We start from the raw sequence: 57,671 nt of genomic DNA, 5'->3' as shown, positions 1-57,671 counted from the left end.
ATACCGATTGAGATAATGCGGGCTCATCTTGACGGTGAAGTACGATAGAAGCCCCTGTTGCCGCCTTTAGCTCCTCCATCGATCCCATATGATCGAAATGTCCGTGAGTGATAAATATATACTTGATCTTCGCTCCGCTCTTTTCAACGACTGGCCATATTTTATCAAAAGAGGAACCGGGGTCAATAATGACCCCTTCTCCATCACTTACTACCAGGTAGCAATTCGAGCCCATTGGACCATGGGGTATTGCCTCCACTGTAGGTCCCTGAAGTTGACGATGTGGGCGCTTCGCGGATAGCTTTCTTCGTTGCTGCGTAAGATGCATCCAGTATTCCTGCACATCCGTTACTTCTTTAGACTGGCCACTGCACGCGTCCAACGCGCTGTCTACTTCATCCATGTTTACAGCATTACTTAATGATTTAAGGATCAGAAAGGCTGACTCCTTGGATAAGGACTGGTTTCGTACACACTCCAAAATGAATACTTTTAACGATTCTTGTTCCTTCATTCTGGACTCCCCCCTTCTGAAGCAACCACCGCCATTCCATCCTCAATCGTAGCTTCGCCTTGAGCTAATGCATCCAGCATACCCATCAACAGCTCATCATTTACAGCCTCAGGTTGCTGTTGTGAATCGATATATTTCGCCTGTTCTACGATCGATGAATACGTAAAAATGTCCGAAACTTCCATCATACCCGGATAGGCGGTATTTATTTCCTTAAACAATTGAATGGAGAGAATCGAATCTCCACCTAAATCATTAAACTGGTCAAATACATTTACTTCTTCCAGATCCAATGCCGCTGACCATAACTGGGCAAGCCGAGTCTCGGTCTCAGTATAGGAATCTTTACCTTTAATTTGAACATCTTTTGGAGATGCCTTCTTCATTTGCGCCGTGTTTTTGTTCACAAAGGCACGTGAATGCTTATCGAGCTGTGCCATGATATCCTTTGATACTTTGAAAGGTAGCGTCGAATCCGAGCGAATAATGGCTGGGAAATTCACTTCACCTGGCAGTAAACGAGTTACCTTGAAACTCAGAACTCCCTCCATAATCTCAATGGCATGAGCAGTCGTAATCGGCAGGAACAGGCCTTCTTCATGTGCCGTACCATATTCCACTGCCATCCCTGTTTCTTTCCAAGTTGGCCAATTAATTGAAATCGTACGTAACCCTTTGCGATTTCGATAAGCCGTAAAGGCATCAAGGTAGCTGTTAGCCGCCGTGTAATCACCTTGACCTGGTCCACCCAAGAGAGAAGCGATGGATGAGAAGGAGATAAAGAAGTCTGGTTGATCTTCCGTGGTCAACTGATCAAGTATCCATGTTCCTTCCAACTTCGGACGCAGAACATTCGTAAAGGTCTGTACCTCCTTCATAATAATAAAGCCATCGCCTGCAACTCCTGCGGCATGAATGATTCCATTAATACGTCCGTATTGTTCATGAATGCCATCGATGGCATGCTTCATTTGCACAGGATCAGCAACGTCAACAGCCAGACATATCACTTCTGAGCCCATTTGCTCAACAGCCAGAATATTCTGTAGCTTGACTGCTAGCTTAGAATTCCCTTCGGCCACTAAGGCTTCCCACTGTTCTCTAGGCGGAAGCTCAGTTCGATTGATGAGGGCGATCCGTACTGGCTTCTTGCCTGCCAAATACTTTGCCATTTCTAGCCCAAGACCCCCAGTACCTCCGGTGATCAGGTAAATTCCGTCTTCCTTCAGCTCCACGGGAGCTTCTTCAAATTCTTCGAAGCTAAGTCGACTAAACTCCTGCACATACCGTATTCCTTCACGATAGATCACCGCACTAACTTCCGTTGCTGTATTGATTTCACTCCGTAATAGATCTAATGAAGTCGCATCATCAACATCAATGCTCCGAGCTGCGATGGTTCCATATTCATCACGAAGCACTTTTCCAAGTCCCATAAGCGCTGCGTTATGTGGTTCAATTCTTGCCTCTTTACCCGTTACTTCATCCATATACTCTGTGAGGAGTACAAGATCGAGCGCTCGACCTATTTTTCCAGCGAGGAGTGCTCTTGTGAGGTGGAATAAACTGTATACGCCGCTATTCAAATGCTCAGATAGCTCGCTGGCTGATGCTACTGGCTCTCCATCAGTTAACGTAAACGCATGAAGGATTTGGGTAAAAGGAATGCTGCGTACCGCAGTAATCAATTGCTCATAGTCAGCACCTTGATCCGAAATAACATAATGATGACTCGAAATTTCGCGGAAGGATTCGCCGCTATCCACTTCAATCACTTCTACATTAGATGCCCTGAATCTCTCCACCAGTGCATCTGTCCGACCCTTCCTATCCTTGAGTACCAGTATACTTGAATGCGTAGAAGTCTCCTTCTCTACTGGTAGTGGGTCGGATACCCAGCGAGTCTGATGAAGATGATTATTCCCTTGATTCTCCATTCGGAACTTCATTTGTTCCATAGCTCCCATTCGCTTAATCGAATAGTCTTGAATCTCCGCAATAATCCGTCCGTCTGTGCCCGTGAGCGTAATATCATAGGATATCGTTGCTTTACCCTTGGTATCTCCGCCTTTCTTGCGGAAATAGCTATATAACGTCTCCGGCATCCGTCCGTAGATATCGAACTGCTTGAAGGCAAATGGAAGATATACATCATCGAGAAATTTAATCATCGGATTTACAGCATTATCAAGAATGGATGGATGGAAATGAAATTGCTCCATTTCTCCTACATACTCGTCTCTCAGCCTCAGCTTCAAGAGCACTTCACTCTCGTCTTCATTCGTCTGTGCTTCAACGAGATTATCCCAATGATAGCCGAGGTAGAAACTTTTGGCCTCTGGATTAAACGCTCCAATTGGCTTATCGATGGTCATTCTTGCACGAACTTCGTTAATATCTAACACGCGGTCAGTAGATGCTTCAATAGGATAAGCCTTACCTTCCGAATGGATGACCCATTGGTCTTCATCCATGCCGGACTTACTAGCAATAATAAACTTCACAAATCCCTGTTCCTTTTTCACGATCGCCTGTACTTTTTTAACTTCATCCCCTGTAATCACCAGTGGTGTCATAAAATAAATATCTCTAAGTTCGAGGCGTGACGTTCCTAGTACAGAAGAACATGCCTCTCTTCCCCACTCTACATACGTTACACCAGGTATGATTGAAGTACCCATGAACTGATGCTCCTTGAGCATCCAATGCGTTTCGATACTTAGATCACTCTCAAAAATGCTCTGATCAAGCGAATCCACCAGCTTCCGGTCCAGAAGCGGATGTAGGCGGGTTTTCTTACTTTGTGATACCTCATGCTGTTGGAATACTTTTGGCGATGCCCATGTCCGTATTCTTTCCAGTGGGTAACTTGGGATTTGAACTCTGGATCGATGTTGATTTCTATGCGCTTCTTCCCAATGAGGATCAGCCCCTTTAACATAGTTACGGCATAAGTCTGCCGCGAGTATTGGATCCTCATCAAAAGAGGATACGGATTGTTCAAGTCGTGAACGTGTTGCTGTTGAGAGGCGCTTCAGCTCTGCTGCTGTGATCGTTCCTGCTTCCAATGTACTTTGGTTCACAGAGACGATTTGATGAAGAGCGTAATAGATACCCTCCTCTTCTCTTGAATACAGTCCTTCGTCAACCAAACGCTTTAATTGTTGCTGAAGCTCTGCAACCGAGCGAGCCTTCAGTGCAACCCGATGTGTATAATGTCCTCTACCTGTATTTGAAGTAAAGCAGGCGTTGCCTAGATCTACCTCAGGATTACGTGCGAAGAAATCTTGATATCGCTTAACGTAATCATTGAGGACCTGCTCGTTCTTAGCTGAAATGGTGAGAATCCCGATGGTTTCAGCTATTGGGGAAGGATTCTCCTGACGACCAACCTCAGGTGCTTCTTCCAGAATGACATGCGCATTGGTACCGCTGAAGCCAAATGAGCTAATCCCCGCTCGGCGAGGATTCTCTCCCTTATTCCAATCTGATAACACATCGTTTACATAAAGCGGCGATTCTGGGAAATTGATATACGGATTCGGCTCATGAAAATTAATCGTTGCTGGAATCTGCTTGTGCTTCATGCTCATCACTACTTTTACCAATGCTGCAAGTCCAGAAGCTGCTACGCTATGTCCAATGTTTGTCTTCACTGAACCAATTCCACAGAACTGCTTCCGATCAGTAAATTGGCGGAACGCATTCGTGAGTCCTTTAATTTCAATCGGATCCCCTAGCGACGTTCCCGTACCATGGGCTTCAACATATTGAATCGTATCTGCCGCAACTTCAGCATCCTTCCAAGCTTGCATGATCACTTCCTCTTGGGCCTTCGCATTGGGAGCTGTAATTCCGTTAGATGCTCCGTCGTTATTAATTGCACTCCCTTTAATAACAGCATGGATCGGGTCACGATCAGCCAGCGCCTTCGATAACGGCTTGAGCATGACTGAAATAATGCCTTCGCTCCAGACCGTACCGTTGGCATCTTTGTCGAACGTACATACAAGACTGCTATCCGATTCAACCATACCTAAATCCATGGGTCCGCTATCTTCTTTCATCGCCATGTACTGCACCTGTACCCCACCAATCACTGCCATCTCACATTCTTTGTTTCGTAATGATTGACAGGCGTGATGCAAAGCAACCAACCCCGCAGAACATGCAGTATCATACACAACACTTGGGCCTTTCAAATTAAATAGATACGATAATCGGCTGGACAGCAGGCCCGGCCATGATCCGGTAAGATGCATAGGGTCCGGTTCGGTCATCAATCGATACATGGGTAAGGTCGCATGATCTTTTCCTACAAATACGCCAGTTTGTGTTCCATAAATACGATCTCCACCATATCCAGCATCTTCGATGGCCTCATAAGCCGTTTCAAGGAACATTCGATGCGCAGGATCAATATATTTAGCTTCACGAGCAGAAATTTTAAAGAATGGAGCATCAAATTTGTCGATTTCTTTCAAGAATCCACCGACACCCCCAACCATATCCTCTACATCCGTTCCTTCAGGAAGAGACTTTCCAATCATGAAATCCATGACACTATCGTTTCTCAAGGCTTCGATCCACTCATAAGCCCGGTTGTCAGGAAAATCACCAATTACCGTTTTCTCCTGTTGCAAATTGTCCCAGAATTCCTCGATGCTCCCAGCACCAGGAAACTTTCCTGCCATGCCAATGATGGCTATATCTTCATGCTCTTTGCGTGCCGAGAAGGTAGTAATCTCCTTGAGCATCGCTTTGGCATCCTGCTGAGACAACTGCTTATTTGCTGTTTTCTCCAATATAAATTGCTTGACCATTTGCATATGCTAACCCTCCGATACCAATTTACTTGCTTCCTCCGGCGTAATTTCCCCGCTGATGACCCTCGCAAGAAGAGCATCTACTTCATCATCCACATTTATTTCTTGCTCTGCATTTGCCTGTGAGACAACGTTATTCCGTGAGATTTCCTTGTGCTGTAAAGAATCTAAGTACTCGGCCATTTCAACCACACTCGGATAACTGAAAATATCTGAAATATCCACTGTCTGAGGAAAATGCTGATCCAATTTGCGGTAAAGCTGGGCTGCGAGGATCGAATCCCCCCCCATATCATAAAAACTTTCGTAAACGTCCAGTTCCTCGAGGCCGAGCACAGAGGCCCAAATTTGAGCTACCTGCTGTTCCAGTGGAGATACGTCAGTCTCTGATTTACCCGTTAAGGTTAATACAGCCTGTGTATCCTGATTCGTATACTGGAGCGGATCGGATATAGCCCGCTTACGCCTGATCCCACTCTCCACCTTGCTGGTAAATCGGAAAGGAAGCTGGTCAATCAGATTAGCCGTCGTTTCCATGTCGAGTTCCCCGGCAATAGCCTGAGGTACTCCACTGTGTAACAATAGATCGAAATACTGAATGGCCTTGTGAGTACCAAGAGATTTCCACACGGCGGGCGCATCATGCACACCGTAATTCACTGCCATCCCCGTTTCTTTCCAAGCAGGCCAATTGATGGACAATGCTGGCTTACCCTCCAAACGACGATGATGTGCGAATGCATCCAGATAGCTATTGGCTGCTGTATAATCCCCCTGTCCAAGTCCTCCAGTGAGTGCTGTAACGGATGATAGCAAGACGAAAAAGTCGAGATGATCCGAATTTACATACTTATCTAGAATCCAGGCTCCTTGAATCTTAGGTGCTAGAACATTTGTAAATACCGCAGCCTCTTTACGCAATATCATGCCGTCCCCAGCAACACCTGCAGCATGAATGACACCGTGGATGGGTCCGTAGTTTCTGCTTACTTCCTCCAGCACGGAGACCATTTCAGCTTCATCGGACACATCTGCACGGTAACAATGAAGCTGACTGCCATTGTTCTCAATCGCTTGAAGCCGTGTAATTCGAGCTGACATCTTATGATCTGTACCTGCATCCATGATTCGTTGCCATTCTTGTCGCTCTGGGACAAGTGAACGGTTGATCAGAATCAGGTTAACAGGTGCCAGCGAGGACAAATAGCTTGCCAGTTCTAATCCAATACCACCTGTACCACCTGTAATCAAATACGTACCGCCAGCCTTCACAACAACCTCATGATCTGCGCGTGTGTTCTGTTTCAGCGGAGCGATCTCCAGCGCATAGCGAACTCCATCACGGTAAGCTACATGAAAATCACGCTCATCCGGAAGACCATATAATTCTTGCTCCATACTTACTTCAGGAAGCACTTCATCCATATCCATACATCTAACTTGCAGATTAGGGAATTCCTGATTTAGAACTTTTCCTAAGCCAGCCATTGCAGCATGATATGGACGAATGACTCTTTCTTTGCCATCGACAACAACAGCTCCTGATGTCACGACAAGCCATTCTAGAGGAAGCTTCCATTTGGCTGCGGCAAATGATCTAGCGAGATGAAATAAACCATATACGCTACGTTCCATCTGGAGCGCAAGCTCAGTTCGCTCATCCGCATGATCTGGGCCAGATAAGGCTCCCAAATAAATGAAGTGGCTGACTCCAGCTTCTCTGACGTCTTCCCACATCTGATTGAGATGCTCCTCACTCAAGGATAGAGAATAAGAATCATCACTTATCTGTTTGTATTGCTCCCCTTCAACAAGTTCAATGACATGTCTGCCTCTGGATCGAAGTAATTCAGATAGTGAAGATCCAATGCCCTGATCATCCATCCATATAAGTACCGTTCCGGTTACTTGTAGCTCATTCGCCAAAGATATCGGAGCAGGTACCCAGCGCGGCTGATAGCATTCTGCTGAAGAAACAGCTAGACCTCTTTGATCATCAACTCTTTTAATCGTGTAATCATGAATGCGTACAAACACCTTGCCAGCTTCGTCCGCCATGGTAATATCAAATGTCTCAGTTTCCCCGCCATGCTGCTCCGACTTTTTAATGACATAGCTGTAAAATACAGCTGGCGTTGGACCTGATACGCTAAAGGATTTATACATATATGGAAGGTATGTACCACCGCCAAAAGCGACATTAGCCGCATTGGCTGCACAATCCATAAGCGCAGGATGAAGCGTATAAGCATCGAGATCTGTCAAATACGGATCCGGTAGCATGAGCTTAAGAAGTGCCTCATTCTCACCGATAAATATCCGCTCGACATTATTCCAACGAGGGCCGGTATCAATCGCTCCTGTTTGAAGATCGTCGTAATCAATCACTCTTTCCGTCTTGCAACGAAGCTTTATTGCCTCAAGCGACAGAACTCCCTGCTCTGAATCCGTCTTCTGTGGAGAGAGTGCCTTGATACTACCTTCCGTATGGGTAACCCAGTCTGCATTCTGATCGGTACGACTAACAATGGAAAAGGAAATTCCTCCTGCTTCATTCTTAGCCACGATCTGTGCATGCACCGTTTCGCCTGGCTTCACCATGAGAGGACTAAGAAAGGTCACTCCACTAAGCAAAAGTGAATGGCTCTTTAGTAGCCGATAACCAATTTCCCTTGCCATTTCTAAATAGGTCGTACCGGGAACGACGTAATTTCCTAGAACCTTGTGCTCATTCAACACCCAGTGATCATTCACATCAAAATCTGTGGCGAAGATGGTAAGCTGAGGTGTTTCAGCGACTAGCTGGTGAAGAACGGGATGCCAGTTCTTGTGATCCACAGCAAGCTTTAGGTTCTCCCTCTGTATCTTCTTAACGGGTACGGAGATCTCATCCTGTTGGCTTTGCACCTTGCTATTCCAGCTACGTACTTTGCGAAAAGGGTATGTTGGTAGTTGAACACGTCTATATTTGTGACTATTAAATAACAGCTCCCACTTCACCGTTGCCCCTTGAATGTATAGCTGAGCAATAGCTTGTAAAGGTTCTCTCTCATTCGGATCAATAAGAGCTTGCTGAATTTTAGAATCTGATTCTGCATCCAGTTCAGCTTTGTCTCGATCTGTCACTTCGCCAACTTGACGTGAACGTTTCACATCCGATACCTTCTTATGAACACCGTAATAGATGCCCTGCTGCTCAACTGTAATCAACGTCCCATCCATCAAACTTCTAATTCTGCTTAACAGCCCTTCTATCCCGTCTGTTATGATCGCTAAACGATGAGTATAGTGACCCCGTCCCGTTGTAGCCGTATAGCAATAATTTTCGAAATTCATCAAGTCCGGTTGACTATTGCCTATCGAATGGATTACCGATTCGTATCGCTTAAGCAGTTCCCAAATTCCCTCTTCACTTTGCGCGGAGACGGTGAATAGTTGCGGATAACCGAGTTTCCCGTTCTTGTTATGGCTCGAATATCGATCAGTCATATCCGGCGCCTCCTCTAGAACAAGATGACAATTTGTACCACTAAGGCCAAATGCGCTAATCCCACAGCGCCGTGGCCCTTCTCCAGATATCCAAGGTTGTAGCGTGTCGTTCACATATACGGGAGAATCTACAAAGGATATCTTTCGATTAGGTGTCTCAAATTGTATGGATGGCGGAAGCTCCTTGTGCTTTAAGGCCATCAAGCATTTGATAAAGCCCGCAATTCCGGCACAGTTATCCAGATGTCCAATGTTGGGCTTCACTGAACCAACGGCACAAAACTGTTTTCTCGTCGTGAATTTAGAAAAGGCACGTGTAATTCCACTAATTTCAATCGGATCGCCCAGCTTGGTTCCAGTTCCATGAGCTTCAATATATGAGATGGTCTCTGGATCTATATCTGCATCTTGCCATGCCTGAATAATTAACTGCTCCTGAGCAGCGGCGTTAGGTGTCGTAAGACCAGCAGAAGTACCATCCTGATTAATAGCACTACCCTTAATGACAGCGTAGATCATATCATTGTCTTGTAGCGCCCTATAAAGTGGCTTCAACAGGACTGCTCCTGCCCCTTCTCCAGAACCTGTTCCGTCTGAACGATCATCAAATGTCTTAGCCCGACCATCAGCTGCTTGGATACCAATCTCCCAACGCTTCTCTCCCCTGTAGGGAGTTAGAAGAATGTTAATTCCTCCGGCGAGTGCCATATCACATTCCTGATTACGGATAGACTGGCATGCCATATGTATGGCGACTAGCGCTGAGGAACAAGCCGTATCGATCATGATTGCGGGACCCTTCAAATCAAGCAGATATGCAATTCGGCTTGCCATGACAGAATGAATGTTGCTGGTGACGGAATGACCATAGTCATCAACATTTTGCAGCAATAAATGCTGCCGATAGCCATCATAGAAATCATTGCTATCACCTAAAAACACACCCGTTCGGCTACCGTTTATTTGATCCCCGCCATACCCCGCATCTTCCACAGCCGACCACATCGTTTGCAACATCATTTTCTGCTTCGGCTCCATCAGAGCGGCTTCTCTTGGTGATAAATGAAAGAAGCCTGGATCAAATTTGTCGATTTCCGGCATAAATCCGCCAATACTGTACTCCAGACCCTCTTGAGAGAATCCGTTGTTACGTAAAAATTCCATATATTCTTCAACATCGGCATGACGTTCAATCGGGAATTCACGATTACAATCGGTTCCACTGCGTAACATCTCCCAGTACTGATTTACATCCTCAGCACCTGCAAACATACCGCTAATTCCGATGACTGCTATTTCATGCTTCGATACTCTATTGACACTCAATGCGTTGTTAGATGATATATTATGATTATTCAGGTTTGCACCAATATGCTTAAAGCTCATGGTCTACCTCCTTTCATCTCATCCTGAGACCCATCATCATCCGGGTGCTCATCATGTTCCTTGATTAAATGGAATGTTCCATTTCAAGCTCATCGGTCTGAGCAGACAACCACGGAACTATCCATTCCTGCGCACCCGTGTCATTCATAAGCTGCTTCCAGCGCCGATTTTGCTCTGCTGTTGGTGTATGCTTTGTAATCATGATTTGCTTCAGTAATCCGGCCGCTGTCACCAACTGTGATTGGTGCGGAGCTTCTCCCGATTGCTCGATCTGCTGCGCTAAATCCTGTAATTCCTTATAGGGACCCACTACTCCACTACGATACTCGGCTTCGTTAAAGTTATCGTTCTTCAAACATACGGCAATTCCCAAACAGCGAGGTACGAAAGCTCGCGGAGCAGCAGGAGTCAATGCTACTAGATCAGCTTGTAATTGCTTCGCATCTTCATCCAGATCTAGACTGTATGCCTTCAACTGAGGAGCATTCTTTACTGCTAATTTCTTTAATACCGCTTGTGGTCCTAGCTCGATCACATCCGTAACGCCCTGCAATTTCAAGTAATTCATCGTATCAATCCACTGAACGGCACCCGTCATTTGCTCTGTAAGCAAAGGGATGATCTGGCCCTTATTGTCGTAGGGACGCGCCGTCACATTAGATATAACCGGAATCTGGGGCTCTTCATAATCATATTTATCAAGTTCTAGTTCCAAGAGCGCAGCAGCCGGACGCATAATCGGACTATGGAAAGGAGCGCTGACATTCAGTGGTGTAAATCGCGCACCCTCTCTTTCCGCTAATTTGCCTAGTGCATCCACGGCAGATTTATCTCCGGATACAACAATTTGATCCGGTGCGTTGAAATTAGAAATCACTACGCTGTTTGTTTCATCGGATAACTCTGTGCACCAAGTTTCGATAATACTCGGTTCTATGCCGCCTACGGCTGCCATTGCCCCTGCTCCTTGTTCCATCGCCTGCTGCATGAATATTCCACGCTTATTTACAAGTTTGACTGCATCCGCAAAACGAATGCTTCCAGAAGCAGCAAGTGCGGTAAATTCGCCAAGGCTGTGCCCGGCTAAATAGGTAGGTACTAAACCATACTCTTGCTGAAACACACGATAAGCAGCAATACTAGTCGCCAAGATAGCTGGCTGAGCGATTTCCGTCATTTTCAGCTCGGCTGCTGGACCAGAGAAGCAAAGCTCTGAAAGCTTAATTCCAATAGCCTCATCCGCCTCTTCGAAGGTTTGTTTAGCAATGGCAAACTGATCAAACCATTTTTTACCCATCCCGCTCTTTTGTGAGCCCTGCCCCGGAAATAAAAACGCAATTTTACGCATATAATTCTTCCTTTCCTGAAAACAGATTTATAATTTGCTGATAACATGAGATAAATTTCTCGGCGATCTTCTCTACCCCGGACTGCTGTAACGTTCTGCTATTGAATTCGTAGACCAGACGAATACCTCCAGGTACCAGTTCCACACTCAAATGTAGATCTGTAAGCTCAGATGCTTCTAGCTTTCGATCTGCCCCTTCAACATAAGCAGCCCTAATGGGGCGATTAAGACCTTCACCTTCCACCCATTCGTGGGCACCACGCTTCGATGGCATGAAGCCAGACTGCTGCTTCATATAAAGTCGCTGCTCCCTAACTGTACTGAGTAGCTCTTCCATCGTTTCAATTTGTAAGAAGTCCACGTAAAGCGGGTGTATACCAATCCCTCCCTGACTCAGATATGAAATGGAGAGATCTCCGCAATCTGCAGCTTCTGCCAGCGAATAGATAAACGCCATTGCCGTAAGATCAAAGAGGTCTGCGTTTCGACTTTCCGCCGCATGGATAGCATCACGGTAAAACCGCTGCGGAACGCTCACCTCCAGCACGTCAGTATCAGCTACTTCACCCAATCGATGTAGGTACTCTTGACCTAATACAAAGGAAGGTAAATCATACTCTTCCTGCGTTACAGAGTTACGTGTGACCCATTCTGCTAAAGCAGCAATAGTTGGATACGTGAATAAGTCGGCTACCTGTGCAGTCGCAGGATATTGCTGCTCAAGTTTGGCGTATACCATGACGATTAAGGTGGAATTTCCGCCTATTTCAAAAAAGTTATCGTATATGCTGATCTCTTCCCGTTTTAGAATATCCGTCCATATTCGGCGGATTGCCTCCTCCACTTCCGTCTGGGGACGTTCATCTGCCGAAATATGTAGTAGTCCCTTTAGCGAGTCCGGTGAAGGCAGGCACCCCCTGTCCAGCTTGCCATTCAGTGTCATTGGCATCTCTTCCAGGTACATAAATTGTCCAGGAATCATATAATCGGGAAGTGTTGCGGAGAGCCCAGAGCGTAGCGCATAGCTACTCTGTTCCGCAGCTCCGCTGTAGTAAGCGGTAAGAACAGGGTCGCCTGATCCGTTTCGGCTAACTGCAACGGCACAGCTGTGTATCCCTTCCATCTTAGATAACACCTGTTCAATCTCTCCAAGTTCGATTCGGTAACCCCGAATTTTCACTTGGAAGTCCTTCCTCCCTAGAAAAATGATACGTCCATCCGGAAGCCTGCGAGCCAAATCTCCTGTCTTATACATCAAAGTACCCGGATGAAATGGATTAAGAACGAATTTTTCCATAGTCAATCTCTCTCGGCCCCAGTACCCTCTAGCCAAGCCGTCACCACCAATACATAATTCACCTTCAATGCCAGCCGGCTGTAGCGAGTGGAATTCATCGACGATATATAATTGTGTGTTCACAATTGGGTTGCCCAGTGACACCGCAGTTCCCTTATGAATGCGCTCAATGGCTGACCATACCGTTGTTTCGGTAGGACCATACATATTGTAGATCCGTGCCTTCGTCAGTGCAGCTAGCCTATCCGCTAACATCTGAGGGAAATCCTCTCCTCCGATCATGATATCCGTTAGCTGCTCGAAGCAAGATAGACCAAGTCCACTGGTAAGAAAAAGTTGTAACCGCGACGGCGTCATTTGAAGCATTTCTACCCCAGTGTCCTCTATAAGACCACTTAAGAGTAATGGATCCTTCTGTGCCTTTTCAGGCGCAATTACAACCGTCATACCACAGATTAGAGGGACTATGGATTCAAGCACGAAGATATCAAACGAAATGGTAGTTAGATTCAAAATTCGTTTTCCATGACTAAGCCCTAACTCTCGCTTCATACCCACTGCAAAATTGTGAACCGATTGATGCTCAATCATTACACCTTTCGGCTGACCCGTTGATCCTGATGTATAAATGATATAAGCCAAATCTTGAGAGCGATGAAGGCAAGGAGGAGTAATCGTGGAGTAGATGCTCCAATGAATTTGATCCAATCGAATCTGTTCACTTTCAGAGTCTTGTTCACCAAAAGTCTGTAGACAATCCGATTCGGTCAACAACAGACGTGATTGACTGTCCTCCAACATATAACGAATTCGTTCTGACGGGAAATCAGGATCCATTGGCACATATGAAGCACCTGCTTTTAACACAGCAAGAATACCTGCAATCATATTGAACCCCCGTCTAACCATCAATCCGATCCGATCGCCAGGAGACACTCCCTTCTCCAATAGCATCCATGCGATTTGATTCGAACGTTGGTCGATCTCGCTATAGCTCATCCGCTGACTGTCAAATATTAATGCTTCCGCGCCTGGTGTGCGTTGTACCTGTTCTTCAAATAGCTGATCCAACGTAAGATTTGTATCATAATCTAGCTCGGTATGATTTAGCGCCTGCATCAACTCAAGCTCTTCTCGCGTCAGCATTTGGATAGCATGTAGCTGGATGTCTGGCTGATAGAGGGTTTGTTCGAGAACCTGAATGAAATGAGCCGCAAGTCTTTCCACAGCTTCTGCCTGATATAGGCCACGTTGATAATGAATCTCGAACTGAATACCAGAGCCTGAGTTAGAAAAAACAAAATCACACGATGTTTGGGAGGATTCATTCCATTCATGCACTCCCTGAAAAGCAGCCATTGAACGAAACAAAGGCAAGCTATCTGATAACCGTTCAACATCTAATTGTGGAAGAAGTGTATTCAGGGACACATTCTTATACTTTTTCGCACCCAAGCATGAATGTTTGATAGAGCTTAGCAGTTCTTTAAAGCTCATATTGCCGTCAATACGAGCTCGAATGGCTGCAAGCGGACGTTCACTCGGTTCATTGCGGAATGGAGGCATGCCGAGTATGAAATCTTTTCTACCTGAATAACGGAATAATATATACACCAGTGCCGCCGCCAGCACGACATATGTAGCAAAATCTGAATTTGCACTTACTTGGAGCAGACGTGTATTTAAAGACTCTGGTAACGTAAAGAGCAGTTGTTTACGATGGGTTTTTCCTACTTCATCAAGGTTCTCAGAAACTTCCGAAGGTACTCCACCCATGGTGATGGGTCCACGCAGCTCCTCAAGCCAATACGCCCTTTCCTCGTTATACTTGCTTCCAATTTGTGACTCAGCAGTGTGTTCAGAAAGTACACCCGATTGGTCATTCATCGCTTTGCCTCCTTTATACCATCGCTGCAATCTGCAAATAAGGATGACTAGTCTCTTCTTTAATCCGATATGCGATGTCTTCTACCTCGATCTCAGACAGTCCCTTCGTCCGTAATATCGTATATAACATACCGAAGGCATCCTCGATCTGATCCATACTTGGGGGAATGCCATCCCGCTCCGTTTGCTCAGCCATTTCCTCAATACGTTGGTACGGCTCCACCACTCCGCTACGAAACAACTCAAAATTCTCATTCGTATTCGGTGTCGAAACAGCAGCAGCGAGCATGCGATTCAGAAGCATCAATCGATGCTTGGTATATTCAGGCTTACTGCCAAACATCGAGAATAACTCATTCCGATCAGCAACCTGATCAAAGCTATATGTCTTCATCGCCGGTGTTTCTAGCTTCACCAGTGCGGACAAGACATTTTTCGGACCCAGCTCAATCGCCATGGTAACACCCATCCGTTTGAGATACTTTAGCGTTGCCTGCCACTGAACAGGACGCAGAAGTTGACTCGCGAGCAGGCCAGCAACCGATTCTTTGCCTCGATAGGGTCTGGCACTTACATTTGAAATGACTGGCATTTTGAAATGCTCGTACCTGATTTCCGACAACGTCGATTTAAATTGTGCTACAACCGGCTCCATCCATTGTGAATGAAAAGGTGCGCTCATCATTAAAGGTGTAACGTTACCCCCATTTTCAAGAACCAGGTCTTCAATTGCATAAACACCCGCGCTTGATCCTGAAATGGCCGCTTGTAATTCGGCATTGTAGCAGCTCACTGAAGCTTCAGATCCTTGCTCCTCTAATGCATTACACCACGTCTCAAGCTGTGCAGCCGATACTTGGTCAATGATACTCATCGCGCCATCACACTCATCTGCATATTGCTGAGCTAAGGTTCCTCTCACTTGAGCTAGACGCACTGCATCGGAGAAGCGAATCGCTCCGGCGCATGTCAGTGCGGAATACTCACCTAAGCTATGACCTGCACAAAAATCTGGAGTTACGCCAATTTCTTGCATAAACACACGATACGCGGCGACGCTTGCCGTCAATAGAGCAGGCTGCATACGAGATGGCTGATTCAGTTCAGACATGCTGCCTGAGAAGCACAGACTCGCCAGATCATACCCTAGAATATCTCCCGCTTCCTCAAACGTCTGTCTTGCAATCGTGAATTGATCAAATAAGCTCTGACCCATTCCGATGTAATGAGATCCCTGACCGGGAAATAGAAATGCTATCTTTTCCATGTAGCATGAACCTCCTTTCATATTCGAATCATTACAATGATTGAACCTGAACATCTACATAATCTGGAGTGGACGGAATAGCTTCCATATGATGCTCGAACAGAACCATTTCACCTGTCCGTTCGACTTCTTGGAATCCAGCAAAATGATACGTAATGCTCATCATCCGATTTCGATCATTAGGTACTAACTTCGCTTGAAGAACAACGCCCGCTTCCTTCGCCATTCGAATCACATGGTTCAGCATGATGGAACCCACACCACGAGACATGACTCTGCACGACATCAGCAAGAGCTGCAGCGTCCATACCTTCTCACTACATTCAAGTAGAAGCAGGCCAATTTTGCCGTAGCTTCCGTATATGTCTTCCAGACCTGCGATCAACAGCTTATGATTGGGAGATTGACGCAGCGCATCTAATTCTTCATACGAATACGTATATCCCGTCGTGTTCAGCTGATGCGTTCGTACAGTCAGTTCCTCAGCACGCTGTAGATCGAAAGGTCCGACGGGTGCAATGGTAAACTTCATCTGAAGGGAGGCTAGAAATTCCTCTTGCGGCCCCTCATACTGCTCCTCCAGCTCTTTGCGTACTTGATCGCTGCGGTACATGAACCGTCTTTGCTTCGAATCATCCGCGACAAACTCAGGGTTAAAGTCAGCATCATCTAACAGCTCCGCAATATTCGCAGCATCATAACAGCGGATCGTAGGCAGCGCTTGCTTGACTTCATCTCTTTCGAACGGCTGATCATCAATAAAAGCGATCGTATCCATTCCGATATTCAGAGATTTCACTATGCTTTCAATGGAAATGGATTTCGCACTCCAATGGATTTGCGGATACAGAAAATATTCATCCAATCCAAATGTACGCAGACGCTCCATAGCATGTTGATAATCATTTTTGCTAGCTATCGATTGAAGAATGCCTCTGCGGTCGAGCTCCTTAACAATATCTGCCACACCTTCTTTGAGACTAACTTCTCCATCTTCAAGGAGAACCCCGTTCCAGAGCGTATGATCGAGATCCCAGACCAAGCATTTGATTTTGGCTATCTGCTCTGCTTGAATTACAGAATTAAGATTGACTGTCATGGCTCCTCTTCCCTTCTCTTCAAAAATCGCTGAGACTGTATGCATCAGATGCGATGACTAATTCATGCATTTGTGTGGTGCCTTCGATAATTTCCATGACCTTCGCATCGCGTAAGTAACGCTGTACCGAATAATCACGGCTACAGCCATTCGCGCCATGAATCTGGACTGCTTCATTGGCAGCTTTAGTAGCGGCGACCGATGCAAAATATTTAGCTACCCATGTCGCCAGAAGACCCTGCGAGTCGCCCTCATCTTTCAATCGACCTGCATCTTCGCATAGCAAACGCGCGGCTTTGGTGTTTACGGTCATTTCCGTAATCATCTTCTGGATGAGTTGTTGATTCTTCAGCAGCGTACCAAATGTCTCACGTTCGCTCGTATAGCGTAGACAAGCATCTAGGCATGCCTGCAAAATACCAACACATCCCCAAGCAATCGTATATCGACCATAATCCAAACAACTCATTGCGATATACGGAACACCCAATCCTTTGCTTCCAAGGATTGCGTCATGTGGGATTAGACAGTTCTCCATCCGAAGCTCCGCGATCATCGAGGCTGTTGTGCCAAAGATCCCTTTAAGGGGAACAATCGAGAGTCCCGGGGAGGTGCGTGGAACAAGAAATGCCGTTGGCTCACCATCTAACTTGGCGAAAATGAGGAACAAATCAGCGATTTGCCCAAAAGTGATCCATTTCTTGCCCCCTTCAAGCACATAGCCTTCTTCAGTGACGGTTGCTGTGGTCATGATCGCTTTCGCATCCGTACCCGCTCCTGCTTCACTTAATCCAAAAGCACCTATCGTTTGACCGGAAGCCAGCTGGGGAAGCCACTTCTGTCTCTGCTCCGCTGTACCGAAGCGCTCAACCGCTAAACTTGCCATTCCATGCACCGTTAGCAGGCTTCGGACCGATGAGCAGGCTCTTCCCATTTCTTCACTAAGTGCTCCCAGCGACTTCATATCAAGTTCAAGTCCGCCAAATTCCTTCGAAATGACGGCGCCTAAATATCCTTCCTCTCCCATTTGCTGAATGATCGATTGAGGGATGGCTTCTTCACTGTCCCAACGATCCGCCTCATGCACGATATACTGTTCAGCAAAGGACCTAAATGCCTCTCTGCCTGCCAACTGCTGTGTTGCGCTGCCTATGTTCATCTCCTAATCCCCCTTCTTATGCTGGTTGTTTGAGGCGCTCTACCAACTCAACGATCGAATTTATCGAACGGAAGTTGTTAAAGTCCAGATCGGCTGGCTGAATACGTAGTGAAAATTCTTTTTCTAAAAACATCACGAGCTGCATCGCAAACAATGAATTTACAAAGCCTAGTGCGAAAATATCATCATCATCAGCAATCTCGCTTTTTCTGAAAAACCGGGATAAAAATGCCTTCACTTTTACTTTTGTCTCTTCCATTTCATATTCCACCTTTATCTATAATTTAAATTAGGAAACCTGATATTCGTAAAATCCTTTGCCGCTTTTTCTTCCGAGGTAACCCGCATCCACCATTTTCTTCAGCAGCGGGCACGGACGATATTTACTATCGTTATAAGCTTCATACAAGGCCTCAATGGAATACAGGATCGTGTCGAGCCCGATAAGATCACCCGTCTCCAGCGGACCACTCTTGTGACCGAAGCAAGTCTTGAATAACGTATCCACATCTTCAGCTGTAGACACCTGATCCTGAATGAGAAAGATTGCTTCATTAATCGTGAGCATCAGTACCCGGTTGGATACAAAGCCTGGCATGTCATTGACGACGATACATTCCTTGTTCATGGCTTGCAGAAGATCCCTTGCGGTTTGTATGGTTTCTTCAGTGGTGTAGTGTCCCCTTATCGCTTCAACCATAGGCTTCAGTGGTACCGGGTTCATGAAATGCATCCCAAGAATACGATCTGCACGTTTCGTCAGTGCTCCGATTCGAGTAATCGAAATACAAGAGGTATTCACTGCAAATACACAGTGCTCTGGGCAAATGGCATCCAGCTTAGGATAAATCTCCTTCTTAATCTCCCATTTCTCAGTCGCATTCTCGACAACAAAATCAGCATCATGAAGCAAATCATAATCTGTAGAAAATTCGATAGACTCCAATACTTTTTCAGGAGCATCAGGGGCTAGCGTTTTATCAAAAAATGCCTGCATTCTTACGTTGTTATAAATTTCCTCCTTGGCTTTCGTTAATGCAGCCTCAGAGACATCGATCATCTTGACCTGAAAACCACCTTGAGCCAAACTTTGTGATACCCCGATGCCCATGACCCCTGCACCGATGACACCTACGACTTTAATCATTTCATCTACTCTCCTTTATTAGTTTCTGCATGTGGCTCATAGGCCGCTGCTTGGTCAAAATTCAAACTCCAGCTCGGTTTCAGTACCGAAAAAGTTTCCATGTCTCTCACTTTCTAATTCAAGCTGTTGGATCGACGAGGAGAGGACAGATGGTAAAGATCTTAACAGCTGTGCATAATCGTCAGCCCACTGCTCCATCGTGTGTTGTTTGAAGAGAGCACTGCTATATTCCAAATGAAAGAGCATCCCTTCTTCTTGAAAAATACCTTCAAGCGCTACATCCAGCTTAGATACACCGGCATGATGCGGGTATTCTGATACATCCACCCCGTCCATGTCCATTCGTTTGGATCCGGTATTTTGCAATATAAATGAGACATCGAATATCGGATGACGGCTAAGGTCCCGCTGGGTAGAGGTCTGTTCGACGATGATTTCAAAAGGCAGATCCTGATGATCAAAGGCTTTTATTGTATAATCTCGTACCTTTCCGATAAATTGTCCGACGTTTGAAGAAGGCTCCACCTTATTTCTCAGAGGTAACATGTTGATAAACACGCCGAAAACCGACTGTACATCTGCATGAGAGCGACCCATTACAGCTGAACCGATTACAATATCCTTTTGTCCTGAGTATTTATAGAGCAGAACATGGAAGGCTGCGAGCAGAACCATATATAATGAAGCTCCCAAATCTGAAGCCACCTGTTCAAGCTCCTTTACAACAGAAGCTGTGACCATAAACGATAGTTGCTCCCCTTCTGTGCTCTTTCTACCGTTTCGTGGATAATCCGTGAGCAATTGCAAAATAGGAACACCGTCTTCAAATTCCTTACTCCAAAATGTCTTTTCTCTTTGATACGCATTTTCGGCAAGCCTATCGTTCTGCCAGACTGCGTAATCCTTATATTGAATCGATAAGGAAGGTAGTAGCTTCCCAGCATATAGAAGCGATAGCTCTGCAAGAAACGTGTCCAGCGATACCCCATCGCAGATTATATGATGCATATCAAATAGAAGAAAATGCTTGTTTTGCGTTAGCTTGACGAGCTCAATCCGTAGTAACGGTGTACGGCTTAAATCAAAGGGACGAATAAATGCCGCAATCTTCTGTGGCAATTCCGCTTCTGCACCCTCCGAATATGGAATCGAGAATGTGGAATTTTGCTCAATCCGTTGCATGGGTCCAGTGTCCGTGAGCTCAAAGGTAGTGCGGAACGCCTCATGTCGCATGACAAGCGTATGAACGGCATTCGTAAATCGCTGTACATCGAGTTCACCTTCTAAATACAGAAAGCGTGGATGATTAAATACGATACTTGCCCCCTCCAACCGATCGACCACAAACATTCGATTTTGTGCTGAAGATAACGGATAACTCTCTTGAATGGGTGCAATAGAAATGCCAATTGTATTGCTAGATTCGGGGGTAATCATGCATTCCAAAAAAGAACCAAATTGTTCAACCGTTAGCCGTGTTAGTAAGTCGCCGGGATGCATTCGGATTTGAAGCTGTTTATTTAACGTATTTACGATGCGAATACCTAGTACTGAATCACCTCCCATTTCATAGTAATTGTGGTACACATTCATATCATAGATGCCAAGTGTTTCTGCCCATACCTGAGCTGTAATTCTCTCTGCATCGCTGTATATTCCATTATCTCTTCCTGATAGCTGCACAACACGGGCTATGCCATTAGATGCTCGTGAGTTCGTACCTATAGATGAACCTGCTGCTGTTGTCGAACATAACATTCCTGGTTGTGCTGTAATGTTAGCGCGGCTCTTTGCCCCTAACTCCAATTCGTAAATAATAGAATCGTGCATACGATATGGCATTTCAGGCAGCAGCCGGATCATTCTAGAATCGAAATCAAGCGAGCCGATAAGCACTTGACTGACGTCCTTGTTAACAATTAGATCAAACTGGCTCATCGCCTCTTCCGTCCGAAGTGCTCTCATCAAGGTATCAACAGCAAACCCGGCTTTGACAGCCATGCCACGTTCCTTCCAAGTGGACCAATTGATCGTAATGGATCTAGTGCCCTGCTTACGCTTCATCGCTGCATATGCATCCAAGTAAGTATTCGCCGCGATGTAATCCCCTTGACCTGGTGCTGGGAAAAAGGTTGCTAGTGATGAACAAAGAATAAAGAAGTCTAATGCTTCACCAGACAATAATTGATCAAGTTTCATCGTTCCGTTTATTTTCGGAGATAACACACGCTTAAACTCAGTTTCCTGCTGTTCATTCAGCATTTGATTTCCAGGCACGCCTGCGGCATGTATGACACCACGTATACCTGCATTCGATTTATCCTTGTATCTAATCGCGGTTAAGATTTTCTCCATCGCTACCACATCAGATACATCACCTGCATAACAATCCACCCTAGATCCAAGCGCCTCGATTGCTATGACCTCTTCAATTTTGCTGCGAATCTCATTAGCGCCGGTTCCTTCTTCTAGAATCTGCGGCCATTGTTCACGGGTTGGAAAAGCGGTCCGACTAATCAACGCAAGATTAACGTTCTGACGTGAAGCCAGATACTTAGCCATCTCCAGTCCGATATCACCTAGACCCCCAGTGATGATATAGATGCCACCTTTCCTAATCACTAAAGGATCGTCTTTGAGCCTACTTGGATCAATCGGCTGCAATTCTAGGGCATACCGTTGTCCTTGCCTAATAGCAATCTGATATTCCTTATCAAAATGTAATAGTTCTTCTAATACTGCTTCTACATCTGCATCATCATCCGTGTCCAAAGCTTTGCATAGCCAATCAGGGTTCTCCTTGGCAATAGCTTTGCCAAGGCCAGTCATTACTGCACGCTCCGCATGAACAGATACTTCCTTGTCGTCAACAACGAATGCTTGATTTGTAAGGAGTGATAGCTTCAGTGAGCGTTCGCTGTAATCTGATTGCAGTGCTTTAACAGTGCGGAATAGATATACCTCATCCGCTGAAGCTTCCTCCTGCTCTCGCTTCGTCTCTAACGGAGCATTTGCACCAACGTAGACGATATGTTCAAGAAGATAGCGTTCCTTCAGATCAGCGAATAATTGATCGAAATCCGCCTGGCAACCTGGCATATCCACATGCTGACCATGATGGATTACAGTAGCAGTGCTAACTAGCTGTACTTCAATCACAGGATAACCTTTATCCCTGAAAGCATCAGAGATTCGCTTACCCCATTGCAGATTATTAGCGCTTTTTAGTATGAGCACCGCTTGGGATTCCATTGAAATGGGTGAGCCGACGGACTCAAGCTTAGGAGCAGGTACCCAGCCCAATTGATAATGCATCGCATCCCTTGCGCTATAGCTCGGCTGGGAAATCACCTTCGGTATATCCAGCCAGCAACGATGACCCTCGAAGGGATATAACGGCAACGAGTAGTTCTGAACCTTTGGGGATGAATAGAGTAATGTCCAATTGATCCGAGCTCCGTTCACATAATCATTTCCCAATTTCTCAGCATGTTCAGTTGTCCAATCTCGCTGCTTAAGCCATTCATCGAGCTGAGTATTGGCTTCAGCCGACTTCTGTCTACGTTCACCTTCAGTCAGATCGCCAGACTGCTGGGTGTTCAATTGCTGTTGACCCGAGATTCGGTGGGCTCCATATTGGACCCCCTTCGGTAGTCGGTCCGATTGCCAAGATCCCTTCAGTTGATTAAGAATCTGTAGCTGCTGTTTAAGCTCCATTGCATCCTTAAACACAAAGGCCAACCGATGTTCGAAATGACCTCTTCCGTTGTTTGCCGTAAAGCAAAGGTCATGTGGATCTGTTACTTCCTCACGTGACAACCATTCCACATACTTCAATATCAATTCATTCAGTGCTGACTTCGTTTTTGCGGATAGAGTCAAGACAAAGGGCTGATTCTTCTCTGACACTGGGTTTGGCATTCTCTCTTCACGCTGTGTTGGCGCCTCTTCCAGAATCAAATGACAATTCGTACCGCTAAATCCGAAAGAGCTCACTCCGCAGCGCCGCTTCTCTTGACTCTCCCACTCTCGAAGCTTCGCATTGATATAAATGGGCGAATCGATAAAGTCGATTTTGCGATTGGGCTGCCCGAAATGAATCGTTGGCGGAAGCTCCTTGTATTTCAAAGCAAGAACAGCCTTGAGTAAATTAGCCATACCGGCGCATTCGTACAAATGTCCAATATTCGGTTTCACGGAACCAATTGCGCAGAAGTTCCTTTTATCCGTGAAGCGAGCAAAGGCATTCTTCAGCCCTTCCATCTCTAGAACATCGCCAAGTTCTGTGCCCGTGCCATGTGTTTCAATATAGGAGATCGATTCAGGATCAACTCCTGCCTTCTCCCATGCACGGGTAATGACATCAGTCTGAGCCTCTGGATTGGGAGCTGTAATACCCATCGATGTCCCATCTTGATTTAGTGCACTCCCTTTGATAACTGCATAAATCTGGTCTCCATCCTGAACAGCTTGCTTCAGTGACTTTAGGACAACGGCGACGCAGCCTTCGCCGATCCCCGCGCCATCGGCATGTTCATCAAATGTCCGTGTTCGATAATCCGAGGATTCCACCCCTGTCGTAAACACGTCCGTAACGATCGGAACGGTATGAATCTTTACCGCTCCAGCAACAGCCATGTCACAATCGCCTTGCCGGATGCCTTGACACGCCATATGTACGGTCACAAGCCCTGAAGAACAAGCCGTGTCGATTAGAACCGTTGGCCCCTTCAAATCTAACAAGTAGGACAACCTAGTCGGAATCATCGCGGCAAGATTAGCTGCTATGGAAATAGGAACAGAGGAAGGATCAACGTCGACAATCATTTGCTGATATTTATCCTTTATGGTGTCAGAGAACCCTGTGTATACACCCGTACGCGATCCCGCTAAGCGCTCCCCTCCATAACCGGCATCCTCCAGAGCATGATATCCCACCTGCATAAACAATCGTTGGTTTGGGTCCATAAGACTTGCCTCTTTGGGCGACAATCGGAAGAAGGGGTAATCGAACTTATCAATATCCTCGAGAAATGCACCCTCACCAAAAGCAATTTGTTCATCTGGCGTGCCTTTAAACCTTAGATAATCCCGTATATCTACTGCTCGCTCATCTGGAAACTTACGGATGGCATCGGTACCGCTTTGGATGAGATTCCAGAATTGCTCGGAGTCATCTGATCCCGGTAATCGGGACGCCACTCCAATAATGGCAATGGGTTCTTCTGGCTCCTGACCTTTGCTACGAAGAAGCTCCAGCACCTCTAACGCTGCCTGCTTATCCATCCTTCCGCTGGCTGTATGCTCCAAGATCGACTTCATTACCTTTTCCATGACTCACCACCTGTTCTTGGTTTATGGATGATCCTTTCCTTGCATCATGCGTCATCCATCATGCTACTTCATGAATTCCATCATTTGATCAATGCTCCATTTACCACTTTGCATTTCATCAAGCAGTTTAGAGATATCTGGTTTTTCATCTTCATTTGATTTATTCGATCTTGATAAACAGTTGTTAGATGAATTTTTATTCTTCGTTGTCAAATATTCAGCAAGCCGAGAGATTGAGGTATACGTAAATAGATCTGTCAGCTTTAGCTTCCCAGGATATAATTTTTGCAGCCTTGCGTACATCAGGTTCAGCATGATGGAATTCCCTCCAAGCTCAAAGAAATTGTCAAACACATTAATTTCCTTGAACCCAAGCACCTCCTGATATACCGTGGCGAGAGTCATTTCCACTTCCGAATAACTTGAGCCTTCGCGTCCTGACATTTGGATCGTCACTAACATGTTCTTCTCGCTAACATGGGTTTCAAGCATCCTGGACTGTTCGCTCACAGTTCTCTTAACGACAGCCTCAATTTCGGGCGCAAGCTTGAATGGGAAAAGCTCCATCATACTGAGGTATTGGCTTTCCAAATTCATTTGTCCAACCATAATCTGTGTAATGTCACGGTGAAGGATTTCATCCAATGCCTTCATAGCCACTTCAGTTGCTAGTAGCTTGTAAAGCCCATCGTGATTCGATCCTTTGTCTACAGCTAGACCAATGTCTTTCCATTTCACCCAATTGATCGTCTGAGTCCGTTGTCCTTTTGCACTTCGATAAGCTGCAAAAGCATCCAAATAGGAATTGGCGGCACAATAATCTCCTTGACCCGCTTCACCGATCAATGAGGCTCCTGATGAGTAGAGAAGGAAGAAATCAAGCGGATCTCCTTGCGTAAGATGATCTAGAATCCAGGTTCCGTTCACTTTGGGTACATATACTTCGTTAAAGACATCAAGCGACTTATTGATTAAGAAGCCATCTCCGGCAACCCCCGCGCTATGAACAATTCCATAAATCACGCCATACTGGCTTCGTATATCCTGTAGGACTAAATTCATAGCATGAATATCAGAGACATCCGCTGAGTAACTGGAGACAACTGCCCCTTTAGCCTCCAGCTCCATAATCCCTTGCAGCTTGGTGGATAGGCTGTGATCATCCCCTTCAAGTAGGCTATTCCAATGCTCACGAACTGGAAGAGGTGCCCGGCTTACGAGAGCGATATGTGCTGCACCACGCTCTGCTAGATACTTAGCAGCTTCAAGTCCTAGCGCACCCGTTCCCCCTGTAATGATATAAGCTCCTTCATCCCTAACCTTCACCGGAATTTCAGCATAATCAGACAACTCCGCCTTCGAGAAGCGCTCCATGTACTTGGTCCCTGATCGAAATGCAATATTGTAGTACTCTCTCTCCAAATATAGCTCTTCTAAAATATCATCAGGCCCTGTTGCTGCATCTATATCAATGGCCCGGCATCGCAGGTTGTCGTATTCCGTATGTACCACCTTACCAAGTCCAAACAACGCGCCTGCCTCAGGGTTCAGTCCCGGTTCATCACCACTGACGTGATGTACATGGTCTGCAATCAATAAAATGTCTACCCGCTGCTGACACCCTGCACGGATTAGTGAACGTACGAGGAAAAGCAAGCTGTAAGTCCCCTGAGCTTGACTTTGTTCGAATTGCTCCAATGAAAGATTGGAGCGTTCCCCTCTCAAGTTATAAGGACTGGCCATATGAATCACACGACCAATCTCACCTGCTCCTATCCAATGCAGCAGCTGATCAAAATCATCCTCACTACCGTTCACAATGCAGCTTTCTGCTCCTATCTGCTCAAAGTGATGACCAAACCTCGCTGCAACTACGAACTCCCCCTTATTGCGCAGTCGCTCTATAATGAGTTCAGCCATCGGATTTCCATTGGATAACACGAGCACCTTACCTGTCAGTTGCGAAGAGTCACGCTTTGTCTTCGGCATCGTCTCCCAGTTAATCTTGTAGTAGAGTTGATCGCTAAGCGGCTCACTGCCTAGCCCACCTGCTGCTTCATCTTTGTTGTCACCTGCCTTATCTCTTTCCATTGGAAATGCCATTTGCGACCTCGCGCGTTGGCGAATGTCCGGATCATTCAGCCAATGAACATCCCGTTCGAAAGGATACGTTGGAAGCGGAACCCGATGAATGCTGTATCTTTTATACAACTGATCAAAATCGATTGAAGCTCCATTTACATACAACTGGCATAATCTGCTCCATTCCGCATGTTCCGAATGACTTAGGGCAAGCCGCTCTACCAGCTTCTCTGCTAGTTTAGTAAGATTGGCTTCTGCTCCATACGGAACAAGCCCATCTTCATCCTTGCAGAACACATGAATGTCATCTCCCTGAATCCCATTCCTCCCTAAGGTGCTTAGAAGGCTTCTCAGCTCTGATAGCTCATTGACCAGAAGCGCAAGGCGGAAGCGGTTATGTCCCCTGCCGGTATTAGCGGTGTAACATAATTCCTCCAATGTAAGCGAGGGATCACCCTGTAAATAATCTTCATAATCGTGGATGAGCCGGCGTAGCCCGCTCTCACTGCCTGCCGACAGAGTTAGTAGATTAGGCTCCGTTCTAACCTCAGGCGCTCCACCCGTAGTTACACGAATGGGAGCTTCCTCCAATATCAGATGACAATTCGTACCACTAAAACCGAAGGAGCTTACACCGCATCGATGCGGTGAATGCCCAAGATTCCATTTTCGCGGAGTGGTGTTTACGTATACTGGAGAGTCTGTAAATCGAATCTTCTTATTTGGACCGTTGAAATGTAACGTTGGAGGAATGATGCCTTGCTTGAGCGCAAGTGCCGCCTTAACCATTCCTGCAATGCCTGCAGTCTGATAGGAGTGACCCGTATTCGATTTTAGCGACCCTATCGCGCAGAACTGCTTCTTGCCCGTAATCCGTCCAAAAGCTTTTTTCAATCCCTCAATCTCAATCGGATCTCCAATCATTGTGCCCGTTCCGTGAGCCTCAATGTACGATATCGTAAGTGGATCAATGTTTGCATCCTGCCATGCTTGGATATATAGATCTGCTTGTGCCTGCATGTTTGGGGCTGTAATCCCAATAGAACGACCATCCTGATTAACGGCAGACCCTTTAATTACTGCATAGATGTGATCTCTGTCCTGCAATGCTTGAACTACAGGCTTAAGCAAAACCGTTACGACACCTTCTCCCATTGCTGCGCCATCCGACTGAACATCAAATGTGCGTGTTTTTCCATCCGAAGACTCCATGCCGACTTTGTCCTCTGCTTGGTCCAGAGGGAGTAAGTTAAGCCGTATTCCTCCAGCAATTGCAAGCTCGCAATCCCCTTTTCTTAGTGCCTGACATGCCGTGTGCACAGCCACCAGTGAGGAGGAGCAAGCCGTATCGATAATCAAGGCAGGACCTTTCAAATCAAGAAAATAGGATATCCGACTTGCGATAATCCCTGACAAATTGCCAGCAATTGAAGCTGGTTTATGTTGTGGATCTACCCATTCGTCGATCATTTGACGATAATTGTAGCCCCCCAAATCGCCAACATATCCGATATACACTCCTGTCGCACTGCCGCTAAGCTTCGTTCCACCATATCCGGCATCCTCAAGTGCTTCCCACGCTGACTCCAGTAACAGCCTTTGATCAGGGCTGGTTAGACTGGCTTCAGTAGGCAGCATACGGAAGAATTTTGCATCAAATTGATCAATATGCTCCAAATATGCGCCTGGCATATATGATTGATCTTCCGCACGCTTACCTATCCATTGCAGAAACTCATCTGTGAAAGCCCGCCGCTGCTCTGGAAAGGAGTTGGTTGAATCCACTCCTGCTTCGATATGGTCCCAAAACTGTCTCCAGTTATCCGAGCCGGGTAGACGAACTGAAATCCCAATAATCGCTACCTCTTGGCCTCCCGCTTCATTTCCTTCTTCTGAAGATATTTCAGGAGAATGTTCATTGAACTTGAATTGATGTACATCAATATTCTTCGGCTTCATTGGCTTCCTCCCGTTCCACCGCTGCTCGTTACCTGTTCGTTTAGATGCGTTTCTTCTTCATCTGCCTGTTGAAGCAAGAACTGCATGAACCGGATCAAATTATTCCACCATTCCTCCATTGCCGTACGCTGCAACCGATGATGATTAAATTCGAGCACCATCTTGAAATACTGTTCCTTCTCTTCAGCAATCACCACTAGATCGAAAAGCTGTAACCAATCTTTACGGACTAACAACAGATTAGCATCACAGAAGAGTGGCAATCTTTCTTGCTCTTGCAACGTTACGGGCTGCTGACGAAGCTGATCTAGCGTATGAAATACACCATCTTTTTTAATAGAATAGTTGACCTGCCCGATATACTCCGCGAAGTCACTAACATTCTCAAACTTGAAGGTATACTCATGTACCCCATCATTCTGTAAATGTAGGCACAGTGGAAGGTCGGGCGGAGCTCCAATCAAGAAGAGCATGTAGGCGAAGGCTGTTGCACCCACACTCATCAGATTCACATCGAGCTGGCGTGCGAGCGCATGTAAACGGCTCAGTTCTTCAGCCTTGAAGATGTACTCTAGACGAACATTCGAAGATTTTGCCTGAAGGCTTGAATGATTAAGCACATAAGCCATTGGAAGAGCGATCGGCTGTAGCCTTGTCTCCTGACTGGTAGAAGCAATATAGCTTGCGATCTGAGCAATCGTAGGCATGGCAAACGGATCGGTAATTTCAATCATGCCTGGGAAAAGCTGTTCAACCTCATCCACCATTTGAATTAGCAGGCTTGAAGAACCGCCGATTTCAAAGAAATTATCATGGATTCCAATACGTTTAGTATTCAATAATTCACACCATAGCTTAAGTAAGACTTGCTCGATTTCATTACGAGGTCCGGCGATCTGAATGCTTGAAGCCTGCTTAGCCACATGGCTATTAACCTCAGCAATTAAGGTATCAAACTCGCCGCTAACTAGCATTTCAGCTAATTGATAACGTTGGACCTTCCCGCTAGTCGTCTTGGGAATGCTTCTTATAGGAAGAACTAGTGCAGGCTCTATCCCAATTTTTAAATTAATGACTTTCTTTAATTGAACAACGATTTCAGCAAACTGCTCGAGCTTCCGCTTATATTGCACAAAAACAACGATGTCCTCCCTTTGCTCCTCGCGATTATGCAAACCAACGACAGCAACCTTGCCAAGCTCAACGCCTTCTACCTCCTCACTAATCCGTTCAATATCATGAGGATAGTAGTTCTTCCCATTCACAAAAATAATGTCCTTCATTCTACCCGTAACATATAGTCTGCCTTCACTAATAAATCCAAGATCCCCTGTATCCAGCCAACCATCCTGAAGAACTGCCTTTTTCGTCGCAGCTTCATTTCTGTAATAACCGGAGGTTACACTTCTTCCTTTAATCTGGATCTGACCTATCACTCGCTCAGGCAGCTCCTCAGACTTCTCGTTACTTATCCGAATGGATACGTAATCGATTGGATATCCAACCTCAGCGAACACAACACCATGATGTGATTCGTCCGTTATTTCTTGAATTTGTTCACCTATGCCCACTCTTCTTCGGTCAATACAGATGCCATGAAGCGACTCTTCTGGATTCTTGATGCTGACACCCACACTACCTTCCGCAAGGCCATAGGCATTTAATATAGCGGTATTGGGTAGTCCATAGGCTTCCATTTCTTGTACGAACCTGTGGCATAATTCAATCGAGATTGGCTCTGCCCCGTTTAGGATGACCCGGATCTTGGATAGATCCCATCCTTCAGCTACTTTGGGCTTATATGCGGTCAACAGCAGCTTATAACCGAAATTAGGCGATCCAAGAACCGTAGCACCATGCTCTTGAACTTTAATCATCCATAGTGCCGGGCTTTTAATAAGTGCATTCGTAGACATAATCGAGTGGTTGATTTGTGATAAAAACGGGGTGAGATGGAACGCAATCATTCCCATATCATGAGTTAATGGCATCCAGCTATAGAAAATATCCTGCTGAGTTACAGCAAGCCTATTTGCGATCGCTTCCGTATTACATAACAGATTATCATGAGTCAACATGACCCCTTTAGGGGTGCCTGTTGAGCCTGAGGAGAATTGAATAAATGCCATATCTGCTCGACTTGGTGATGCTATTTTTCCATACGGAAGATGATAATCCAGTCCTTCAACCAAGTCCTCAACGAAGAGACTCCGAGTTTCTAACACTGAAATACTATACCCTGGCGTTTCATTCTCTTCTAGCTTAGTCATCCATCGTTTTTCAATGGCTAGATATGGATTAGCTAAGGTTTCATGTATTTTATGCAGTTTAAGACGATGCTCATCATTTCCTCCCGTGCTCACCGGAACAGGAATAATACCACCTGCGATACATGCCCAAAATATGTACAGGAAATGCTCCTCATCATCAATTTGCAGAATCAGCTCATCCCCCTGCGATAGTCCAGAGAATTGAAGACGATATAGCACCTTCAAGGCACGGTCGTAGAGTTCTTCATAAGATACAAAACTTTCCTCCTGTCTGCTCCGAACCAGCTTAATTCCTTTTCCACTTAATTTTCTATTGTTCAGTAGTGATTCAACTAAACTTTCCATGATTGAGGAGCCCTCCCTTCTAACATACCATCATATTTTTTAGCAAAATCTTATGGATCGCCGTAACGACCTCCTGCGCGTATTCATGTATGAAGAAATGATTACCCGCGAATTCGTACACCTGACAGCTCTGTGCTGACAGCTCTCGCCAGCCGTACATGTCAGAAATCGGAATATCGACATCGTTCCGGCCTGTAAATACCGATACGCCACATCCTAGTTTTATACTTCTATCCTGATGTACATATTCTTCAGTGATTCTGAAATCAGCTCGAACCATCGGCATGATAAGCTCCAGTAGCTGCGGATCTTCCATAAATTCACGATTCACTCCGCCATATCGTAGTAGCAGCTCTACCATCTCTGATTCAGGCAGCTTCCAATAACCATCGGGTTTCTTGACCAAGTGCGGTGCACGTCTTCCCGAGAAGAATAGATGAAAAGGTAAAGGATATCCTTCCTTTATCAGCTTGTAATATAGCTCATATGAAATCCAGCTCCCCATACTGTGGCCAAACAGCGCATAATCCACATCCGGTTCAATATGCCTTTTTATTTGAAGGAAGACATCATTCACAGCCTCTTCAAAAGTTGAATATAACGGCTCACCGAACCGTTTCCCTCTTCCAGCCAGCTCCACATTGATCATTTCAATGCCGGGATGTAAATACTTCGCCCACCTTATATAAGAAGAGGACGTTCCTCCAGCGTAAGGAATACAAATCAGCTTCACCGGTTTCACTTGCGCTCCCCCTTTCGTTCTTCGTCGTTATTAAAATCATAAAGTATCCCCTCTCTTTATACACCGAACAACTAACTGCGGTTAACCCGCTTTTCGGTTACGGTTTCCGACATCTTTGTTACGGTAATATTGCGATCCTTGCGGGGGTATCTTTTTTCGCTTTGCGGTACATGCACATAAAAAAGCCCCTTCAATTTACGAAGGAGCTTTTGTCATATCGATATGCTTACATATAAATTTCAATTAGGTTTGTATCCGTTAATCGCACACGATCGAACTCTTCTTGAGAAATACGTAATCCACCTGCACGGTATCGATTCGTTGTGGTTTCCGTTTTCACGTCCTGACTGTTTATACGAACACGTGCTTCACCATTATTTAAGTGATATACAAATCGGGATGGAACTCCCGCATAGGTATAGTCAAAATGTAGACCATCTAAATTTTGTGGTAACACGGGATCAATGACAAGGTCGCCTGCCTCTTGACGAATACCTAGTGCATTAGAGATCAGTTGGTTCAAATAGATCCCCGGCCCGCTTGAATAAATTTTCCAGCCACCTTTCACCTGTACCTTACCACTTCTAAGTTCATTAAATCTTTCTTCTGCATCATAACGCGTATTGAATTTGCCATCTGAGCTGCTAAAGTACGCATTACTTTGTCGGAGCTCGGCATTAAGAACAATCTCTTGAATTCCAATTGGATTGATCCGCGCAAGCCCACTCCACACCTCGTCTACTTTACCTAGCTTAGCCATGTCCTCCACGTAACGAATATGCGCATGCACATACTGTAGTCCAATTTCCCATCCGAAGTTCGCTGCTTGCTCGGCACGCTTAAAGTGATTACTAACTCCGCCGTCATATGGAGCAGGTCGATTCATGAGCCGAACCCCATCCGGACAGAACAATTGCTCACGAATGATTTCATAATAGGATGCTGCTTGTTCAGGTGTTAATAGTTCACTAATCATGCTTCGTGTCATCGGAAGCAAGCGATAATGGATACCCATATCCTTATCGCTTGGATGAACCATTAATTTAACCTGTTCTGGATTCTCCATTTACAAGAACCCGGGTATAACTTCAGTATCTAGTATCTAGTATCTAGCATATAGTCATTGAAATCCTTCTGAATGCCGTCCGCTAGATTTCGCAAATCCATTGCGGACTTGGAATCAACAGTCTCCATGACTTTTGAGAACTGATTGAAGGTCTGATAGGTTAGAGCCACCGTCCAGCTACTGACCATAAATTGTTTCAACTGAGAATTCGCCGGCTGAAGCGTATCATCCCAGTCGCCATCTCCATAGGAAGAGAGGTGTGTACCGTGTAGGAAATGATTCTTAATATATTCGATTTCTTTATATGCTGGACAGTCAAAAGTTTTACAGCTTTAAGAAGCCAGAGAATCTGCGTCAATATCATACGCAGCCTGCTTGGAATGAATAATTTGTGTTATAGGTAAACAGGGATGTTGGGCAAACCATCGAAAAATAGACTGGCGCAAATAAACCGCTACGGTAGCCTCCGATACAATGGCATGGGATGGCGTTCGCAAATAGCGGAAAGACCGAACGGGAATACGCCCCGAAAAGCGCAAGGCGATCAGTTGAAGAAGTCCCATCGCCATGCACTGGCACAGGACAAAGCTCTCTATCGCCCGGAGGGTCTGCCGAATGCGCTCCTGATCTCGTTCGTCCTTCACGTCCTCGAGCGGATGCGGTGCTTCCTTTTTCAGATAGCGGTTTAGCTTGGGCATGGATTTGCTCCAGAAGCGATAGCCAAAAGCGCCCATCACTTGTTTCGATTTCCGGAAGGTGCATTCTATCTTGAAGCGGTACCCGTACAAACGGATGATATCGGTGGCTGAAAGCGTCAGATCGATACTCACCAGAATGGCGAGCTGACGGCCACGTTTCACCAATACAAAGCGCAACTCCTGATACAATCGCTGGCCCCAAAGCAGATCCAGGCACAAGTATTGAACCCGTCCTCCTTGCCGTACAACGTAACCGTAGCGGTTTGAAAGTCGGCGGCACGCGTCGAAAACAAGTCCTTGAGCTTGACCGACGCCCCTTTTTTTGGCAGGGCGACCCCGCCCTGGTTTCCGGGTCGTAGGGCGTTCGTAGGCCATGACATTCGCTTTGGCTTTCGTCACGATGTCCATCCGGGCATCGGACGAGCGATGGAACGCCTTTAGCCGCTCCAGGGCCGGAACAGACAAAAAGTAACGATCCAGCAAAAGCAACGCGCTGCCGTGAAGCCTTGATCGATCATTTGAACCACATGAGAGGGTTGTTGTTCCTCATCCTTCCGACTCCATCTCAGGATCGTTTGAACTCCATCCTGTAGGTTCATGAACAGAGGCAAGCAAAACCACTTCTGCGGGGTGCCGGCCAGAATCCCGATAGCGCCAAACAGGTGGCCAAAGATGTATTCGCCTTTAGAGACGTTTTCGGATTCCTGATAGAGCTTCTTGACTCCGGGCATCCGTCGTCCTTCCTTGGCTTGTTTCATCCCGTCGCCAACCAACACGACACGCCCCTGCACAAGGAGCAGAGGAGCTGCTTGACGAATCGTCTGAAGCCAGGCCTGGCGCAACGATTCGAGCGACCAGGTGGAGGAACGGAAAAAGTGAAGGAGCGTTTCGTAGCAGCGGCCATTCAAGGCGAGGCCACGGATAACAGATGTGATGCCGAGATGGTCGGAACGAAGCATAAAGCCAATCACGATGACGACAAACCATTCAAATGTGGCTTGTCTGGAGAAACAGGAACGGAAGGGAAGTAAAATTTCATTCAAGTATTTGAGCATCAGTATGGTCAATCGCTCGGAAATGGGGTAAACTGCTTGCATTCAGCGATTCTATCCTTTCAGTTTGGAAACTTTAGGATACCATCCAATCGTCTGACTGGGTTATTTTTCAATAAAGAACTTTTCACTGTCCAGTACAGAAGACCTTAGTACATATGTCAAGGGACAAGAACTTGTACCGATTACCGATTAGATATACATCTAAATAAAAAGCACATGTAGTTAAAACTTGAATAGGCAGCATAATGAAGGACGGTTTTCACATTTCTTATGGACCAAATGACTCAAGAAGAGATAAACACAGGCGGATAAGACCCCGCTCAGTATTGAGCCGAATCCGTTGTACCAACTATTTGGAATATCGGATTCTAAAATAACAGGAAGTCATTCTTTTTTATGATTCTTATAAGTTCTGCTTCGTAGTTCATACAATTACCTCTCAATGAATAGTTTAAGGACTCTTTCCTATCGTTTGTGCATCCTCAAGTTCAAGCGAATAAGTTGCTTGAGGTTACTGTTTCGGTTTCGCCCGAATAAGATGAACCATATTAAGCCAGTAGCTTTCCACTTTGTCGATTTTGATCCCTGACTCTTCGATCATTCCAAGAATCTCCCTTGAATGGTGGCATCCATAAACACGATATAAAAGAGGGTTAAGCGCCTTTTGCATAACTGAAGCCATAAGGTTAGAACTGATCCCATGCTCCATCAATAGGATATTCCCATCAGGTTTACACCATCGGTTGATTTTATCCAATACCAGTAGTGGATTGTTATAACTGCACAATGATAGTGTTGAAACAATAGTATCGAACGATTGATCGGCAAAGCTCATTTCTTCAATATCAGAACAAACAAAATCTACATTAAGGCGATAGTGTTTTGCTGCTTGTGCTTTCTCAATCATTGCCTTACTAAAGTCAGTTGCCGTAATATGTATATCCGAAGGATAGAATGGAAAATTAGCACCTGTTCCTACTGCAAGTTCAAGCACCTCACCCTTAGCATGACTTAAAAGACTCTGACACCAACGTTTTTGTTTCGGATCTTCTCTTGTTTTGTCATATTGGGATGCTTGTCTATCAAAAATACGGATTAGCTTCTGTTTCTCCATCCATCTCCCACTTTCTGATCTGTGATATAGTTCAAAATAAAACGGTCTGTCCGCTAACCGGACAGACCGTTCAAGCTTCGAATAGCCAGTCTCGCTTCGGATTACTCCATCAGTTTGGCAACGATCTGATTCATTGGATTCGTGAATAGAGCATACAGAATAGCTGCATTTTCTTGCTTGCTTAGCGCTTCTCTTGATTTGAAATCAACAGCACCCTTAGCATCAACCTTAATCTCCGGTCCGTATAGACCCAGGGCCACTGCTATTTTCACTGCCGGAATCGCCCATTTGTCCGTATTGCCGGCTAGCTTCACATCAGCGAACAGCTCATCTGGATATTGCGCGCTAAGCAGTCTCCATATCATCACCGCAGCTTCCTGGCGAGAGATTACTCGATCAGGCCTGAACTCTCCACCTGCCGTTCCCTGAACCATCCCGAGTTCCACTGCCATTTGTACAAAAGCAGCATCTGGATGACCCTGCAGATCCGGGAATGCCAGCTTCTCTGTCTTACTCCCTTTCAGCCCGCTACTCTCAAGCATCAACCGAACATACTCGGCACGTGTAATTCCTGATTCAGGCTGGAAGCTCAATGTTGCATCATTAGGAAGATAGCCCAGCGACTGCAACATCATAACCGGTGTCGCATAAGGATGTTTAGCAGTAACATCGGCATATCCAACGCCAACTGCTCCCTTTTGCTCGTAGCTATAAGGGTTGAGATACGGTTCTTTAAGATAGGTTCCTTGTCCATCCGCACCTATTTCAAAGCCAGTGAATTTATTGGTCAGCTCATCAACGAACAGATTATCGTCCACCTGCTGTAGTTGGCGGCTTCCCAGGAAAGCATCGTTTATATTAAGCGCACCCTCATTTACGGTGACGGTAGAGACCAGGCTCTTAAGACGAAGATCCGCATAGTAACCAGTGAATGCGTTCAATGCTTCAGCACTCAGTGGCTGAAAAGCATCAAGTTTTGCAGGATCCGCATATTGTGGGAAGAATTCTTGAATAAATGCGGGGTAGAACAACTCCCGAAGCACACTTTGCTGATTATAACCAATGAAGACCCCGGTGTTCTGCTCCGGAATTAGGAACATATAAGTGCTGAAGGCAATTAAGTCGCCTGCCTTGGTAATAATTTTGGAGCTACTGCCCGCGCCAGGAAGTTGAATCGGCGCCTCGAAGCCATATGTCGTATTTGGTAGCAACGGGTGGATCGAGGAGCGATATTCTTCCATGGCCTTTACTGAACCTTTAGTCAGAATACGGTTGTTACCCGCAACTCCTCCGTCTAAGAAAGCAATCATGAACTTGCCGATATCATCGGCAGTGGACAACATGCCCCCATGAGGCATTACTGTTGGTGTTACCGTAAACAGGTCAAGTGCCTTACCTGAGGCATCATAGCCTGTAGCGAGATCTTCTTTCAGCTCACCTTCCAGCAGGAAGCCGCTTTTATCCATATTCAGCGGTGCAAATACATGCTTCTCCATATAATCCTCATAGGCTTCACCACTGACCTTCTCGACCACTAGACCAAGCAGTAACGAAGCAAAGTTGTCGTACATGTAAGTAGTACCCGGTTTGCGGACCACCGGTGGCATATTCTCTTTCACATAATCCTCAATCGATACCTTTTTATCGAAATCATCATGGATATCTTCAGACTGGGGATCCTGAATCCGGAACCCTGTTGTGTGGGTCAGTAACTGTTCCACCGTAACTGGAGTACCGAAGGGATTATCGAAATTCAGCGATCCTGTGTAAGTCTGGAAATCCGCTTTCAAGTCGATCTTGCCCTGCTCCACCAACTGCATAGCCGCAGCAGCGGTAAAGGTTTTGGATACTGATGCCATCCGGAAGACGGTCTCGTCGGGGTCCACAACTGTTTTATCATCCTTGTTTGCATAACCGAAGCCTTTTTCGATCACAGTCTTGCCATCCTTGACCACAATGACAGCTGCACCAGCAAGTTGTGCCTTCACTTCTTCCGAACTGAAGAATTGCTTGAGAAATGTTTCTGCATTCTCTGGGGTCAGCGGCTTCGCTTGCGTAGGTGTTGCCACGGGAGCAACTGCTGCTTGCACCGTAGAGGCCATCATACATAGAATCAGGGCGCTTGCAAGAACAGTTCTTGTCCAAAAGGTCGATCTCGTACGGAATATTGACAAAATCATTCACTTCACTCCATTTCAATAAGATATAAGGATAATTGGTATTACGATACTATGATGGATAAAGATTCAAAATCATTTATTTATGTGTCATTCCTACAACACTCGCGCCCACATTTGAAATACCCCCATATGTTATTCCTTGATTATCTTTATTTCTTTGGCTTCAGCTTGTGAGGGGTTTGATGTGTCGATTCCACCCTTAATTTTATAATGTATTTTTTGACCTTGTTTCATATTTCTTGTATTGGTGCTTAACCATATTGCTTCTCCGACATATTCATCCATAATATCCTTCCAAGTCTTGTTCATATATTTCTTCTCAACCACTAAAATACGTTTTTCTGCTACTTCTAAAATATATCCTTCACCTTCATTTGAAGACCTGTTGTTTGCAGACCATTCTTCGGAACCACAACCAGCGAGTAATATCATCATCATAGTTAAGATAATAATTCTCTTCATTATTAGGTCACTCCCCTTCGAGCTCCCACTGTGGGTTCCAAACTATCTCCCACAAATGTCCATCTGGATCTTGGAAATATCCCGAATATCCTCCCCAGAATGTGTCATGTGCTGGTACTGTTATCGTAGCGCCAGCTCTTTTTGCCTGATCCATAATCAATTCAACTTCATTTTTATTACCTACATTATGACCGATCGTAAATTCTGTAGGGCTTTGATCAGTTAATTTAAGATGGCGTATCGTGTGCAATGTCTTTTCGGTTCCAAATCGCAAGTCTTAAACCTGGTTGTAAGTCAAAAAAGGCAACAGCTCCATGCTCGAATTCCTTGCCAACTATACCTTCCGTGTTGAATCCTAATCCTTCTTGATAAAATTTCAGAGATTTGTCTAAATCATCTACTCCTAATGTTATAACTGTAATCCTTGGTCTCATAAGAATACCTCCATCTCATTTTGCATTGTTTTTCTCAAATATGTGTTGAATGTGTCAGATGACTCTGCTTCAGAAGAAACACCTCAGACCAAAGTGTAATTTGTCTTGGACGGAGGTGTTAAAACGTTGTTGTATGTAGTAGACTTCTTCTTCCGATTTATAAGCTTTTACTCAAAAACAAACTTCACCCGTTGATCTCCATTCCACCTCTCTTTTATCTGATCATAGTAAACATCGATATTATTATGAATTATATCTTTATAAGTGCTAGCTAATTGGGGATAGTTACTAGCAATAAATCGTCCTAGAGTAGGCCTAGTATTTTTTCCTAATCTGACCTTATCTAAAAATACGGGTATGTCCTGATCTAGTGCATGAATCATTAAATCTACGTCTGTTATACCGGGTAAAATCGGAGTAATAAAAGCCAAAACCTTAATTCCCATGCTATGCAACTGATTTGCTGTTTGTATATTGCTCATGATCGTATAATCATCAATCTTCTTCAACTGGTGCAAGTTAGATAATCCTAAAAGTAGAGTGAATTTGTTTCCCATAGATTTAACCACATCGATATCTCTAAATATTAGTTTTGACCCGGCTTTAGTTGTTACCATACACTTCACGTTTAACTTACTTAATTCGATTAGACATTTCCTAGTTAATTGATATTTTCGTTCAATTTCCATATAAGGACCACACTTACTTCCCAAATATACGATATCTTCTTTGTTCCAGTGAATTAATTCTTCAGATAAAATATCTGAAATATTGAGTTTAACTTTTAAGTCGTTATTCCAATTTTCATCTTCTAGCTGGAAACAATAGGGGCAACCGATCGTACATCCATCATAAGGGTCAATAATTGGTAACGTTCCACCATCAGGGGGATATTCATATGTCATTGCACGACTAACACGTATTTCTTTAAGCATGTGTACCATCTCCATTCGTACATTTATAAGGTGATGGTACATGAATCCCAGAAAAAAATATAGACTTATAATATCCTCTCTGTTACCATATTGAATTAGGTCTTGAAAAAAATATTCATACAAACTCTGCGATCTTAATGTTCTCAGCGTTCGTATGAATATTTTTTTGATTACTCTGTTAATCAGCTTTAATTTACATCTCAATTATTTCGTTTTTCCTATGTATTTCATAGTTGTACCATGATGTACTCTCGTCTATATTATGATTCATGATGATTTCATACAGTAGCTTATGCACTTCACCATATCTCATATTCTCTGGAAACGTTTCTACTAACTTCACTTCCTCAATTTCATATCCTTCTGGTAAATCTCCCAACACAACTATCTCAGAGTAATACAATTGCCCATATCTTATCATTCCGTCCAATACCATTGAGTAGTTTGTAATGGGTGTTATCCGAAATACTCGTGCCCCAGACTCTTCATATAATTCTCGTGCCGCTGTATACCGTAGAACTTCATTCTTGTCCCGATGCCCCCCCTGTACTTCCCACGTCGTCTTACATCCTTGCCTACTAATAATCCAATGATCTAAATATCTAGAAAATATTACAGCAAAGCTTATATGCTCATCAGCAATGCTATCTAATCCATGATTTCTTATTCCATTTTCCCTATAATCAACTCCTGAATTGCTTCTTTGAAAGATGTTCTGGAGATCAAAAACCGATTGGTCCACAGCACGAGTTTGCTGATGCCCTTACTCTTTTAAAATCACATCAATTATCCTGGACTATTGAAATACTATAAATCTCTTGAATAATGGACAAGGAAATATGATTTTAGTAATCGTGTATCTGAGTGTTTTTCATGCACTAATTCCATTATTTCTTTCCAATATATTTTAATTTCTTTATAATCTGCACTTATTAATTCTTGTTCATTAGTATTATTTTTAATAATTTCTAAAATTTCTTCTAGTTCTATACATGCCTGCTTCAACACTGTGTAATCTTTTTCTGTTTTAATAATATCGTTCAAATTAATTTGAATGCTCTTATAAAATTGTGAAATTTCACCTACCGAGTCATATTCATTTTTATCTCCTATAGTAAGATTCCAGTGGTTAGCCGCAATTGATGCTGTCTCTGCAGCAACCCTCATATCAGACACTATTTCATTAAGCCAATCCCTTACGTCTTCTTCATTTATAGTACCATTTCTTATTTTTTCATTTACTAAAAGTATCGAGTCATAAGATTGAAAAATTCCGTATAAATAGAATCTATTAACTAATTGAGAGTATGAAGTTGTTTCTGCTTGCTTCATCGTCGTATATTTAGTGAAAGTAATGATATTTGTTATTAGTAATGTTAATAAGACTAGAATACTTATCATTTTATATATTTTTGTCAATTACTACTCACCTTCTTATTGGTATCGTATGACTAGTGCAGAATTGAAGCCCTCACATGTATTATTACTAAGCTCCCTTATACCTTTGGTAAAAAATCATCTAGATAATTACTATTTAGATCATTCGATAATAACTCCATATATAATTCGTCATAATAGTGACCATTTACGAAGTAACACTTACTCCTTCTCCCAAACAATTGAAAGCCAGCTTTTTCATAACATTTTCTAGCAGAGTGGTTGAAATCAAATAATCTTAGCATGATATTATTCAAGTTCATGACCTTAAATCCATATTCAGTAAGCAATTGAATTGCTTCTGTTCCATATCCCTTATTTCTATTACTATGATCGCCCAGGAATACACCTAGTTCCGCTGTACGATGAATGTGATTGATTGAGAATAGGGAGCAATTCCCGAGTAACTCTTCAGTTTCCTTTGAAATAATAGCGTAGTTATTACCTTCCCGGGCCATGTCTTCAAGAAAAGTCTTTTCTCGAGATAAGCTATATGCTTCCGTTGCTGTGGAACCAATCCTTATTGACATGGATAAATCGTTAATCCATTTTGTATATACTTCTGCATCATCGGGGTCTATTGGCGATAAATAAAGGTTAGGTCCTTCAATTTTCCTATAATACTTCAAAAATAAATCCCTCTCTATCCTTTTAAATTGTTGAAACATATTACTGCAAACTCACTAAGTGTCGTGGATTCACGACAGAAACCCGCCTTTCACATACTATCAAAAGGTGGGTTTCTGTGTTGGTTAATATTCTTCTATAATAATTTCTCCTTCATCCGAAGGTACTTCAAATCCATTGATAAATGATGATAATATTTCTTCTGTTATTGTAAATGCAGCATTAGCGTCGAATCGCTGACTTCGAATGCGAAGTCGTTCACGCAAATCATTAGGATGAACTTTTAAATAGATCAGTTTCCACTGTCCTCCACCATCTTCGATGAGGGTTTTATATTCATTTCGTCTCTTCCGTTGCCAGAAACTAAAATCAATAACCACATTGCGCTTTTCATTCAAAAGATTTACAAGTTCACTACGCAGCTTCGACTCAGCTTCAACTTTAAGTTGCTCATACATTTCAATGGGATAATCGATTCCGTAACGCCCATGTGTCGCCCATATTTCTTCATCAATGGAGAGACGTACAAAGTCCATCTGCTGCTCTAATCGTTGAGCAAATGTTGTTTTTCCTGATCCAGCTACACCACACATCATGACTACTAATGGAATGTTCATATCTGTTTGGTAGATAAGATCATTTACATTTAGATTTTCAAGCACCCAAATCCCCCATTCTTCCTGAGTTATGTTAATAACTAAATAGTCTCTACAGGATACCGACCGACATTATTTTGTTAATCTTGTATGTAATTCATCTTTAACCTCTTGCCTATATTCCCCTTGCATCTCATCAATTCGTGCTGCTAAAGTTGGTATCATCCATCGTTCAAGGAATCCATCATTCATATCAGCAAGCTTAACATATTCACTTAAATATTCTCTGTTAAAAAACTCTCGATACTCTCTATGAATTAACCAATTTGGTACATTAGGTGGTAGCGAATGTGATTGAATCATCATTGATGTTCTTGTAACATCAGCCTCTGGGTTACCTACTAATAGATACATCCAATCAATTATAATTGGACCCTTAGGTGAAATAATAATGTTATCTGGATGAAAATCATAATGACATATCGTATTACCATCAGGTAATGATTTTAACACATCTATAATAATGTGCTTATCATCATTGGATATCTCTTGTGAATGATTAACTTTATTGGTTATTTCCGATTTATGATTTGGAATTAACTTGTTCTCTACATTATGAATCTCATATTGAAGATTTGCCATCAACTTAGCATTGTAAGATATACTCTCTTGTGTTGGTTCGATATGCCATAACATCGTAGGGCCATCAATTCTCTCTTGAACGATCCCCATCTTTCCTTCATATTCGATTAGTCCAGAATACAGAGGTGAACTCAACTCTAAGTTATTAATTAATTCTGCATTTTTCGCCTCATTCATTGCCCAATGTTGATCATAAAATATTTTTATAACCTCAGTATCTCCCCATCGATATACTCTTGCAGTGTTACCAATACCAATTAATTCTCCTATTTTCATGGTTCGGTTCGATCCTCTCTTTGAGTAATATGACGTTGCAAATGGACTATTTGTTGGTGTGTTTGTTTGTGAAGCTCCATGCAATTTCATTGATTCCTATGGTCTATATGGATAGAATTTTGTTCGCTTCATTTCGTATTCATTTAGTTCAATGATTAACGACTCTTTAAAATAGACTATACTTGCACCATCCCATACATATTCTGTAGCATCATAAATACACTTGAATGTCCATTCTACAAATGCGACATTACGTCTTTCATCAAATCCTATTTCTTTGATTGTCCAGTAATCAACCTTATTGTCACTTTGATTCCAGTGCGTAAACCAGTTTACCAATTCCTCTTTTCCTTCCATGACCGCACCAGTACATTCCCTAATAATGAATGCATCATGTACAACATTAGAAAACATTCCAATGTCTTTCTTAATCCATGATTCAAAATAATCATTAACAATTGATGTTGCTTGATTTCGATTCAATATACCCTCTCCCCTTCATTTCTCTCTTGGTCGACTAGGAAGCGCTATCAACGATACGTAAATGCTTCACTCTTTTGGAAGTTGTAAGTCTAATTTTTCAATTGTTTTTAAATAATTATTGTCACTAACGACCTTGTATATTGTGTGACCTGATTCCTTAAATATGACAATATAATTCTTATCTTCCATTACTTCCAATGCAATGAGGCTAGTACCATTCTTGTTATTTTCGAGATAAATTATTATAGCGTACTCAGTAATAGAAGATAGTTTGTTTACTTTTTTCAATTCAACAGCTAATACATCATCTAAAATTTTTTCTATCATTTCCTTATCTGTAATAGATATTATTGCCTTGTCTGTAAATCTCTCTATAGAGATTTTTACGATATCATCTTTGCTTACTTCCTCAAAAATTTCTTTTTGAATTGAAGTTAATTTTTGATTATTTAGTAAATATACAATTCCAATAATCACTATTACGAAAGCAAGAATAAATGTTATTGTTTTTTTTGAAATTTCCACCATATCCCTTCTAAGTTTATCTTATAACTGTTTAAGGACCAAAGGTCCGGGTGCCCTACCACTTAGCTGTTTGGGTCGGTTCGTTTTTATGACTCACTTAGAATAGCTCATTCAACCACTCTACGAATCGTTCTTTTTCCTCGAACTGCGGATAATGAGCCGACTCTTCAAATACAACAAAGTCTTTCACGGGAGCCTCTATTACATCAAAATAATCTCGTGCTGCATTAACAGATGTCATATAATCATATTTTCCCATAACAAAATAAGTAGGAATATCCAGGTGGTCAACAATGTCAGGTAAATGGTTTGCTAATACTTCTCTCAGTAAGATGTCTTGTGATTCTAGAACCCCTTTATAAAAACGAATCACATCCAGCCCATTATATTCAGGATTTAGAAGAAATCCTAAATTATAATCCCTGTTTTCGTTGATGAGTCTAGCTTTACCACCATATTTTTGAAGTAGAATTCTAGGTGTAAGTCCCTCACCCTGCTCAATCGAGTCTCGAAGAAGCTCTAAGCTTTTTACGTCTTCTAAATTACCAGCTTGGTTTGCCTGTTCCATCGTATATTCCAAGCTTTCCGACTCACTCTGAACCATATCTGCCATTTGTCCAATTCCTATATAAGCATTAAATTTATCAGGTGCCTTAGCAGCAGCTTTCATCCCTATATATGTACCAAATGAATGACCAATCAACACAACCTTATCTTGGCCTAGTTCCTCAGTAACATAATCCGTTAATGCCAACAAATCATCTACTAGCAAATCTGTTGTCAAATTCGAATAATTCTCAAAGAAGTGATGTGATTTCCCGCTCCCACGCTGATCATAATGTACAACAGTAAAATGTTGCTCAAGCTCCTGTTGATACTTCCTCACGTAAGGAATCTCAGAGCAACCAGGCCCACCGTGCACGAAGATAAGGATTGGATTCTTCCGATTAGTTCCCCTCATCATGACCTCATGACCTTCACCGTTGATCTCAACCTGTCCTAACATACTGATACTGTTCTGACCTTTAATTTCAGGTGTCCAAGTGGGAAATACCAAAGCTAGTATGACTATTAAAATGATAATAAGCATGGTGTGTTTAAATATTTTAACTAATTTTCTACGCATGACAAGGCTCCTTAAAAGAATAGTTCAACTCTATTTCTATGGACACATTGGACACATAAGAAAAATAAGAATGCCCTGTTAGGCATTAAAGTTTTGTCCTAATCTCTGTATGTATATCTCTTGGATCATATTTGCTGTTTCCTGAACAAAGTCATCCACTCCTGATTCCGTCATGTAAATAGGTTCATAATCTTTAGGAACTTTAGTATTGCAGTAAAAATAAGTTATGTTTTGGATTTGCTGAAAGGTTTGTCCTGCTGGAAGGAAAGGCAAGTATTCCTGATAATGCTGAATATTTTGAAAAACAGTCCAAAAAATATGATTTGGATGTTCCATTAAATATTTAAAATCCAACCAGTACCAATCTCTCTTAACCATTTGACTGTATTCGGGGGTATCTATTATGGCTTGATGTACTTTCTCCATTTTCTTTACTTTGGTCAACTTGATCCATTCTACATCTGTCATAAGATGAACATAATATCCTAAATAATAAGATCCTTTTGGAGTAGTAATATCTAGATTATTTAATCTATACTGTTGGAAGAACAACTCCGCTTGAATTTCACGTCCGTCCATAAAGTGTGTAACACGTTTTGGAGGAGTAAACTTTCCATCTTCGTTGACTAACCCACAATCCGGGCCAATATTACCAACTAGAAAATCCAATTCAGATACCGGGAGACCCCTCTTTATCAATTCTTCTGCAATTCTAAAATGAGTAACCCATGTGGCCATCATTCACTTTCCCTTCCATGTAAGCCATTGAATTTAAAAGATATGAAAAATGAAATCCCTCTTAATGACTTATTTGATATTCATATATTCTTGTTTCATCACCATGTACTGAATATCCTTTACCTATATGATTCCAGTTGTTTTTCTCATAATAATTGCTTAAATCTGTACATAAATAAAGCCTTCCGTATCCTTTCAGTCCTACTTGGGTTATTGCATGATTCTGAAGTTGTGTGCCTATGTTCTTCCCCCTATAATCTGGTTCAATATAGAGGCAAGCAAACCAAGGGAAAAGATCTTGTCGACTATTCAAATCGCTCCTCAATAGCGCATATGACCCTATAATCTTATTGTCTTCCATTGCTATATAAAATCTAGGTAGATCACTCTGTGTCTCTGATGATCGTTCAATACAATCTTGATAGAATTTAACATTCGAATCTGAGCCCCATTGATTCCAAAAGTAATCTATCGCGTCCTGTAGTAACTCTGACTTTTCCCTAATATCGAAAATTTGGACCATGTTCATTCTCCTAATCCAATCTTATTTTCTCTATACGTTGTTATCCGCATTTACTAAATTCAAAAATACATGGATTATATCCAAACTAACTGAATGAGAACGCACCAATAATTTGCCTAATACATATGGATAAATGAGCTGATTTTTTTTATAAGGAGGATGTTCTCAATGTATGGGAATACTTATTACAATAACCCAACCCCTATGAATAGACAAAAGATTACAATGCAACAAGCACAAGAAATAGCCCTACAACATGTACCTGGAAGAGTTATGCATGTAGATATGGATTTAGAAAATGGTGTTTTAGTTTATGAAGTTTTCATTATGACATCACAAGGCAAGATTTTTGAAGTAGAGTTGCTTGCGAAAAATGGTAAGATTTTAAAAATTGAACAAGAAAATGATGATGATTAGATATTCCTCATCATGATTAAAGCCATACATTACTGAACTAACGAGACGTCCGTTCTCCTCAGATAGCTCTTATCTCAGGGGAATGGATCCATCTGTTAGGGGTGTATGGTTCGGACCAAGTTATCTTGAATTGCTTGCATAATCGGTTAAAATGATCAATCCCAATAATATTCTTTGTTCTTTCCTTATCTTATGTATTAAAGAGATATATTCAATTTGTTCTTCTTCTCGAAATGATGTACTTATTTACACCTCTACTTACCCCCAGAACATTCCTAAATCATCGTTATCAACGGTTTTCAATTGTTTTTCAAAGTCCTCCTCCGGTGTAATATCTTCAACAAAATGCCATTTACTCTTGCTATCTCTCCAATACACTTTCCATTTGCTTTGTTCTAATCGAAATTGAGCAACCGGTAATTGTACCCATTGCTCACTCTTAAATCCTATTCTTTCTTCAATTAGAGTAACACTATCAGCTCTGAACTTATAATTAAGTTTCACTTGGTTTCTAATGTGTTTTGGCACTTTCTTTTCAATGTAATCTGACATTATCTTATTAATTCTCTTTTTAGTGAATTCATCTAGCATAAGTACACCTCGATAGTTTTAACGTATTTTTTATTTTCATTTTAACATAGTGCAATGCTTTCTGATAACGTTTGGCACTCCTGAATTTCGATCTTTAATTTTAGATGAATCTTATATTATCCTGCTATCAGCTTCCCCAGCGGATTTGTCTTCTTGTCGAGGGCGTTTTGCAATACACCCATCCATTTTCTCCTTATATTTACAGATATATATTTTTTAGAGTATAATCTATGATTTTTCTAGTAAAAGGTTACGTGTAAAACGATATGATTAGTAAAGGAAGGAGGGTTGGTTGGCACTCGAATTTTTGTGAAAGCGCTTTAAATATTCGAAGGAGGTTTAAGAATAATGAAGCTAAAGTGGCAAAAGGTAGTTGCGGTGTTGCTTGCAATTCTGCTGCTCGTTCCCGCAGGATGGGTTGCACCCGTGGCGGCGGATACGTCGACTACGGTTTATCATGAAACCTTTAAAAATCCGACAAATGTACCCAAACAGTCTGGGGGTCCCACCGTTGAACATGTCAATAAATTGTTTGATGGAAATGAGGACGACGGAGCTCTCCACCTCACCAACAGGAAAGAAACTTGGGATGGTCTTGACTTTGATTTTGCCGATATTCGTTTGCAGAATGGAATTACATACAAAATTACTATAAAAGGTTATGTGGATAGTGACGTAGTTGTTCCCCAGGGTGCCGTTGCTTCCCTTCAACCGATGAACGCATCAACCAATGCATACGGTGACTGGATTACGAGTTCAGCATTAACAGCTGGCCAAACGTTCACACTATCCGCAGATTATACTGCAAATGCAACTACTTATGCTACTTTGCGCATTGGATCTAATGAAGCAGGAGCAGAGGTTCCCTTCTACATTGGAGATGTCCTGATTACGACTGAGGAGGACTCTACTCCTCCCCCCACATCTGGTGAATTCGAACCGATTCAGGTCGCTACCTATAATTTTGATGAAGGTACAACACAAGGATGGGGTAATCGTGGGGCTGGTGTAGCAACTCCATCAACCGAAGCCTTCCGCTCAGGCACACACAGCCTTAAAGTAACCGACCGCACAGATAATTGGCATGGAACGGAAATTTCAATGACAGACCTGCTTCTAAAGGACGCCGAATATCAAATTACAGGCCACGCCAAACTGGTTGCAGATCAACCGACAAGCAGCACCAAGCTCACCATGATCGTTCAAAATGGAGATACACCTGATTATAAGGAAGTAACACCGCTAACTGAAGTAACGGATCAAGAGTGGGTAGAATTAAAGTCTATTCAGAATTTCAAAGTGGAGGATTTCACCTCGCTTACACTCTATGCTGAAAACGACGATGCTACCGCTCAATTTTACCTAGACGATATTACGATCACAATGGTGGTTCCGCCAATCGACTTGCTGCATGATTTTGAAGATGGAGAGCTTGGGGATTGGGTGCGCAGAAGCGGTGAGGGCAATATTGCAGTAACTTCAGTTGATAATCATACTGAAGACGGCGAATACAGTCTAGAAACGACTGGAAGCGCACAATATGACGGCGCATTATTAAGTGTAGCTGGTAAGCTGCAGAAAGGTCATCAATACAGATTGTCGGCTTGGGTCAAGATGGCTGAGGGCCAAGCAGATACAGAACTTAGGATAAGCGTTCAAAATGGAAGCAGTTATTCCAACGTGTCTCCGAATGGCACGGTTACCGATGATAACTGGGTTCTGTTAACCGGATTATATACACAATCTACAACCCCAGACGATGTGTTGAACGCATATGTTGAAATTGCGGAGGACTATAAGGAGCCGAGAACCTTCCTTCTCGATGATTTCAGGTTAACGTATAACCAAGTTGTAGCAGGCCCTAATCCGGATGACTCACTGACTTCCATCCATGAGGTGTATAAGGATTACTTCCCTATTGGTAATATCATGAATCCGGGAGATTTTAATGATGAAGAAAAGCTGGATTTTCTAAAGAAACATTATGTACTCATGAGCGCAGAGAATAACATGAAACCAGATTACACTTATAATGGCAGAGATTTTAATTTTACGAATATGGACGAACTTGTAAAAAATGCACTGGATAATGATTTCCTGGTTCATGGACACGTGTTAGTATGGCACTCGCAATCCCCAGAATGGTTGCATACAAATAATGGTCAACCTTTACCTAGGAATGAAGCACTAACAAACCTAAAGAACCATATTCGGACGGTTGTCGAACATTATGGTGAAGATGTGATCTCTTGGGATGTTGTCAATGAAGCAGTAGAAGATTCGTTATTGAATAACCCGACCGAATGGCGAACAACGCTTCGGAATTCCGGCTGGCTTCGTGCAATTGGACCGGATTTCATCTATGAATCGTTTAAGGCAGCTAGAGAAGCCATCGACGACAATGGATGGGATATTGATCTCTATTACAACGATTACAATGATGACAATCAAGCAAAAGCAACAGCCATCGCCAGCATGGTTAAAGAACTTAACGACAAATACTTCATTGAGACTGGCAAGAAGCTGATCGATGGCATTGGCATGCAATCCCACTATAACTTGAATACTAATCCGGATAATGTGAGAGCGTCTATCGAGCGATTCAGAGATATCGGTGTAAAAGTCGGTGTAACAGAACTCGATGTTACGGCCGGAAGCAACGGTGCTCAGACTGAAGAACAAATGAAAGCACAAGCCTATTTGTATGCAGAGTTGTTCCAAATATATAAAAATTATAAAGAGACTATCACGCGAGTTACTTTCTGGGGTGTTGATGACGGCACGAGCTGGAGAAATGAGAACAGCCCCCTCATATTCGATAGTCGATACCAAGCCAAACCAGCTTATTACGCAGTAATTGATCCGGACAAATATATCGAAGAGAACCCTCCCGTGGAGAAAGACATCCTCCAATCCACCGCTGTTTACGGTAAGCCTGTCATGGATGGGACGGAAGATGACGTGTGGAGTAAGGCGCCAGTACTACCGCTCAATCGTTATCAATCGGCACATAATGGCGCAACAGGAGTAGCTAAAGCACTCTGGGATGAAGATAACCTATATGTCCTGATCGAAACGAATGATACCGAACTGGATGACACAGCTAGTGCAGCGCACGAACAGGATTCTGTCGAAGTCTTCTTAGACGAGAATAACGCCAAATCAACATCTTACCAAGCTGATGATGCCCAGTACAGAGTCAACTTTAAGAACATTGCAACATTTAACCCTGGAAGTGCTGAAGAAGGATTCAAATCCTTCACCGTTACAGGAGATACCTATTATAGGGTCGAACTGAAGATTCCATTCAAGACGATTGATCCAGTCAACAATACAAAGATCGGGTTTGATGCACAAGTCAATGATGCTAGCGACGGTGCTCGCCAAAGCGCAGCGATCTGGAACGACCTGACTGGAGCAGGATGGCAGGATCCCTCCGTATTCGGTATTCTTACACTTACCGGAAAACCTGATAGTTCATCTCCATCAGATCCTTCACCTTACGTCCCTGTCCCTGCCCCTACTGCTCCTGCTCCTGACAACAAGCCTATATTGACAGTGAAGGACGGGCAATCGAAAGTTAAAGTGACTGCTGACTACCTGAATCAAGAATTTGAAAAAGCATTAATAGGACCAAACGGCAAGAAGCAAATTGTCATCGAGGTCAAAGCGCAAGAAGGCAATGTCTCCAGTGCTGTCGAATTCCCAGCATCAAGCCTGAACCGCAATGAAGCATTTGTATTAACGCTGAAGACGCCGCAAGGCACAATTGACATACCGAGCAATATGTTTTCAACCCTTGCTGGGATGGACGGGAAGAATATCACGATCAGTATCGCTTCGGCCAATGTGGATGAGCTAGACACCGCAGTCCGCGAGCAAATCGGCAATCGCCCGGTGATTCAATTGAACGTCCTTGTTGACGGCAATATGATTACCTGGAACAATCCGAATGCTCCGGTTACGATAGCTATACCGTACGCACCTACTACCACAGAACGGGCAAATCCGGATCAAATCCTGATCTGGTATATCGACGGAGACGGTCATGCATATGCGGTACCTAATTCGCGTTATGATGCGGCTAACGGCGTAGTCCGTTTCCACACGACACACTTCAGCAAATATGCCGTTGCCTATGTACTTAAGTCATTCAATGATCTTGGCAACGTTCCTTGGGCGAAGCATGCTATTGAAGTGATGGCATCCCGTGATGTGATCAAGGGCGTAGGTAACAGCTCGTATAAACCATCCGAAACCATCAAAAAAACTGACTTCATCACAATGCTTGTACACGCATTGGAGCTCCAAAGCACCGGAGAAGCGGGACTGATGTTCAGCGATGTGAAAGCGACAGACTATTTCTACAACGAAGTGAGAATCGCCAAAGAACTGGGCATTGCCACCGGAACAGGCAACAATCAATTTAATCCTCATGGCAGTATTACCCGTCAGGAAGCGATGGTTTTTGCGGCTAAGGCCATGGCGGCAGCAGGCATTGAATTGGCCAAGGGCTCACTGGATGCGTATTCGGACGCAGATCAAGTTGCCGATTATGCGAAAGAAAGCGTATCAGCACTTATCCAAGCCAGTATTGTAAATGGCATAAATGACAAGATCACGCCGAAAGAATCACTCACTCGTGCGCAGGCAGCCGTTATCCTCTATCGGATATGGAATTACTAACATGATCTTAAAGAAGCACTCTCGAGGAGAGTGCTTCTTTTTTCGCGTTATGATGGTTATTCCTGGGTAGACAGAGTTTATACAGAAAGACATGCTAAGATAGTTATGCAACAGGAATTAAGTTCAGTTTTTTTTATCATCAATTAACATCTCTTTCTCAAGTTCTTCTTCAATCTCCTGATCCGTCATATTGAATTCATCTTTCTCCTCAATTCCTAACTTTGCTTTTATGATCTGTAAATCGGAATGAATTTCTTTTGTTCTATTGTGTGTACTTAGAATTAATCCAAAGGTTATAGAAATCAGCACCAAAATTCCATAGGGTCCGAAAAATATAGTTAATATAGTGGCAGCTACTATGGCGATAAGTGTACATCTTTATTCAACCTTTATCCAAAATCGATTCACAACATTCCCATCTTGTTCAACAAAATCCTTATCCTGCACTCCGCCATTCTTTAGAATAGTTTTCTTCGATGCAAGATTGTGATCATCACAAGCAACAAGAGCATCTTTAATTCCCAGCTCTTTACTCTTTTCCAATGCTAATGATAATAGCTTAGTTGCATAACCCTTTTGCCTTTCAGATGGGCGAATACCATATCCAATATGTCCACCACAATGAAAGAGTTTTTCAGTCAAAACATGTCTTATATTAACTGCTCCTACTACTTTTCGGTGATCAATGACTAACCAGAATGTACTACTTGGTACCCTTCCCTCAGGTATATACTTTTCATCCTCATTCTTAAAAAGAAAATCGAGCATCTCTTCGAATTCAGTAGGATCCTTTTTAATTACCCAGGGGACCATCGCTTCATTTGAGTCTTTCCAGTCTTTAAAAAATTCTGTATATTCTTCTTTCAATTCAATTGTTGGAATGATTAATGAGATATTGGGCATATATGAATGACCTCCTTGAATCATGGAATGGATATTTACACTTTGATTGCTCTCCCAGTCTTTATAGCCACAGCATAATCTTGTCGTCCGTTAGCTTCAGCAATTGAACTAGCTTTTTCCCAATCATAGTGAATCATTACATGTTCAAAACTCCATTTTCTTGACGCAGTTTTGTAGGCAATAACATAATCTGCATAAGGTGAATTTGACTCCATCACATGTGGATATGGCAATTCATCATCATAGGCAGGCAAACCCACACTACCCGCATTTATAATGAACTTACCATTCGGTAAATAAGTAGTTCTAAATACGTGACTGAGTCCACAAAAGATAACATTCTGCGGAACTTTCTCAAGTTCTATTGAGAGATGCACGAGACTTTTATATCTAACACCATCTTCATTTAATTCTTCTAACAAATACTGGTTATTTAAAAATTGGGTTCCATGACAAAACAAAAGTTCTTCAAACACCCATGTTTTTTTAAACGAACTAATCCAGTTCTTGATCTCATTATTTAGTATTGGTTTTAAAATTTTATAAGTAGCCGAGTTACTTTCCTCTTTCAGAAGAATTTCATCACAATTCCCCATAATATTTATTATATTTTTGTTGTCCATTAATTGTTTTGCGGTACCTAATGGATCAATCGGACCGAACAAACTATCTCCTAAATTCACAACGAATTGAATGTCCCGTGCCGAAATATCCTTTAGCACAGCTTCTAATGCGATACTATTACTATGAATATCTGAAATAATTGCGATTGATTCATGCATGAGTATCCTCCTAACTGATTTTTAACCTCCTTGAATTATTTGCTATTGTCTGATTAATACACCAGTTTATAAACAACTTCCCCATCGATTACTCGTCCATCTGCTTCAAAGCCTAATTTCTCATATAATTGTTTCGCCCACACATTCTCTGGTTCAAAGCTTATGTATATGACCCTATGTTGTATATCTTCTTTAATTCTTTCAATGAGTTTCTCCATAGCTAACTTGCCATAACCTTTTGACTGATGTTTAGTGTCTATCATTAATCGATAGATCCAATATTCATGATCCTCTTCATCAATACAATACATCGTAAATCCTGTTAGAACATCATCGTTATAAATTGCCAAGCAAACACACTCTGGAAATGCCTTAGCCTGTGCGAGCGAAAACAAATTACTTGCTACAAACTCACTTTGTTCGTCAGCTACTTTCAGCTTAATGACCTCAAAAAAATTATTTCGATCTATTTCCTTAAATGCGATCATAAATGCTCCCCCACTCAAAATCTAGAAATGATAACAAAAGCTTATAGTGAAAACTCTAATTGAAAATCCCTTGGGTCGTTTTCGTATAATTTCATATTTATTTCTATCGCCTCTTTACAACCCAATGCACAATAAAATGCAATTGTCTCTTCGGCAGAACCTGCACAAATATATATTTTATCTGCTTGCCACTCTTTCGCTATTTTTGCCATCATCAAAAACAACTCTTTTCCTATTCCTTTATTTCTATGTTCTAACGTGATAAATAATTGATCTAATACAACATAATTATACTTTTCACCAAAGAACTCTCGGTTTATTGTTGCAAAACCTATTAACTTGTTATTGCTATCAAAAGCACCTACCGCTTCACCACCATTTAAGATCGTTTCTTTCAGACTATTAAAATGGTGTTCGTAACCATTAGCCCAATCAGGATCTTGATAATTAATTTCGACTAACTGGCGTGTTTTGTTAACTTCTCTCCAAGCTTTTTTAATATACTGTGATGGATTCATATCATTTATTAGTTCACAATCTTCTACCGCCAATTCCCTATACTTCACAATTAGCATAACTTCTCTCCCCAATTCTCATAGAATAAAAGGTCATTTAAATAAGTTTAACAACGCTGGTGAGGAATTAATAGGTAGAATACTTCTTTAGTTGAACTATCCGCTTAACTTTAATGATTTTCTAAAACTATGCCGTGATCACTATGTCGTACTTTTGAAAAGATCGTCAATGGCCTGAACAGCTAATTCCAAAGCTTGTATTCTTCGTTCTAAAAGTGTTCTTTGCGGACTACCTGCCTTTAACTTTGCATAAGCGTTTTTAATTGATGGGAATAAACCAGTAAGAGTAATACGAGCTCCTACTAAATCTTCTTGGGTATAATTATGAGGTTCGTGATTCCAAACGTTCTCTAACATGGCTAAGCCAATGTAAAAAGCTTTAAGCCGTTTCTTTATTAAAGTAGTACTTGCGCCTTTTTGAACCATCTGAGCTAAACTATTTTCGGATTTGCTAATTGTCGATTGAAAGGATGTTATAGCTTCCAATTTAACTACATCTGATATGCTTTCCATGTTAGTAGTGCCGTCCTCTCTTTAATATCGTTTAGAATCGATTCAATTTATATAATGGATATCCTCCACGCAACCTTGTAGTTTCTTTTGTTTCTGGGAATGGGTTCTTCATATTTATCCCCCCCATTTTTTCAAGCTTAGAAGATAATTTCATAATCTATATGTTCAACATTTTGATTTCCCCTTGTCTTACATATGGTAAATCCAACACTTTCATACATCCGCTGAGCGGGGATTAGATCATCATTCGTAGTTACTATTATTTTTTCCACATCATTGTGTGTGATTCTATGAATTGCTTCTCGAAGCTGTAATTTACCATATCCATTTCCTTTGTATTTCGAAACAATGCAATTATCACCGATCTCCGCATACTCAGGCATATTTCTTGGGTCCCATGCAACAAATCCAATCGCTTCACCGTTTAGTGTTGTTACAAAGCAGTATTTGTCTGCGATTTGTAAATTGTCGAAGAAGAAATCGTCATTCTCTTGCCATTTAGATTTGCATGCTTGTTCATATTTACAGTCAAAGGAATACGAATCTTTCAATAATTCAATAAATATCCCGCGATTGAATTCGCTCACTTTTTTAAATTCAATACTCATTTACTAAGAATCCCCCTGTTCTTGGAAATTGATAACTATCAACAATCTTATGTAAAAGTCCGCCATGTGTAATTACGCTGTTATGCGCTGCCTTTGCCTTGTTAGAAAATCCATTTAACAATTATTAATTCTTTATAACTTTTTATACCAAAATATTGCTTTTTCGTGTGCTGTTGGAAATTTCGAATATAACATACTGTCAACGGCACCAATCATGAAGTTATTCTTGGCATAAAAACGACAGGCAAATAGATTAACATCCTGCGTCTCAAGCATTAGACCGATTAAATCATTTTGTTTTGCCCACTCTAAAGCCCTATTTACTAAGGCAGTCCCTATCCCTTTATTTCTTCTCCCTTTAGCAACTGAAATTTCCTCGATAAAAGCAAACCCGTTCCAATGTTCACGAAGTCTTATCTGACCGGTACATTCACCTTTTTCATAATACAAGTAAACAGCTTTATTTCTTATCATCAATATAACTGTTATCAATGCTCTCCATGTCATATTGTTTAATATATTGTTCATCAAATATCTCTTCTTGATATGACCATATTCCATCTTCATACTTGGGGATAATTCTTCCGCTAACAGTAAAATCATCATTGGGTTTGTTATAATCATGTTTATTTGATTGAGTCATTTTTCTTATCATTTGAACAACTTCCTTTATATCATGTTATAGATCAAATGTTTCCTCTTCCTGAGTCACCTCCAAATCCGCTCTATGGTTGATTTATTATTATGTATTTCTATTTTATATATATCTGGGTTAGATAGGGATTTCCAATCTTCAAACCCAAATTCCTTATTATATTGTTTTATGATTAAAGACATCAGAGCTCCATGAGTCACGATCACAATGGTATCTTCAGGTCTTGCAACCATTTCTTGAATCACTTTCATTCCTCTATTTAGCGCTTCATTGGAAGACTCTCCACCCTCAAACTTCAAATCATAATCTGTATAAGTTCTTTCAAGAAGTTCCATCCAATGCTCTAAATGTGATGTACTCAGAATCCGTTCTTGTAATCGAACTT

Annotated in this window: 41 protein-coding genes and 3 pseudogenes (2 of these 44 cut by a window edge); 2 read left to right on the top strand and 42 right to left on the bottom strand. The window is 42.8% G+C overall.

The window, feature by feature from the left end:
- The 32 genes and pseudogenes from AC1D7X_RS21320 to AC1D7X_RS21165 all read right to left on the bottom strand — a co-directional run.
- A protein-coding gene (locus AC1D7X_RS21320) for an MBL fold metallo-hydrolase (RefSeq protein WP_495476086.1) crosses the window boundary here: on the bottom strand, nucleotides 1-514 show its 5' portion. The gene continues 380 nt to the left of window position 1, outside the view; 514 of the gene's 894 nt are visible here — the first part of the coding sequence; it begins with the start codon at nucleotides 512-514; the stop codon falls past the left edge of the window.
- Nucleotides 511-5,343, bottom strand: coding sequence for a type I polyketide synthase (locus AC1D7X_RS21315; RefSeq protein ID WP_495476085.1), 4,833 nt, complete (start codon nucleotides 5,341-5,343; stop codon nucleotides 511-513). Before AC1D7X_RS21315 ends, AC1D7X_RS21320 begins: the two co-directional genes overlap by 4 nt.
- A 3-nt stretch (nucleotides 5,344-5,346) precedes the next feature.
- Complete coding sequence (locus AC1D7X_RS21310) at nucleotides 5,347-10,215, bottom strand: type I polyketide synthase (protein ID WP_495476084.1); 4,869 nt, start codon at nucleotides 10,213-10,215, stop codon at nucleotides 5,347-5,349.
- 64 nt (nucleotides 10,216-10,279) lie between these two features.
- Nucleotides 10,280-11,563, bottom strand: a complete 1,284-nt coding sequence (gene fabD, locus AC1D7X_RS21305; RefSeq protein WP_495476083.1) for an ACP S-malonyltransferase — start codon at nucleotides 11,561-11,563, stop codon at nucleotides 10,280-10,282.
- Complete coding sequence (locus AC1D7X_RS21300; protein WP_495476082.1) at nucleotides 11,556-14,747, bottom strand: non-ribosomal peptide synthetase; 3,192 nt, start codon at nucleotides 14,745-14,747, stop codon at nucleotides 11,556-11,558. Before AC1D7X_RS21300 ends, fabD (AC1D7X_RS21305) begins: the two co-directional genes overlap by 8 nt.
- Nucleotides 14,748-14,760: 13 nt before the next feature.
- A complete protein-coding gene (fabD, locus tag AC1D7X_RS21295) occupies nucleotides 14,761-16,014 on the bottom strand; it encodes an ACP S-malonyltransferase (RefSeq protein ID WP_495476081.1) in 1,254 nt (417 codons plus the stop codon).
- Between the two features lie 31 nt (nucleotides 16,015-16,045).
- The gene (locus tag AC1D7X_RS21290; protein WP_495476080.1) at nucleotides 16,046-17,113 is read right to left on the bottom strand and encodes an HAD-IIIC family phosphatase; all 1,068 of its coding nucleotides are present in this window, start codon (nucleotides 17,111-17,113) and stop codon (nucleotides 16,046-16,048) included.
- Nucleotides 17,114-17,132: 19 nt separating this feature from the next.
- On the bottom strand, nucleotides 17,133-18,272 hold the full coding sequence (locus tag AC1D7X_RS21285; RefSeq protein WP_495476079.1) for an acyl-CoA dehydrogenase family protein: 1,140 nt from the start codon (nucleotides 18,270-18,272) through the stop codon (nucleotides 17,133-17,135).
- Between the two features lie 16 nt (nucleotides 18,273-18,288).
- Complete coding sequence (locus AC1D7X_RS21280) at nucleotides 18,289-18,531, bottom strand: acyl carrier protein (RefSeq protein ID WP_495476078.1); 243 nt, start codon at nucleotides 18,529-18,531, stop codon at nucleotides 18,289-18,291.
- 30 nt (nucleotides 18,532-18,561) lie between these two features.
- Entirely contained in the window at nucleotides 18,562-19,419 is an 858-nt protein-coding gene (locus AC1D7X_RS21275) for a 3-hydroxyacyl-CoA dehydrogenase family protein (RefSeq protein WP_495476077.1), read from the bottom strand.
- Between the two features lie 54 nt (nucleotides 19,420-19,473).
- Nucleotides 19,474-24,753, bottom strand: coding sequence for a condensation domain-containing protein (locus AC1D7X_RS21270; protein WP_495476076.1), 5,280 nt, complete (start codon nucleotides 24,751-24,753; stop codon nucleotides 19,474-19,476).
- Between the two features lie 63 nt (nucleotides 24,754-24,816).
- Nucleotides 24,817-28,794 (bottom strand): type I polyketide synthase, encoded by a 3,978-nt coding sequence (locus AC1D7X_RS21265; RefSeq protein ID WP_495476075.1) that lies wholly within the window; start codon nucleotides 28,792-28,794, stop codon nucleotides 24,817-24,819.
- Nucleotides 28,791-31,409, bottom strand: coding sequence for a non-ribosomal peptide synthetase (locus tag AC1D7X_RS21260; RefSeq protein ID WP_495476074.1), 2,619 nt, complete (start codon nucleotides 31,407-31,409; stop codon nucleotides 28,791-28,793). Before AC1D7X_RS21260 ends, AC1D7X_RS21265 begins: the two co-directional genes overlap by 4 nt.
- A 19-nt stretch (nucleotides 31,410-31,428) precedes the next feature.
- Complete coding sequence (locus AC1D7X_RS21255; RefSeq protein WP_495476073.1) at nucleotides 31,429-32,151, bottom strand: thioesterase II family protein; 723 nt, start codon at nucleotides 32,149-32,151, stop codon at nucleotides 31,429-31,431.
- A gap of 226 nt (nucleotides 32,152-32,377) precedes the next feature.
- Nucleotides 32,378-33,525 (bottom strand): annotated as a pseudogene (locus AC1D7X_RS21250) (GH36-type glycosyl hydrolase domain-containing protein); the annotation flags it as partial.
- Nucleotides 33,526-33,549: 24 nt separating this feature from the next.
- Entirely contained in the window at nucleotides 33,550-34,398 is an 849-nt protein-coding gene (locus AC1D7X_RS21245) for a hypothetical protein (RefSeq protein ID WP_495476072.1), read from the bottom strand.
- Nucleotides 34,353-35,012 (bottom strand): transposase, encoded by a 660-nt coding sequence (locus AC1D7X_RS21240; RefSeq protein ID WP_495476071.1) that lies wholly within the window; start codon nucleotides 35,010-35,012, stop codon nucleotides 34,353-34,355. The genes AC1D7X_RS21245 and AC1D7X_RS21240 overlap by 46 nt, the downstream gene beginning before the upstream one ends.
- Before the next feature lie 469 nt (nucleotides 35,013-35,481).
- Nucleotides 35,482-36,084 (bottom strand): class I SAM-dependent methyltransferase, encoded by a 603-nt coding sequence (locus tag AC1D7X_RS21235; protein ID WP_495476070.1) that lies wholly within the window; start codon nucleotides 36,082-36,084, stop codon nucleotides 35,482-35,484.
- Nucleotides 36,085-36,185: 101 nt separating this feature from the next.
- Nucleotides 36,186-38,264, bottom strand: a complete 2,079-nt coding sequence (locus tag AC1D7X_RS21230) for a serine hydrolase domain-containing protein (RefSeq protein WP_495476069.1) — start codon at nucleotides 38,262-38,264, stop codon at nucleotides 36,186-36,188.
- Between the two features lie 132 nt (nucleotides 38,265-38,396).
- Nucleotides 38,397-38,726, bottom strand: coding sequence for a YobA family protein (locus AC1D7X_RS21225; RefSeq protein WP_495476068.1), 330 nt, complete (start codon nucleotides 38,724-38,726; stop codon nucleotides 38,397-38,399).
- 7 nt (nucleotides 38,727-38,733) lie between these two features.
- Nucleotides 38,734-39,160: pseudogene (locus tag AC1D7X_RS21220) on the bottom strand (VOC family protein).
- A gap of 167 nt (nucleotides 39,161-39,327) precedes the next feature.
- A complete protein-coding gene (locus AC1D7X_RS21215; protein ID WP_495476067.1) occupies nucleotides 39,328-40,095 on the bottom strand; it encodes an SPL family radical SAM protein in 768 nt (255 codons plus the stop codon).
- 193 nt (nucleotides 40,096-40,288) lie between these two features.
- A complete protein-coding gene (locus AC1D7X_RS21210; protein WP_495476066.1) occupies nucleotides 40,289-40,837 on the bottom strand; it encodes an NUDIX domain-containing protein in 549 nt (182 codons plus the stop codon).
- Nucleotides 40,838-40,902: 65 nt separating this feature from the next.
- Nucleotides 40,903-41,514: a hypothetical protein gene (locus tag AC1D7X_RS21205; protein ID WP_495476065.1), complete on the bottom strand. Its 612-nt coding sequence runs from the start codon at nucleotides 41,512-41,514 to the stop codon at nucleotides 40,903-40,905.
- Nucleotides 41,515-41,591: 77 nt separating this feature from the next.
- Entirely contained in the window at nucleotides 41,592-42,200 is a 609-nt protein-coding gene (locus AC1D7X_RS21200) for a GNAT family N-acetyltransferase (RefSeq protein ID WP_495458233.1), read from the bottom strand.
- Nucleotides 42,201-42,284: 84 nt separating this feature from the next.
- Complete coding sequence (locus tag AC1D7X_RS21195; protein ID WP_495458269.1) at nucleotides 42,285-42,776, bottom strand: P-loop nucleotide/nucleoside kinase family protein; 492 nt, start codon at nucleotides 42,774-42,776, stop codon at nucleotides 42,285-42,287.
- Between the two features lie 111 nt (nucleotides 42,777-42,887).
- Nucleotides 42,888-43,673, bottom strand: coding sequence for a phosphotransferase (locus AC1D7X_RS21190; RefSeq protein ID WP_495476064.1), 786 nt, complete (start codon nucleotides 43,671-43,673; stop codon nucleotides 42,888-42,890).
- Nucleotides 43,674-43,769: 96 nt separating this feature from the next.
- Nucleotides 43,770-44,156: a nuclear transport factor 2 family protein gene (locus tag AC1D7X_RS21185; RefSeq protein ID WP_495458231.1), complete on the bottom strand. Its 387-nt coding sequence runs from the start codon at nucleotides 44,154-44,156 to the stop codon at nucleotides 43,770-43,772.
- A 66-nt stretch (nucleotides 44,157-44,222) separates the two neighbouring features.
- Complete coding sequence (locus AC1D7X_RS21180) at nucleotides 44,223-44,684, bottom strand: hypothetical protein (RefSeq protein ID WP_495476063.1); 462 nt, start codon at nucleotides 44,682-44,684, stop codon at nucleotides 44,223-44,225.
- A gap of 94 nt (nucleotides 44,685-44,778) precedes the next feature.
- Entirely contained in the window at nucleotides 44,779-45,807 is a 1,029-nt protein-coding gene (locus tag AC1D7X_RS21175) for an alpha/beta fold hydrolase (RefSeq protein ID WP_495458229.1), read from the bottom strand.
- A gap of 78 nt (nucleotides 45,808-45,885) precedes the next feature.
- Nucleotides 45,886-46,548, bottom strand: coding sequence for a hypothetical protein (locus tag AC1D7X_RS21170; RefSeq protein ID WP_495476062.1), 663 nt, complete (start codon nucleotides 46,546-46,548; stop codon nucleotides 45,886-45,888).
- Nucleotides 46,549-46,606: 58 nt separating this feature from the next.
- Complete coding sequence (locus tag AC1D7X_RS21165; protein ID WP_495476061.1) at nucleotides 46,607-47,068, bottom strand: GNAT family N-acetyltransferase; 462 nt, start codon at nucleotides 47,066-47,068, stop codon at nucleotides 46,607-46,609.
- 168 nt (nucleotides 47,069-47,236) lie between these two features.
- Here AC1D7X_RS21165 and AC1D7X_RS21160 point away from each other — a divergent pair, with 168 nt between their 5' ends.
- A complete protein-coding gene (locus AC1D7X_RS21160) occupies nucleotides 47,237-47,485 on the top strand; it encodes a PepSY domain-containing protein (protein WP_495476060.1) in 249 nt (82 codons plus the stop codon).
- Nucleotides 47,486-47,743: 258 nt separating this feature from the next.
- Here the strand turns inward: AC1D7X_RS21160 and AC1D7X_RS21155 are convergent, their stop codons facing one another.
- Complete coding sequence (locus tag AC1D7X_RS21155) at nucleotides 47,744-48,076, bottom strand: DUF3024 domain-containing protein (RefSeq protein ID WP_495458225.1); 333 nt, start codon at nucleotides 48,074-48,076, stop codon at nucleotides 47,744-47,746.
- Between the two features lie 348 nt (nucleotides 48,077-48,424).
- Between AC1D7X_RS21155 and AC1D7X_RS21150 the strand changes: the two genes are divergently transcribed.
- Nucleotides 48,425-52,762, top strand: coding sequence for an endo-1,4-beta-xylanase (locus AC1D7X_RS21150; protein WP_495476059.1), 4,338 nt, complete (start codon nucleotides 48,425-48,427; stop codon nucleotides 52,760-52,762).
- Between the two features lie 123 nt (nucleotides 52,763-52,885).
- On the opposite strand, the gene AC1D7X_RS21145 is transcribed toward AC1D7X_RS21150, so the two are convergent.
- From AC1D7X_RS21145 to AC1D7X_RS21105, 9 genes and pseudogenes are all read right to left on the bottom strand, one after another.
- Nucleotides 52,886-53,071, bottom strand: coding sequence for a hypothetical protein (locus AC1D7X_RS21145; protein WP_495458223.1), 186 nt, complete (start codon nucleotides 53,069-53,071; stop codon nucleotides 52,886-52,888).
- Between the two features lie 69 nt (nucleotides 53,072-53,140).
- Nucleotides 53,141-53,665, bottom strand: coding sequence for a GNAT family N-acetyltransferase (locus AC1D7X_RS21140; RefSeq protein WP_495458222.1), 525 nt, complete (start codon nucleotides 53,663-53,665; stop codon nucleotides 53,141-53,143).
- 35 nt (nucleotides 53,666-53,700) lie between these two features.
- Nucleotides 53,701-54,447: a metallophosphoesterase family protein gene (locus AC1D7X_RS21135; RefSeq protein ID WP_495476058.1), complete on the bottom strand. Its 747-nt coding sequence runs from the start codon at nucleotides 54,445-54,447 to the stop codon at nucleotides 53,701-53,703.
- Nucleotides 54,448-54,500: 53 nt separating this feature from the next.
- Nucleotides 54,501-54,935 (bottom strand): GNAT family N-acetyltransferase, encoded by a 435-nt coding sequence (locus tag AC1D7X_RS21130; RefSeq protein WP_495458220.1) that lies wholly within the window; start codon nucleotides 54,933-54,935, stop codon nucleotides 54,501-54,503.
- Between the two features lie 41 nt (nucleotides 54,936-54,976).
- Nucleotides 54,977-55,510: a GNAT family N-acetyltransferase gene (locus AC1D7X_RS21125; RefSeq protein WP_495476057.1), complete on the bottom strand. Its 534-nt coding sequence runs from the start codon at nucleotides 55,508-55,510 to the stop codon at nucleotides 54,977-54,979.
- A gap of 141 nt (nucleotides 55,511-55,651) precedes the next feature.
- A complete protein-coding gene (locus AC1D7X_RS21120; RefSeq protein ID WP_495458218.1) occupies nucleotides 55,652-56,023 on the bottom strand; it encodes a hypothetical protein in 372 nt (123 codons plus the stop codon).
- A gap of 137 nt (nucleotides 56,024-56,160) precedes the next feature.
- Nucleotides 56,161-56,631 carry a GNAT family N-acetyltransferase gene (locus AC1D7X_RS21115; RefSeq protein ID WP_495458217.1) on the bottom strand — a complete coding sequence of 157 codons (471 nt, stop codon included), beginning with the start codon at nucleotides 56,629-56,631 and terminating at the stop codon, nucleotides 56,161-56,163.
- A gap of 132 nt (nucleotides 56,632-56,763) precedes the next feature.
- Nucleotides 56,764-57,286 (bottom strand): annotated as a pseudogene (locus tag AC1D7X_RS21110) (GNAT family N-acetyltransferase).
- Between the two features lie 53 nt (nucleotides 57,287-57,339).
- Nucleotides 57,340-57,671, bottom strand: the 3' portion of a protein-coding gene (locus AC1D7X_RS21105; RefSeq protein WP_495458216.1) for a histidine phosphatase family protein. 208 nt of this gene lie beyond the right edge of the window; only the last 332 of its 540 coding nucleotides appear in the window; the start codon falls outside the window, past its right edge — the gene reads right to left on this strand; the stop codon is at nucleotides 57,340-57,342.

Source organism: Paenibacillus sp. Y568, from assembly GCF_059445545.1.
This window is presented reverse-complemented; position numbering and strand designations above follow the sequence as displayed.

What these genes read in the sequence shown, in the direction of transcription:
- AC1D7X_RS21190 (WP_495476064.1), bottom strand. Translation starts at nt 43,673, where the DNA reads ATGAAAATAGGAGAATTAATTGGTATTGGTAACACTGCAAGAGTATAT.
- AC1D7X_RS21300 (WP_495476082.1), bottom strand. Translation starts at nt 14,747, where the DNA reads ATGAATGACCAATCGGGTGTACTTTCTGAACACACTGCTGAGTCACAA.
- AC1D7X_RS21120 (WP_495458218.1), bottom strand. Translation starts at nt 56,023, where the DNA reads ATGGAAAGCATATCAGATGTAGTTAAATTGGAAGCTATAACATCCTTT.
- AC1D7X_RS21265 (WP_495476075.1), bottom strand. Translation starts at nt 28,794, where the DNA reads ATGAAGCCGAAGAATATTGATGTACATCAATTCAAGTTCAATGAACAT.
- AC1D7X_RS21285 (WP_495476079.1), bottom strand. Translation starts at nt 18,272, where the DNA reads ATGAACATAGGCAGCGCAACACAGCAGTTGGCAGGCAGAGAGGCATTT.
- AC1D7X_RS21165 (WP_495476061.1), bottom strand. Translation starts at nt 47,068, where the DNA reads ATGGTCCAAATTTTCGATATTAGGGAAAAGTCAGAGTTACTACAGGAC.
- AC1D7X_RS21135 (WP_495476058.1), bottom strand. Translation starts at nt 54,447, where the DNA reads ATGCATGAATCAATCGCAATTATTTCAGATATTCATAGTAATAGTATC.
- AC1D7X_RS21195 (WP_495458269.1), bottom strand. Translation starts at nt 42,776, where the DNA reads ATGAACATTCCATTAGTAGTCATGATGTGTGGTGTAGCTGGATCAGGA.
- AC1D7X_RS21140 (WP_495458222.1), bottom strand. Translation starts at nt 53,665, where the DNA reads ATGCCCAATATCTCATTAATCATTCCAACAATTGAATTGAAAGAAGAA.
- AC1D7X_RS21215 (WP_495476067.1), bottom strand. Translation starts at nt 40,095, where the DNA reads ATGCTTAAAGAAATACGTGTTAGTCGTGCAATGACATATGAATATCCC.
- AC1D7X_RS21315 (WP_495476085.1), bottom strand. Translation starts at nt 5,343, where the DNA reads ATGCAAATGGTCAAGCAATTTATATTGGAGAAAACAGCAAATAAGCAG.
- AC1D7X_RS21155 (WP_495458225.1), bottom strand. Translation starts at nt 48,076, where the DNA reads ATGCTAGATGAATTCACTAAAAAGAGAATTAATAAGATAATGTCAGAT.
- AC1D7X_RS21260 (WP_495476074.1), bottom strand. Translation starts at nt 31,409, where the DNA reads ATGGAAAGTTTAGTTGAATCACTACTGAACAATAGAAAATTAAGTGGA.
- AC1D7X_RS21175 (WP_495458229.1), bottom strand. Translation starts at nt 45,807, where the DNA reads ATGCGTAGAAAATTAGTTAAAATATTTAAACACACCATGCTTATTATC.
- AC1D7X_RS21150 (WP_495476059.1), top strand. Translation starts at nt 48,425, where the DNA reads ATGAAGCTAAAGTGGCAAAAGGTAGTTGCGGTGTTGCTTGCAATTCTG.
- AC1D7X_RS21170 (WP_495476062.1), bottom strand. Translation starts at nt 46,548, where the DNA reads ATGATGGCCACATGGGTTACTCATTTTAGAATTGCAGAAGAATTGATA.
- fabD (WP_495476081.1), bottom strand. Translation starts at nt 16,014, where the DNA reads ATGGAAAAGATAGCATTTCTATTTCCCGGTCAGGGATCTCATTACATC.
- AC1D7X_RS21275 (WP_495476077.1), bottom strand. Translation starts at nt 19,419, where the DNA reads ATGATTAAAGTCGTAGGTGTCATCGGTGCAGGGGTCATGGGCATCGGG.
- AC1D7X_RS21130 (WP_495458220.1), bottom strand. Translation starts at nt 54,935, where the DNA reads ATGATCGCATTTAAGGAAATAGATCGAAATAATTTTTTTGAGGTCATT.
- AC1D7X_RS21280 (WP_495476078.1), bottom strand. Translation starts at nt 18,531, where the DNA reads ATGGAAGAGACAAAAGTAAAAGTGAAGGCATTTTTATCCCGGTTTTTC.
- AC1D7X_RS21235 (WP_495476070.1), bottom strand. Translation starts at nt 36,084, where the DNA reads ATGGAGAAACAGAAGCTAATCCGTATTTTTGATAGACAAGCATCCCAA.
- AC1D7X_RS21310 (WP_495476084.1), bottom strand. Translation starts at nt 10,215, where the DNA reads ATGAGCTTTAAGCATATTGGTGCAAACCTGAATAATCATAATATATCA.
- AC1D7X_RS21240 (WP_495476071.1), bottom strand. Translation starts at nt 35,012, where the DNA reads ATGCAAGCAGTTTACCCCATTTCCGAGCGATTGACCATACTGATGCTC.
- AC1D7X_RS21270 (WP_495476076.1), bottom strand. Translation starts at nt 24,753, where the DNA reads ATGGAAAAGGTAATGAAGTCGATCTTGGAGCATACAGCCAGCGGAAGG.
- AC1D7X_RS21180 (WP_495476063.1), bottom strand. Translation starts at nt 44,684, where the DNA reads ATGGTGGAAATTTCAAAAAAAACAATAACATTTATTCTTGCTTTCGTA.
- fabD (WP_495476083.1), bottom strand. Translation starts at nt 11,563, where the DNA reads ATGCGTAAAATTGCGTTTTTATTTCCGGGGCAGGGCTCACAAAAGAGC.
- AC1D7X_RS21125 (WP_495476057.1), bottom strand. Translation starts at nt 55,510, where the DNA reads ATGCTAATTGTGAAGTATAGGGAATTGGCGGTAGAAGATTGTGAACTA.
- AC1D7X_RS21200 (WP_495458233.1), bottom strand. Translation starts at nt 42,200, where the DNA reads ATGTTTCAACAATTTAAAAGGATAGAGAGGGATTTATTTTTGAAGTAT.
- AC1D7X_RS21225 (WP_495476068.1), bottom strand. Translation starts at nt 38,726, where the DNA reads ATGAAGAGAATTATTATCTTAACTATGATGATGATATTACTCGCTGGT.
- AC1D7X_RS21290 (WP_495476080.1), bottom strand. Translation starts at nt 17,113, where the DNA reads ATGACAGTCAATCTTAATTCTGTAATTCAAGCAGAGCAGATAGCCAAA.
- AC1D7X_RS21230 (WP_495476069.1), bottom strand. Translation starts at nt 38,264, where the DNA reads ATGATTTTGTCAATATTCCGTACGAGATCGACCTTTTGGACAAGAACT.
- AC1D7X_RS21160 (WP_495476060.1), top strand. Translation starts at nt 47,237, where the DNA reads ATGTATGGGAATACTTATTACAATAACCCAACCCCTATGAATAGACAA.
- AC1D7X_RS21115 (WP_495458217.1), bottom strand. Translation starts at nt 56,631, where the DNA reads ATGAGTATTGAATTTAAAAAAGTGAGCGAATTCAATCGCGGGATATTT.